The organism is Brachybacterium sp. GCM10030252 (assembly GCF_042666535.1).
In the GTDB taxonomy this organism is placed as follows: domain Bacteria; phylum Actinomycetota; class Actinomycetes; order Actinomycetales; family Dermabacteraceae; genus Brachybacterium.
Genome location: NZ_JBHTDM010000009.1, coordinates 336,579 through 394,249, shown reverse-complemented (window position 1 = coordinate 394,249; position 57,671 = coordinate 336,579). Strand labels below are relative to the sequence as shown.

Annotated in this window: 45 protein-coding genes (2 of these 45 cut by a window edge); 17 read left to right on the top strand and 28 right to left on the bottom strand. The window is 70.0% G+C overall.

Going from position 1 to position 57,671, the window contains the following annotated elements; genetic code table 11:
- Positions 1 to 427 carry the 5' portion of an Nramp family divalent metal transporter gene (locus ACFQRJ_RS10400; protein ID WP_377018980.1) on the bottom strand. The gene continues 965 nt to the left of window position 1, outside the view, so the window shows 427 of its 1,392 coding nt (coding positions 1-427); it begins with the start codon at positions 425 to 427; its stop codon lies off the left edge, out of view.
- Between the two features lie 47 nt (positions 428 to 474).
- The gene (locus ACFQRJ_RS10395; RefSeq protein WP_377018979.1) at positions 475 to 1,452 is read right to left on the bottom strand and encodes a 3-hydroxyacyl-CoA dehydrogenase family protein; all 978 of its coding nucleotides are present in this window, start codon (positions 1,450 to 1,452) and stop codon (positions 475 to 477) included.
- A 278-nt stretch (positions 1,453 to 1,730) separates the two neighbouring features.
- Here ACFQRJ_RS10395 and ACFQRJ_RS10390 point away from each other — a divergent pair, with 278 nt between their 5' ends.
- Positions 1,731 to 2,468, top strand: coding sequence for a GntR family transcriptional regulator (locus ACFQRJ_RS10390; RefSeq protein WP_377018978.1), 738 nt, complete (start codon positions 1,731 to 1,733; stop codon positions 2,466 to 2,468).
- A gap of 80 nt (positions 2,469 to 2,548) precedes the next feature.
- On the opposite strand, the gene ACFQRJ_RS10385 is transcribed toward ACFQRJ_RS10390, so the two are convergent.
- From ACFQRJ_RS10385 to ACFQRJ_RS10355, 7 genes are all read right to left on the bottom strand, one after another.
- Positions 2,549 to 3,496: a D-2-hydroxyacid dehydrogenase gene (locus tag ACFQRJ_RS10385; protein ID WP_377018977.1), complete on the bottom strand. Its 948-nt coding sequence runs from the start codon at positions 3,494 to 3,496 to the stop codon at positions 2,549 to 2,551.
- A 23-nt stretch (positions 3,497 to 3,519) separates the two neighbouring features.
- Positions 3,520 to 4,428 carry a carbohydrate ABC transporter permease gene (locus ACFQRJ_RS10380; protein ID WP_377018975.1) on the bottom strand — a complete coding sequence of 303 codons (909 nt, stop codon included), beginning with the start codon at positions 4,426 to 4,428 and terminating at the stop codon, positions 3,520 to 3,522.
- A 1-nt stretch (position 4,429) separates the two neighbouring features.
- Entirely contained in the window at positions 4,430 to 5,374 is a 945-nt protein-coding gene (locus ACFQRJ_RS10375; protein ID WP_377018974.1) for a carbohydrate ABC transporter permease, read from the bottom strand.
- Positions 5,371 to 6,678, bottom strand: a complete 1,308-nt coding sequence (locus tag ACFQRJ_RS10370; RefSeq protein ID WP_377018973.1) for an ABC transporter substrate-binding protein — start codon at positions 6,676 to 6,678, stop codon at positions 5,371 to 5,373. The genes ACFQRJ_RS10375 and ACFQRJ_RS10370 overlap by 4 nt, the downstream gene beginning before the upstream one ends.
- A gap of 136 nt (positions 6,679 to 6,814) precedes the next feature.
- Positions 6,815 to 8,971, bottom strand: a complete 2,157-nt coding sequence (locus tag ACFQRJ_RS10365; RefSeq protein WP_377018972.1) for an alpha-amylase family protein — start codon at positions 8,969 to 8,971, stop codon at positions 6,815 to 6,817.
- Entirely contained in the window at positions 8,968 to 9,834 is an 867-nt protein-coding gene (locus tag ACFQRJ_RS10360; protein ID WP_377018971.1) for an NAD(P)-dependent oxidoreductase, read from the bottom strand. The genes ACFQRJ_RS10365 and ACFQRJ_RS10360 overlap by 4 nt, the downstream gene beginning before the upstream one ends.
- The gene (locus ACFQRJ_RS10355; RefSeq protein WP_377018970.1) at positions 9,831 to 11,993 is read right to left on the bottom strand and encodes a family 10 glycosylhydrolase; all 2,163 of its coding nucleotides are present in this window, start codon (positions 11,991 to 11,993) and stop codon (positions 9,831 to 9,833) included. The genes ACFQRJ_RS10360 and ACFQRJ_RS10355 overlap by 4 nt, the downstream gene beginning before the upstream one ends.
- Before the next feature lie 70 nt (positions 11,994 to 12,063).
- Here ACFQRJ_RS10355 and ACFQRJ_RS10350 point away from each other — a divergent pair, with 70 nt between their 5' ends.
- Entirely contained in the window at positions 12,064 to 12,960 is an 897-nt protein-coding gene (locus ACFQRJ_RS10350) for a hydroxypyruvate isomerase family protein (RefSeq protein ID WP_377018969.1), read from the top strand.
- A gap of 86 nt (positions 12,961 to 13,046) precedes the next feature.
- Positions 13,047 to 13,754, top strand: coding sequence for a GntR family transcriptional regulator (locus ACFQRJ_RS10345; RefSeq protein WP_377018968.1), 708 nt, complete (start codon positions 13,047 to 13,049; stop codon positions 13,752 to 13,754).
- Positions 13,755 to 14,076: 322 nt separating this feature from the next.
- Here the strand turns inward: ACFQRJ_RS10345 and ACFQRJ_RS10340 are convergent, their stop codons facing one another.
- The 10 genes from ACFQRJ_RS10340 to ACFQRJ_RS10295 all read right to left on the bottom strand — a co-directional run bounded on the left by ACFQRJ_RS10340 (position 14,077) and on the right by ACFQRJ_RS10295 (position 30,952).
- Positions 14,077 to 15,210 (bottom strand): acyltransferase family protein, encoded by a 1,134-nt coding sequence (locus ACFQRJ_RS10340; RefSeq protein WP_377018967.1) that lies wholly within the window; start codon positions 15,208 to 15,210, stop codon positions 14,077 to 14,079.
- A 190-nt stretch (positions 15,211 to 15,400) separates the two neighbouring features.
- Positions 15,401 to 18,151, bottom strand: coding sequence for a hypothetical protein (locus ACFQRJ_RS10335; RefSeq protein WP_377018966.1), 2,751 nt, complete (start codon positions 18,149 to 18,151; stop codon positions 15,401 to 15,403).
- A 22-nt stretch (positions 18,152 to 18,173) separates the two neighbouring features.
- Positions 18,174 to 20,384, bottom strand: coding sequence for a glycoside hydrolase family 3 N-terminal domain-containing protein (locus ACFQRJ_RS10330; RefSeq protein WP_377018965.1), 2,211 nt, complete (start codon positions 20,382 to 20,384; stop codon positions 18,174 to 18,176).
- A complete protein-coding gene (locus ACFQRJ_RS10325; RefSeq protein WP_377018964.1) occupies positions 20,381 to 21,685 on the bottom strand; it encodes a glycosyl hydrolase in 1,305 nt (434 codons plus the stop codon). Before ACFQRJ_RS10325 ends, ACFQRJ_RS10330 begins: the two co-directional genes overlap by 4 nt.
- The gene (locus ACFQRJ_RS10320) at positions 21,682 to 22,608 is read right to left on the bottom strand and encodes a carbohydrate ABC transporter permease (protein WP_377018963.1); all 927 of its coding nucleotides are present in this window, start codon (positions 22,606 to 22,608) and stop codon (positions 21,682 to 21,684) included. Before ACFQRJ_RS10320 ends, ACFQRJ_RS10325 begins: the two co-directional genes overlap by 4 nt.
- Complete coding sequence (locus ACFQRJ_RS10315; protein WP_377018962.1) at positions 22,605 to 23,588, bottom strand: carbohydrate ABC transporter permease; 984 nt, start codon at positions 23,586 to 23,588, stop codon at positions 22,605 to 22,607. Before ACFQRJ_RS10315 ends, ACFQRJ_RS10320 begins: the two co-directional genes overlap by 4 nt.
- A 31-nt stretch (positions 23,589 to 23,619) precedes the next feature.
- Complete coding sequence (locus ACFQRJ_RS10310) at positions 23,620 to 24,921, bottom strand: ABC transporter substrate-binding protein (RefSeq protein ID WP_377018961.1); 1,302 nt, start codon at positions 24,919 to 24,921, stop codon at positions 23,620 to 23,622.
- 69 nt (positions 24,922 to 24,990) lie between these two features.
- Positions 24,991 to 28,236, bottom strand: a complete 3,246-nt coding sequence (locus ACFQRJ_RS10305; protein ID WP_377018959.1) for an alpha-mannosidase — start codon at positions 28,234 to 28,236, stop codon at positions 24,991 to 24,993.
- Between the two features lie 303 nt (positions 28,237 to 28,539).
- Positions 28,540 to 29,565 (bottom strand): LacI family DNA-binding transcriptional regulator, encoded by a 1,026-nt coding sequence (locus ACFQRJ_RS10300; protein WP_377018958.1) that lies wholly within the window; start codon positions 29,563 to 29,565, stop codon positions 28,540 to 28,542.
- Between the two features lie 130 nt (positions 29,566 to 29,695).
- Positions 29,696 to 30,952, bottom strand: coding sequence for an ROK family transcriptional regulator (locus tag ACFQRJ_RS10295; RefSeq protein WP_377018957.1), 1,257 nt, complete (start codon positions 30,950 to 30,952; stop codon positions 29,696 to 29,698).
- A 149-nt stretch (positions 30,953 to 31,101) separates the two neighbouring features.
- Here ACFQRJ_RS10295 and ACFQRJ_RS10290 point away from each other — a divergent pair, with 149 nt between their 5' ends.
- The 7 genes from ACFQRJ_RS10290 to ACFQRJ_RS10260 all read left to right on the top strand — a co-directional run bounded on the left by ACFQRJ_RS10290 (position 31,102) and on the right by ACFQRJ_RS10260 (position 38,989).
- Positions 31,102 to 32,352, top strand: a complete 1,251-nt coding sequence (locus tag ACFQRJ_RS10290; RefSeq protein WP_377018956.1) for an ABC transporter substrate-binding protein — start codon at positions 31,102 to 31,104, stop codon at positions 32,350 to 32,352.
- Between the two features lie 3 nt (positions 32,353 to 32,355).
- Positions 32,356 to 33,303 (top strand): carbohydrate ABC transporter permease, encoded by a 948-nt coding sequence (locus ACFQRJ_RS10285; protein WP_377018954.1) that lies wholly within the window; start codon positions 32,356 to 32,358, stop codon positions 33,301 to 33,303.
- 38 nt (positions 33,304 to 33,341) lie between these two features.
- The gene (locus ACFQRJ_RS10280; protein ID WP_377018953.1) at positions 33,342 to 34,193 is read left to right on the top strand and encodes a carbohydrate ABC transporter permease; all 852 of its coding nucleotides are present in this window, start codon (positions 33,342 to 33,344) and stop codon (positions 34,191 to 34,193) included.
- A gap of 2 nt (positions 34,194 to 34,195) precedes the next feature.
- On the top strand, positions 34,196 to 35,641 hold the full coding sequence (locus ACFQRJ_RS10275; RefSeq protein ID WP_377018952.1) for a sulfatase-like hydrolase/transferase: 1,446 nt from the start codon (positions 34,196 to 34,198) through the stop codon (positions 35,639 to 35,641).
- A 107-nt stretch (positions 35,642 to 35,748) separates the two neighbouring features.
- On the top strand, positions 35,749 to 36,948 hold the full coding sequence (locus tag ACFQRJ_RS10270; RefSeq protein ID WP_377018951.1) for a type III polyketide synthase: 1,200 nt from the start codon (positions 35,749 to 35,751) through the stop codon (positions 36,946 to 36,948).
- A gap of 83 nt (positions 36,949 to 37,031) precedes the next feature.
- Positions 37,032 to 37,730 carry a class I SAM-dependent methyltransferase gene (locus ACFQRJ_RS10265; RefSeq protein ID WP_377018949.1) on the top strand — a complete coding sequence of 233 codons (699 nt, stop codon included), beginning with the start codon at positions 37,032 to 37,034 and terminating at the stop codon, positions 37,728 to 37,730.
- Positions 37,727 to 38,989, top strand: a complete 1,263-nt coding sequence (locus ACFQRJ_RS10260; protein WP_377018948.1) for an FAD-dependent oxidoreductase — start codon at positions 37,727 to 37,729, stop codon at positions 38,987 to 38,989. Before ACFQRJ_RS10265 ends, ACFQRJ_RS10260 begins: the two co-directional genes overlap by 4 nt.
- 323 nt (positions 38,990 to 39,312) lie before the next feature.
- Here the strand turns inward: ACFQRJ_RS10260 and ACFQRJ_RS10255 are convergent, their stop codons facing one another.
- Complete coding sequence (locus ACFQRJ_RS10255) at positions 39,313 to 40,236, bottom strand: AraC family transcriptional regulator (RefSeq protein ID WP_377018947.1); 924 nt, start codon at positions 40,234 to 40,236, stop codon at positions 39,313 to 39,315.
- 73 nt (positions 40,237 to 40,309) lie between these two features.
- Here ACFQRJ_RS10255 and ACFQRJ_RS10250 point away from each other — a divergent pair, with 73 nt between their 5' ends.
- A complete protein-coding gene (locus tag ACFQRJ_RS10250) occupies positions 40,310 to 41,377 on the top strand; it encodes an SDR family NAD(P)-dependent oxidoreductase (protein ID WP_377018946.1) in 1,068 nt (355 codons plus the stop codon).
- On the opposite strand, the gene ACFQRJ_RS10245 is transcribed toward ACFQRJ_RS10250, so the two are convergent.
- The 8 genes from ACFQRJ_RS10245 to ACFQRJ_RS10210 form a co-directional block, all read right to left on the bottom strand.
- A complete protein-coding gene (locus tag ACFQRJ_RS10245) occupies positions 41,364 to 41,933 on the bottom strand; it encodes a YdeI family protein (RefSeq protein WP_377018945.1) in 570 nt (189 codons plus the stop codon). The genes ACFQRJ_RS10250 and ACFQRJ_RS10245 overlap by 14 nt on opposite strands.
- Positions 41,934 to 42,202: 269 nt before the next feature.
- Positions 42,203 to 42,829 (bottom strand): hypothetical protein, encoded by a 627-nt coding sequence (locus ACFQRJ_RS10240; RefSeq protein WP_377018944.1) that lies wholly within the window; start codon positions 42,827 to 42,829, stop codon positions 42,203 to 42,205.
- 169 nt (positions 42,830 to 42,998) lie between these two features.
- Positions 42,999 to 43,916, bottom strand: coding sequence for a carbohydrate ABC transporter permease (locus ACFQRJ_RS10235; RefSeq protein WP_377018942.1), 918 nt, complete (start codon positions 43,914 to 43,916; stop codon positions 42,999 to 43,001).
- On the bottom strand, positions 43,913 to 44,896 hold the full coding sequence (locus tag ACFQRJ_RS10230; RefSeq protein WP_377018941.1) for a carbohydrate ABC transporter permease: 984 nt from the start codon (positions 44,894 to 44,896) through the stop codon (positions 43,913 to 43,915). The genes ACFQRJ_RS10235 and ACFQRJ_RS10230 overlap by 4 nt, the downstream gene beginning before the upstream one ends.
- Positions 44,893 to 45,306, bottom strand: a complete 414-nt coding sequence (locus ACFQRJ_RS10225) for a hypothetical protein (RefSeq protein ID WP_377018940.1) — start codon at positions 45,304 to 45,306, stop codon at positions 44,893 to 44,895. Before ACFQRJ_RS10225 ends, ACFQRJ_RS10230 begins: the two co-directional genes overlap by 4 nt.
- Positions 45,303 to 46,226 (bottom strand): ABC transporter substrate-binding protein, encoded by a 924-nt coding sequence (locus ACFQRJ_RS10220; protein WP_377018939.1) that lies wholly within the window; start codon positions 46,224 to 46,226, stop codon positions 45,303 to 45,305. Before ACFQRJ_RS10220 ends, ACFQRJ_RS10225 begins: the two co-directional genes overlap by 4 nt.
- Complete coding sequence (locus ACFQRJ_RS10215) at positions 46,223 to 48,754, bottom strand: GH116 family glycosyl hydrolase (protein ID WP_377018937.1); 2,532 nt, start codon at positions 48,752 to 48,754, stop codon at positions 46,223 to 46,225. The genes ACFQRJ_RS10220 and ACFQRJ_RS10215 overlap by 4 nt, the downstream gene beginning before the upstream one ends.
- Before the next feature lie 268 nt (positions 48,755 to 49,022).
- Entirely contained in the window at positions 49,023 to 50,180 is a 1,158-nt protein-coding gene (locus tag ACFQRJ_RS10210; RefSeq protein WP_377018936.1) for an aromatic acid exporter family protein, read from the bottom strand.
- A 396-nt stretch (positions 50,181 to 50,576) separates the two neighbouring features.
- Here ACFQRJ_RS10210 and ACFQRJ_RS10205 point away from each other — a divergent pair, with 396 nt between their 5' ends.
- The 6 genes from ACFQRJ_RS10205 to ACFQRJ_RS10180 form a co-directional block, all read left to right on the top strand.
- Complete coding sequence (locus ACFQRJ_RS10205; RefSeq protein WP_377018935.1) at positions 50,577 to 51,170, top strand: glycerol-3-phosphate responsive antiterminator; 594 nt, start codon at positions 50,577 to 50,579, stop codon at positions 51,168 to 51,170.
- Between the two features lie 376 nt (positions 51,171 to 51,546).
- Positions 51,547 to 52,836 carry a nitrate/nitrite transporter gene (locus ACFQRJ_RS10200; RefSeq protein WP_377018934.1) on the top strand — a complete coding sequence of 430 codons (1,290 nt, stop codon included), beginning with the start codon at positions 51,547 to 51,549 and terminating at the stop codon, positions 52,834 to 52,836.
- Between the two features lie 38 nt (positions 52,837 to 52,874).
- A complete protein-coding gene (locus ACFQRJ_RS10195; RefSeq protein WP_377018933.1) occupies positions 52,875 to 53,657 on the top strand; it encodes an SDR family oxidoreductase in 783 nt (260 codons plus the stop codon).
- A 211-nt stretch (positions 53,658 to 53,868) separates the two neighbouring features.
- Entirely contained in the window at positions 53,869 to 55,458 is a 1,590-nt protein-coding gene (locus tag ACFQRJ_RS10190; protein WP_377018932.1) for an FAD-binding oxidoreductase, read from the top strand.
- Entirely contained in the window at positions 55,458 to 56,885 is a 1,428-nt protein-coding gene (locus ACFQRJ_RS10185) for an FGGY-family carbohydrate kinase (RefSeq protein ID WP_377018931.1), read from the top strand. The genes ACFQRJ_RS10190 and ACFQRJ_RS10185 overlap by 1 nt, the downstream gene beginning before the upstream one ends.
- Positions 56,886 to 57,287: 402 nt before the next feature.
- Positions 57,288 to 57,671, top strand: the 5' end (the start) of a protein-coding gene (locus ACFQRJ_RS10180) for a LacI family DNA-binding transcriptional regulator (RefSeq protein ID WP_377018930.1). It continues 651 nt past the right edge of the window; 384 of the gene's 1,035 nt are visible here — the first part of the coding sequence; it begins with the start codon at positions 57,288 to 57,290; its stop codon lies beyond the right edge, outside the window.

Here is a 57,671-nt window from a genome sequence, read left to right as displayed (position 1 = left end):
CGGGCAGGGCGGCGGAGAACGCGAAGGCTGCGGCCGACAGCACCCCGCCCTGCCCGATGATGCCCTGGGTGAAGTTCAGCAGACCCAGGTAGGTCATCCAACTCCTGCCGAACAGCTTCGGGGCGACGTCGTTGTAGCCGGTGACCGAGGACTTCCCGGTGGAGATGCTCCAGCGGGCCAGTTCGATCTGGACGCCGACCTTCACGATGGTCGACAGCAGGATCACCCACAGCAGGATGAACCCGACCTCGGCGCCGAGCGCGGTGGCGGTGATGAGCTCACCGGAACCGACAACGGCGGCGCTGGTGACCATTCCGGGACCGAGGAATCTCAGCGAGGGTCTCCAGCCCCGTGGCGGCTCGAGGATCTTGCTCGTGTCGCGCACGTAGGGGTCGGCTTTGATGACGGGCATGGTCGCGTCGGTCACGTCGTCTCCGTTGATCGCGTGGAAATCTGGGCTGGGGTGGGAGTAGGTCAGTGCTGGGTGGCGCCGGCGGAGGGAGGGGCGCCGAGATCGTCCTGGAGTCCCTGCATCCGCACGTACGCGTGGTCGCGGTAGCCCTGGATCGCGGCGCGGGTGTCCTCGTCGTACTCGCCGAGCAGACCCCGGCCGGACTTCATGCCGAGCGCGCCCTCGGCGACTGCCGACTCCAGCGCGGCAGGCGGGGCCATGCGGTCGCCGAACGCGTCGCGGAGTATCCCGAAGCACTTGGCGTAGACGTCGACACCCGCCTGGTCGACCATCGAGAACGGTCCGACCAGGCCGAGCCGGAATCCGAAGCTGTTGCGCACCAGGGTGTCGATGGCCTCCATCGAGGCCACGCCTTCCTCCACGACCCGGAAGGCCTCGCTGACCATGGCGTACTGGATGCGGTTGACGACCATGCCCGGAGTGTCCCCGACCACGGCGGGACGCTTTCCCGCGCGTTCGAGCACACGCACGACGGCCTCGACGACGGCCTCGTCGGTGTCCTCGCTCGCGACCACTTCGGCTCCCGGCACGAAGGGTGCCGGGTTGAAGAAGTGGATGGTCAGGAAGCGCTCCGGGGCGGTCACGGCGGATCGCAGGGTGTTCACCGAGATGGTCGAGGTGTTCGTGCCGATGATCGTGTCTGGGCGTGCATGGGCGGAGGCCCGCTCGAGGACCTCGCTCTTGACGTCGACGTCCTCGAACACGGCCTCGATGATGAGGTCGGCCTGACCGGCGGCCTCCTCCACGGAGTCGGCGGCGTGCAGATGACGGTCGACCGCGTCTGCCGCGCCCGAGGCGAAGAGCTCACGGGCCTCGAACTCGCGGCTCTGGGCGACGAGGCGGTCGCGGGCAGCCGCGGCCACCTCGGCGCTCTGGTCGGCCAGCTGGACGGTGAATCCGGCCGCGGCGAAGACCTGCGCGATCCCTCCTCCCATGTAGCCGGAGCCGAGCACGGCGACCGTGCGAACCTCGCGTGGCATGGTGTGTCCTCTCGTGTGCTGTTCGGCGCGGGGCGCCGTGCTGACGGTGCGACCGACCGCCCTCGATGTCTGCAGGACCGCCTGCACGGGACGGCGAGGACGAACGGCTGAGCGACTCCGGCACGGCCGGCTCGACGGTGAGTGCCAGGGGATGAGTGCGCGATGCGATTCGCGGCGTGCGCCACGCAACACGATCTCGTAGAGAATATACGATCTACGATCTACGTCAAGCGCGATGACGCCCGTCCGACCATCGGGACACGGCTACCCTCATGGGCATGGAAACTCGCGACGAGCCCGGGGTGCCGGCCAGTTCCCTCATGCCGACGTCCCGCAGTCCTGCTCGCTCTGACCTGCGTGAATACGTCTACGACAGCATCTTGGAGATGCTGCTGCGCGACGACGCCCCTCCGGGCGCGCGCCTGTCGATCAGCACCATCGCCGAGCAACTCGACGTCTCCCCCACCCCGGTGCGCGAGGCCCTGGTCCAGCTGGAGCGCACGGGCCTGGTCACGCGCACGGTCCGCAAGGGATACCGGGTCTCTCCGCCGCTGGGACAGGATCAGCTGGCCGAACTGTTCACGGCGCGCGAGATGCTCGAATGCACCGCCGTCCGGCTCGCCGCGGCCGCGTCCCCGGCGGCGCTGCTCCCCGAGCTGCGCGCCGCACAGGAACAGCACCGCCGCGCCGGGGAGGCCGTGATCACGGCGCTCGACTCCGGGCGGCGCGACGTGTCGCTGGCTGCGGACTACTTCGCCCGCGACCGCGAGTTCCACGAGGTGATCTTCCGTCACTGCGGGAACCGCTACCTGATGGAGATGTCGCAGGATCTCGGTTCGCTGGTGCATCGGCTGCGACGCATGGTCCACCGGGGCGTCACCGACGTCCGGGAAGCGATCGGCGAGCACGAGGCGATCATCGACGCTCTCGAGAGCGGCGACGCAGCGGCCGGCGAATCGGCCATGCGTGAGCACATCCGGAACGTCATCGAGCGGTCGACGAGCGACCAGGCGTAGTCCGGAGCCGCCGGGCTCGGCTCCCGGTGCGCGGCTACGTGCTGTCGTCGCCCGGGCACCGCCCCTCAGCGCCCTACACGTCAGTACCCCGCATCCCGATCCACGATGTTGCGCAGCTCCTCGCCCCGCACCCACCGTCGGACGTTCTCGAGCATGATCTGCCGGCCGCGTTCGACCGTCGCCGGTGTGGTCGCCGCATTGTGCGGGGTGATGATGGCGCCCGGGGCGTTCCACAGCGGGCTGCTCACCGGCAGGGGTTCGACCGCGTGGGCGTCTATGCCGGCCCCGCCGAGGTGACCCGAGCGCAAAGCATCGACAAGGGCGTCCTCGTCGACGATCCCGCCGCGGGAGGTGACGATGATCGCGGATCCCGGCGGCATCAGCGCGATCTCCGCGGCGCCGATCATTCCCGTCGTCTCAGGGGTCAGCGGGGCCGTCACCACCAGCATGTCGCTGGTGCTCAGCAGATTGCGCAGCCCGTCGGCGCCGTACCGCAGACTCACCAGTCCGTCGCACTCCGCTTCGCCCCGGCGGCGCAGGGCCGTCACCTGCATGTGGCAGGCCCGGGCCTTGGCTGCGAGATCCTTGCCGCTGTGGCCGTACCCGATGATCCCGAGGCGCGTCCCGGCGAGTTCTCCGTGCACACGCCGCTGCCAGACGTGACGCTGCTGCGCCGCGGCCCAGGCGGGGGCATCGCGGCTGATCATGAGCATCAGCATGAGGGCGTGCTCGGCAAGGGGGATCGCTCCGTTGCCGGCTGCGGAGGTCAGCGTGACCATGGCGGGCACGGAGCCGGGCCGCAGCCACGCGTCGACTCCCGCGGCAGTGCTGTGGACCCATTCGAGGGACGGGAAGGCTCGCAGGTCGCTGCTGGGAGACGCCCCCAGCAGCGCGCGGACGTCGTCCGCGGGCTCGCCCGCGTCCAGGTCCGCCACGCTCTCGCCGGCGGCCTCCCGGATCGCCTCGAGGTCCGCACGAGCGCTGCCGGTCACCCCGATCCGCGCCGGGCTAGCGGCCCACGCGCTCATGCCGCTGCCGCTGCTCAGCCCGCTCACTTCAGCCCCGTGGTCGCGATACCGCGGATCAGGTGTTTCTGGGCGAACGCGAAGAACAGCAGCAGCGGGATCAGCGACAGCAGGGACATCGCCATGAGAGTGCCGGTCCCCTGCTGTGACTGGGAATCCACGAGCGCGTTGAGCGCGATCGGGACGGTGAACACCGAGGAGTCCGTCAGGTAGATCAGCTGTCCGAAGAAGTCGTTCCAGGTCCAGATGAACGTGAAGATCGTGGTGGTGATGAGGGCGGGCTTCATGAGCGGCAGGATGATGCTGCGGAACACCCGGAACGGTCCAGCGCCGTCGATCGCGGCCGCCTCGTCCAGCTGGCGCGGGATCCCGCGGATGAACTGGACCATGAGGAAGATGAAGAACGCGTCCGTGGCGAGGAACTTGGGCAGGATCAGCGGCACGAACGTGTTCACCAGCCCGAGGCTCGAGAAGACGATGTACTGCGGGATGATGACTGCGTGCATCGGCAGCATCACCGTGACTAGTACGATCGCGAAGTAGACGTTTCGTGCGCGGAACTCGAGCCGGGCGAGGGCGTAGGCGGTCAGCGAGCAGGACAGCAGATTCCCCAGGATGGCGCTGACGGCGACCACCGCGGAGTTGCTGAAGAACACCCAGAACGGAAACCCTCCCACCATCCAGCCGTTGATGAAGTTCTCGAGTGTGAGCTCGGTGGGGATGATGCTGGGGTCGGTGAGCACCAGGTGCGAGGGCTTGAATGCGCTGACCGCCATCCAGATCAGTGGGTAGAGCATGAAGAGCCCGAAGAGGACCAGTCCGCAGTGCCGGATGATCGCTCCACGGGTCCGGGATCGGCGCATCGAGGGCGCCGCGGCGAGCCGTGGCGCGGTCTCCCCGGCGGCCGGGGCGGGGTCAAGGGTGGAAGTGGCCATATCAGTCTCCGTAGAACACCCAGTACTTGGACAGGGTGAAGTGCAGGGCGGTGATCAGCGCGATTGCGAGCAGCAGCACCCAGGCCAGAGCTGAGGCGTACCCCATGTCGAAGTTCACGAAAGCCTGCTGGTAGATGTACAGGGTGTAGAACAACGTCGAGTCGACGGGGCCGCCCGTGCCGCTGCTGATCACGTGGGCCTGCGTGAACGCCTGGAACGAGCCGATGGTCTGCAGGATCAGGTTGAAGAAGACGATCGGAGTCAGCAGGGGGATGGTGACGTGACGGAACATGTGCAGCTTCGAGGCCCCATCCACTCTCGCCGCCTCGTACAGCTCCTCCGGGATCTGCCGCAGCCCGGCCAGGAAGATCACCATCGGCGAACCGAAGGTCCAGACGTTGAGGACGATCAGCGTCCACAGGGCGCTGTCCGGATTCTGCAGCCAGTTCGCGCCGTCGATGCCGATCAGGGCGAGAGCCTGATTGACCAGGCCCTCCTGTCCGAAGATCTGCTTCCACAGCACCGCCACGGCCACACTCGTGCCCAGCAGAGAGGGCAGGTAGTACGCGCTGCGGTAGATGGACAGCCCGCGCAGTCCCCTATCCAGCACGAGAGCCAGCGCGAGCGCGAAGACCAGCTGCAGCGGCACCGAGACCAGCACGTACATACTGGTCACGCGCGCCGACGCCCAGAACCTGTCGTCGCCGAGCATGCGCTGGAAGTTGTCGAGCCCGATGAACTCGGGCGCGGTCATGATGTTGTAGTCGGTGAAGGAGAGGTACAGCGAGGCCAACATGGGCGCGGCCGTCACCAGCAGCAGTCCGGTCAGCCACGGCGACATGAACGCGTGCGCCGCGAGCTCCTGATTGTGCCGCGTCTTCCGCCGCGGCCGCGGTGAGCCGGCCGAGGCCTCCTCCGCCGCCGGCGCCGCCGCGGGCGCGCTCATCCGTCCTCCTCACCGCTGGCGGCGCGATCGATGCCCTGGTTGATCTCAGCGATCATGTCTGCGGCCCCCTCGGGGATCGTCGAGCTGCCGCTGGTGATCTCCTCCAGCACCCGGGTCATGACGGTGCGCCAGGTGCTCGATCCGGCGGGTGCCTCGTACCGGGGCTGGCGATCCACGTCGCGATCCTCGGTGACCACGTCGAGCATCTTCTTCTCGTTGTCGCTGGCGAACTCCCTGTACTCCTCGGTCACCCTCGGGTTCACCGGAGCACCCATCGTCAGGCCCACGATCTTCAGCATGTCCACGGTCCCGTGGGTGAAGTTGAAGACTTCACCGGCCAGCTCGGCCTTCTCGTCACTGGCGTCGGCGTAGATCGCCTGGCGGGGATAGTAGAGGAACTGGTGCCCCTCGGGCGCCGATGGGTCCACGGGCAGGTGCGAGAGACCGAACTCGAAATCGGGGAACATCGTCGCGTCGTCGACGATGTGGTTGGAGTTGCTGAACCAGGCCAGGCAACGGTCGCCCACGTCCTCCCAGCCGGCCGCCACGCCGTCCTGCTCCCCGATGCTGGGGGTGGCGCCGGCCTCGCGGAGGTCCTCCCACCAGGCGAACCAGCTCTCGAGACCCTCCTGGGTGTAGCCGATGCGGCCGTCCTCGGTCCACAGCTGTTCGCCGTGCTGGCGCAGCCATCCCTCGAAGGGCAGGTCGGCGTCGGCGGCGTAGGCCACGGCCCAGCGATCCTCCGTGTTCGAGGAGTAGTCCTTGGCGAACTCGGCGAAGCCGTCCCAGTCCCACGACTCGGGCCAGTCCACGCCGTCCTCTTCGGCGAAGGTGGCGTTGTAGCGGATCACGGGCACGAAGATGCCGAACGGCATCGTGTTGTGCTCGCCGTCCAGGGAGAAGTCCTCGATGTCCTGCTCGGAATAGTCACTCAGGTCCAGGCTCCCGACGCTGTCCAACGGCCGGTAGAGGCCATTGGCGTAGTAGGTCATGACCTGCGCGGAGGGGATCCAGAAGATGTCGGCGACATTTCCCGCCGCCATCTGGGTCGTCATGCGCTCCTGGAACGCGGAGTATTCGGCGAACTCCACCGTGAGGGTGAGGTCCTCGTTCTGCTGCTCCATCAGGTCGAAGGCTTCCTGATAGTTCTGCTGCCTGACGTTGTTGCCCCAGAAGGCGTAGCGGACGCCGCCGTCAGCGCTACCGCCTCCACCTCCTGCCACACCGCCGCAGGCGGCCAGCGCGCTCGTGCCGGCTATCGCGCCGGCTCCGGTGAAAAGACTCCGTCGGCTGAGGTGACGCATTGCTGTGCTCCCGTCGTTGGAAGGACCGAGGGCTTCGTAGCCCCCATGTGGACAATCCTCGCGAATGACAGATTGTCTGTCAAGAGTACATGCCTATCTGGCTCAGCTTCCTTGGGCCGCACGGTATGGCCGTGCCTCAGCACCGGACGGAGAGAGCCTCGAAGACGTCGACCGGGGGCGTGCGCACGCTCAGCGTCCCGGCCGACCAGTCCCACTCGAGGTCCTCACCGGCCACGAGCGCGCGGACTGCCCGCGGCTCGGCCTCGCACGGGATGTCCAGCTCCGCCACCCCGGTGGTCACGGGGTCGACGAACCGCTGGGGTCGTTCCCCGCTGCGGTTGATCAGGTGGATCAGCGGGCCCTTTGCGCCGCGACCCGGCACGATTCGCACGAACGAGGGCACGGTCGCCGACCACCGGAGGTTCGCAGGCCCCGCGGTCGCCACCGTCTCTGCGAGCGCCGCGGCCACGGCCGACAGGCCGAGCTCGCGCAGCACCTGTCCGGGCAGCCAGGGCAGCACCGTCACCGATCCGCCCGTGGGGCACCGCCGGCGGATCCGGCCGGCATGACCGGTGGGTTCGTTCCCATAACACTTCTCCGGCGGGCCGTACAAGGAACGGCCCAGAACGGGCCAGTCGACCTCGAGCGCGGCGGCGTCCCCGGCCGTGCCGTCTGCCCCATCGTCGCCCGACGAAGCAGTCCCATCGATCACGCCAGTCACACCGATGGCCCGGAACTCCCCGATCACGGGCACGTGGAGGGGTGCCGCATCCCCGGACTGCGGCCCGTGGGAACGCGTGGTACTTTCCGTCGGCCGCATACCGCCGGCGACGGACCGACCGATGTCCAGGTGCAGAGAGCGCAGCGATTCCTCGGTGTCGAACACCGCCTTCTGCGCGAGGTGCTCGCCACCGGCATCGAACTGGTGCCCGTTCGGGGACCAGCCGGAGCTGCCGGTGGCGATCACGGCTCCGCCGGCGGCGACGAAGCCGGTCAGGGCGACAGTCGCCTCCTCGGGCAGGTCGCCGAGGTCGGGCAGGACGATCAGGTCCACCCGGTCTCGGGAGATCGTCGCGAGTGCAGGCTCCGCGAGCACCACGAAGGGGATGTGGTTCTCGCTGAGAGCGCTGTGCCACCCCTCGAATTCACGGCGGCTGCGGACGTGCCCGCCGCGCGGCCGTACCAGTGCGGTGCGCGCCGTGGCGACGAGATCGGTGTATTCGCTCTGATGGTCGCGGTGGAAGCGGGTGATCGCCTCGCCGGCCTTCAGAGCCTGGAACGGACTGTCGGCCGGCGTACCCATGATGTAGGTGGACGGCTGGGCGCCATGGGCGATGGACTGCACGGCGTACTGCTCCATGTGCCGCGGGTCCTCCCCCGCCCAGCGGTACGGCATGTCCATGAAGGCCACAGCGTTGACGAAGACCGTTCGGGACGGGTCCTCGGAGCGCGCGACGTCCACGGCGTCGGCGGTGGCCTGGTGCCACAGCTCGCGGCCGACGGCGTTGTTGGCCTCGTGGAACGTGATGTCGGCACGATCGCCCTGGATGAGCGCGGCGCCGGGGGCGAGCCGGCGCACGTGTGCCCGCATCCGCTGATTCAGCTCGGCGAGCACGGCCGCGGTGTATACCTTCCACGTCCCATAACCCTCATCCTCGGGCCCGGCCGGAAGTGGCACGCCGGGGGCGAACCGCGCGAAGCCGCGACGGCACGCCTCGCACTGGCACACACCCCAGTAGCGGCGGCTGTAGTCGACCTCGTTGAAGGACATCCAGTTGAAGAAGAGCCCGCAGATGGGGTACCTCTCCAGCACCTCCGCGACGACGTCGAACATCTCGCGCTGGTAGTACTCGCCGCTGGGGCAGACGCTGCGATAGCCGTTGTACACCTGGGGCCGCCCGTCCGGGGCGACGAAACACCACTGCGGATTCCGCTCCGCGCGCCGCGCGTCGACCTTCGAGAAATCCATGCGGGCCAGGACGCGGATGCCGCGGGCCTCTGCGGCACGCGTCGCGTCCCCCACGAGGTCGCCGGAAGGGCGCCGGTCCAGCCGCGGGTTGACCGTCTGGGCCTCGAGGCGACTGGGGTAGTTGGCGATGATGCCGCCGACGCTCAGCAGCCAGGTGTCCGCCCCGTAGGACTCGATGGCCGTGAGCACGGCCTCGACGTCCAGCTCGGCGTCGATCTCCCGCAGGTTTGTCTGGAAGGTGCGGAACGGCTGGTGCCACCACTGCGCCCCGTCGCGGGGGTCCTGGCCAGCAGCGGGCTCGCCCCCTGCCATCTCGCCTGTCATCGAAAGTCCTCGCCGAACAGACGGAACAGCGCGGAATGGTCCAGCTCCTGCCATTGGCGGGAGATGGCCTCGTCCATCTGGGCGGCGACGACCTCAATCCCCGGCAGCGTGAGGCCCCGGTGCGCGGCAACGTCCTCGGCGAGACGCAGGTCCTTGCGGTGCAGCCGCAGCCGGAAACCGGGGTCGAACGCGCGCTCGACCATCCTCTGCCCGTGCAGTTCGAGGATCCGCGAGCTCGCGAAACCGCCGTCGAGAGCGGCGCGCACCCGTTCGGGATCGATGCCGGAGGCCTCGGCCAGTGCGAGCCCCTCGGCGACGGCCTCGATGGTCATGCCGACGATGACCTGATTGACGACCTTCGTGGCCTGGCCGGCGCCGGGTGGTCCCATGTGGGTCACGCGGGCCCCGAGGATCTCCAGCAGGGGCATCGCCCGCTCGACGTCGGCGTCCTCACCGCCGACGAAGATGGTCAGGGCACCATCGCGCGCGCCCACCTCGCCACCGGAGACGGGAGCATCGACCCAGCCGCCGCCGGTCTCGCGCACGGCCGCGGCCAGCCGCTCGGTTCGCACGGGGGAGATCGAGCTCATGTCGATCACCAGCGCACCGTCGGCGAGCCCAGCGAGCACACCGTCCTCGCCGCGGAGCACGGTCTCGACGTCGGGAGTGTCCGGCAGCATGAGGATCACCGCTTCGGCCTCCGCGGCGGCTGCGGCTGGCGTCGACGCGGCGGTGGCTCCGGCGTCGACGAGGTGCTGCGAGCGTTCCTTGACGCGATGGACCTGCAGGTCATGTCCGGCGTCGAGGAGGTTCTTCGCCATGGGGGTGCCCATGACGCCGAGTCCGATGAATCCGATTCTCATGCTTGCCCTCCGTGTTGCACCGCATCGGTGCGGGTCGGTGTCCAGGTCACGTGGACGACCTCGAGGTCGTCGACGGTCTCGAGCGGGATGTGCAGCCTGCCGTCCCGCTCCTCGGTGCGGGCCGGCCCACCGGCAATGACGAGATCGGCGGTGCCGAGTTCAGCGCCGTCGGGGATGGTCAGCACGACCTCCTGGTCATGCAGAGGCAGAGCGTCGTGGCGCTGCCCGCGCATCGCCATGGGGTCGGTCAGGTTCACCACGGTCACCGCGATCTCGTCCTCGCCCTCGCGGACCGCGAGGTCCACCAGGCCCTGCCCGTTCACGCTCACGCGCGAGGGCTGCTGCCCCAGTACCCAGGTCACGGAGTCGGCGATCAGACGGCCGTGGTCGGACTGGAGTGCGCGCCAATAGACCTCGCCGATGTCGAAGGCGATGTGCACGGTGCGCCCTCCACCCGCATGCTGACGTGTCACCACGGCGGGCGGAGTCGGGCCGGGGCGGGGGTAAACCTCCTCCATCGGCAGGTCGGGATAGTCCGGGACGAAGCGGAAGGCGACGTCCGCGTCCGGCAGCGCTTCGATGTCCAGTACGTGGGCGCCGGCGAGTATGCGCTGGGCGCCGTCATATCCCGCGGTGAGCGGGTGGCCGGCCTCGAGGCTCATGTACTTGTTCTTCAGCGGGCCACGCACGCCGCCGGTGAGCCGGACCCCGAGCAGGTCCCCGAGGGCCAGTCGGCCCGGGCTTCCGTCCGAGCCGCCGGTGAGCCCGGCGTCGTACCCGGCCACCAGGCCGCCGCCGTCGGCGACGTACTGCTCGATGGCAGCCACGGTCGCCGGGACGAGATCGGCACCTGTGGGGATCACGAGCACCCGCACGCCGCGCAGGCGCTGGGCGGTCAGTGCCTCCTCGGCGATGTACTCGAAGGGGATCCGGGCCTCGATCAGGGCCTGGTAGACGCCGTCCTCGTGCGCTCCCCCGCCGTGGCCCTGCCCGAAGGGGGTCGCCGAGGCGCGGTCCACGCAGTCCAGAAGCGCTACCTCCGCGGTGTGGCGCAGGTGGCCCGTGGCCTGCTCGACGCGAGCGTGCAACCGGAAGGCGTCGGCCATGGGTTGGACCCACCGCGTGTCGAAGCATTCGCCCTTGAACTTCGTGAACCACGGGAGGGCCCCGTGCGCGAACCCGTCGACGACGAGCCCGCGGGTCTCGTGGGGGTCGGCGACGGAATCCTTCCAGCGCAGCTCCCCGTCCTCGGGGCCGACGGAGGTGATCAGGGCGACGGGCCGGTCGGGGTACAGGCCGCGCGCACGCTTGCCCACGCGACCCGGAGTCCATGAGGCCTCGAGCCCGGACCGCCCCTGCTTGTCGACGAAGAACATAGGATACCGGTCCTCGACGAGATCGCTGTCCAGATCACGGGTGAGGGCGCCTCCGCGGTTGGGGATGAACCGCACGTGAGGGCGGATCTCACGGACGGCGTCGTCCCAGTGGACGACGAGCTCGCTGAGCTGTCGGCGCCGCCACGCGGTGAAGGCGGGCCAGGCGGGATCGGAGGGGTCCGTCTCTACGGGCAGCTCCTGCCCGGTGGCCGAGAGGAAGGCGGCGCGGGTGAGCGGGTTGTAGCTGACGCGGCGGCGCCCCTCCCAGCGGTTGGCGAAGACGGCGTCCACGTCGTACTCGCGCACGATCTCCTGGGCGATCTGCGTGGTGAACTCCCAGTGCGAGGGGCTCATGGGGTCGGTCCACCACAGGCCCGGCATCGACTCGTGCTCCACGGGCGCTCCGTCGAGACCGTGGTCCAACCACTCGGGATGCGCCTGCGCGGCTTCGGCGTGGACGGCGTGCGGGTCCACACGTGCCATGACGTGCATGTCGAGGCCGCGAGCAGCCTCGACCAGCTCGCCGAACACGTCCCGGTCCCCCAGGTGCGTACTGCGGTAGTGGTATGGGATCTGCGTGGGATAGAAGGCCATGTACCCGCCGGCGCTGAGACACAGCGCATTGGATCTGGTCCGCGTCATGACGTCGACCCAGAAGTCGACGTCGAGCGCGGAGGGGTCGTCCTCCGTGAGTGTCAGCTGCGTCCATCGTGTCGCGCTGAGGTACCACTGCGGGCTGCGCACTGCACTGGTCAGCTCGGGCTGGGCTTCGTCGATCGTCACTGATCCCCCTTGAGATGAAGTAATTGTTAGACATGCTGACATGTATAGCTTCATATGACAAGATGGCGGCATGGATTCCCACGTACAGACAGGATTGACCTGGCATCGATATGACGTCAGCGCGAACGTCTCCCTGCTCTTCACCGAGCTGCCCCTCCTTGAGCGCTTCGCCGCGGCACGGCAGGCCGGTTTCACGGCCGTGGAGTGCTGGTGGCCCTTCCCCACCGCCGACCCGGACCCCGGTGCGGTCGAGGAGATCCTCGAGACGATCGAGGACTCGGGCGTGAGACTGACCGGCATGAACGTCTTCGCCGGGGACATGGCCGCCGGCGAGCGCGGCATCGCCTGCGCCCCGGAGCGCGCGGACGAGCTGGAGGCTTCCCTAGCCGTGCTGCGCACCATCGCCCAGCGCACGGGCTGCCGCGGCTTCAACCTGTTGCACGGACAGGTGCCGCCGGACGCCGACCAGGCGGCGCAGGAGGCGGCGCAGGAGGCGGCGCGCGAAGCGGCCGTGCACGCCTACCGTCGGGCCGCCGAGACCATGTCGGGCCTCACCGCGCGCGACGGCAGCGACATCAGCGACGGAGTGATCCTGGTCGAGCCGCTCGCCCGCGGCCTCAACGGCGCATACCCCCTGGAGACCGCGCAGGACGCGCTCGAGCTGATCGACGAGGTCGGCGCGCCGAACGTGATGCTGCTGCTGGACACGTTCCACCTCACCCGGAACGGGGTCGACATCGTGGATCTCATCGAGGGCGCCGCCGACCGCATCGGTCATGTCCAGCTCGCCGACTCCCCGGACCGCGGCGAGCCGGGCGGCGGCTCCGTGGATTTCGCGGCGATCGGCTCGGCTCTGCGCGCTCACGGCTATACCGGCACCGTCGCCGCCGAGTACCGGCCCACCGAGGAGACGCTGCGCACTCTGGACTGGCTGACTCCGGCACCGGACTCGCAACCGCTGGCATGATGTAAGCCCGGGAAACATGCCGGACATGTGTAGTGTCCGCAGGGAACGTCGCCGGTGTTGGCGGCATGGACGGAAGAGGAGTCGCCGTGTCGACACCATCGAGCCAGTTCAAGCTCGGGCCAGCGTCACTGACCGAGGCCCTGTTCGCCTCGTTGCGTGAGCGCATCATCAACGGCGAGATCGTCCCGGGCGAGAAGGTCACCGAACAGCGGGTGGCCGGCGAGTACGGCGTGGCCCGTCCCACGGCGAAAGCATGCCTCGAGCGTCTCACCTCCCTCGGCCTCCTGCGACGCACCGCGCACCGCTCCGCCTCCGTGCCCGTGCTCGACGCGAGCGAGATCGAGGACCTGTTCTTCAGCCGGGAGACGTTCGAATCCGCCGCGACGGCGCACCTGGCGCAGGCTCGGAATCTCACCGACGACGTCGCACGTGCCCAGGCAGCAATGACCCAGGCCGCCGAACGAGCGGATTTCCGCGATCAGGTCCAGTACGACATCGACTTCCATTGGGCTCTGGTCAACGGCGTCGCCAGCGACCGGCTCAGCCGCATGTACGAGATCATCGCCGGGGAGATCCACTTGACGATGGGGCAGTACGCGGCGCATCGACGCACCTCCCCCACCACCGTTGTCAGCGAGCACGACGCCATCATGACGGCGATCCGCGACGGCGATGTGGACGGTGCGCGAGCCGCACTGGCGACCCATCTGAGCCGGGCGCGCGAGAGAGTCCTAAAGCAGGTCGCGGGCGGATCCACTCCGGCGAAGAGCGGCGCTGGGCCCGGGGATGACTGACACCGGAGCGCGAGCGCGGTAGCCTCACCGGCCCACCCGGTCACCGCACGCCGCGCGGCGCTCCCAGGGTCCGGCCCGTCAGGAACTCGCCCGCGAATCTCTCGTGCTCCAGCGAGAGCGGCTCGCCGCGCATCAGTGCTGACATAACGCGAACGCGCGATCATGCACGCTGGGCGCTAACGGCTACCGCGGGCGATGCGAGCGGAATCTCCTCGCGCCGGCAGTGCACGGAGAACGCCGCTGTCAGGACAGGGTGCGCCGGGCGCCGCCGTCGCTGCGGTCACGCCTCATGTCACCGAGCGTCGGATCACCGGGCGTCGGATCACCGAGCGTACGGCGACGCGTCCTGTGCAGGGGCCGACGCGTCGACGGGGGCGGCGGGCACCGCAGCAGGAGCTCCCGCCGGCACCTTTGCGGCGTCGTCGGCCATCGCAGCACCCAGACCGGGCGCAGTCGCTGCTGCCGCCGCCTCCCGGGCACGCTGGGGAACGCGGGCACCGTCGAGGCTGGGGAAGGCATAGAGGAAGGACGTCCACGGCCGCAGGCGGATCGCCAGCAGGCAGACGCCGAGCGTGACCGTGAAGGAGATCGCGAAGCCGACCGAGCCGGCGGGAAGAGCCAGGTAGCGGGCCAGGAGCTCGGCGATGGGCAGGTGCACGAGGTATGCCACCACCGAGTTGCGGCCGATCCATTCGAGGCCGCGCACCAGCCAGAACCGTGGCAGGCGCTGCGCGATACCGATCGCAGCGACCACGCCGATCAGCATCGCGATCTGAGAGATCACCGGGGTCAGCGGGGCGCGGTCGAGCCAGACGGCGTAGGCCGCCCAGCCCAGAGCCACCACAGTAGCGGGCACGAGAACCGGCAGCGGCACGTTACGGGAGGTCAGCGGTTTGCGCAGAGCCGCTCCGGCGAAGAAGAAGACCGCATAGAGCAGGAACTTGTCGGGCCGGTAGATGTAGGGGTCCAGGTGCACCCCGATCGGCGGCAGCAGCGTCCACAGCGCCACGCTCGCCACCGCGATCCAGGCGGGGTTGATCTTCTGGGTCACGAGCCCGATGACGTAGTACACGAACAGCGCCAGCAGGAACCACGTGTACATCCCGTTGCTCCACCAGTACGGATCCTTCGCCATCTGCCAGCCCGCCAGGGGCAGCATCACGAAGGACCACAGCAGCCAGGGCCACAGCAGACTGCGTGCCTTGCCGGCCAGGAACCGCGGTGTGGGCTTGGCCAGTGCCCTGGGAAGCAGGATCCCGGAGGCGAACAGGAGGATCGGCATCCGGAAGGGGGCCGCGGCCTCGGAGACCAGGACGGCTCCGTGCGGCGCGGGACCGTCCCACACCTGCTGGACGAGGCTGATGTGGAGGGTCATCACCAGCAGGATGGCCACTCCGCGCAGGAGGTCCATCCATTGCATCCGCCCGCGGGCAGGAGCCGGTCCGGTTCCGTTCATGGGGAGTCAGACTAGGCCGGATACCGCCCCGATAGGTTGCGCCACGGCGTCGCGAACGCCACAGAGTCGTCCCGGAAACCGTGCGGATCGCGCCAACTCGGGACATATCGCCGCCGCTCCCGCTGCCGGGACGAGCGGGCCGGGCCCGTCCGGGAGGCCCGGCCCGCCGGCATGAGTCCGCGGAGGGCGCTCAGCCCTCCCGCAGCACGGTCTCCGCTCGGTTGCCGGCGTAGTCCTCCAGCACTGCGACCACACGGGACTCCGCGGAGGCGAGCTCCTGGACCAGGGAGCCACGGTCGGCGCGCCCGCGGATCCAGTGGTCGCGCTCGCCCTGGCTGTAGGTGGTCTCGAAGCGCAGCGGCTCGCCGTCCTCGGTCACGGTCAGAGTCGACCAGTCATCCAGCGCGGGCCGGCGCAGGGTCAGGGTGGTGCCGTCGAACTCCGCGAAATCCTGCGGGTAGGGCTCGACCTCGGTGTCGACGAAGGCGGCGATCACGGAGACCGGCGTGACCCGGCGATCGTCGACGGTGGCCAGGAACCGTCCCCCGGCCGTGGGAGCGCCCGTGATCTGCACGCTGGTGGCACCCTTGGCGGGCTTGACGGTCGCCGTGAAGGGGCTCGTGCCGGCGTCCAGGGCCTCCACGGTGACGCGGGTGCTGGGGTGGCCGGGCTGCGACCAGCGGACGGTGATGGTGCCGTTCTCGGCGGCCTCGGCCTCGACCTCGCCGGCACCGGCGCTCAGGTCGTAGTCGAGAGTGGCGGGGCGGCTGAGCTGCCCGTCGTGCCCGACGGCTACCAGCTCGAGCGTCCCGCTGGTGCCGGCGAAGTCCTTGACGTACAGCACGTCGGAGAACACGGCACCGAGGTGCTCCCCGTCGGCGGAGACCTCGTAGCGCGAGATCTTCGCGAAGTCACCGAGCTCCCAGCCCAGCAGCAGCTCCCCGGTGGCGGTCAGGGCCTGACGGACCGCGAAGCCGTGCGGCCGCTTCGGGGCCTTCAGGGTGTCGGGGGCCACGGTCAGGGCGCCGAGGTTGATCTGCACTGTCTGCTCCTCGGCAGTGTGCAGACCGGCCGCGAGGGCGATGAGGGTGCGGCCGGCGTGCTCGGCGAGGTCCACGCGGAGACGACCCCACTCCCCCGCCGCGAGCTCGCCGTCCAGCGGCAGCCGGACCAGCGTGGCCGGGTCGTCGGCGAAGGCCACGGCCAGAGACAGCTCCACGTCCCCGGCGGGCACCTGGGCGGTCAGCTCGGCGGCGCTGGTCGCGGTGACCTCGAGCTCGGTGCGGAACAGTCGCAGGGTCGCCTCGCCCTCCAGGGTGCCCTCGATCACCAGGGAGGAGCCGCCCTCGTAGGCTCCGACGGGCATGTAGCCGAAGCGGTCTGCGGACACGTAGTCCGGCCCGTAGTCGAAGTCGGCGCGCAGGTCGCCGTCGCCCTCGAACCACCACTGCCAGGTCACCGGGTGGTCTTGGACGCCGATGTTGCCCCACTCGGCGCCGGAGACCTGCTCGCCCTCGCGCCAGTACCCGAGGCCGTGCCCGGTGGAGAAGCCGGTGTGGAAGGCGGTGCCGGTGATGGCGCTGCGCTCGGCGATGTAGGAGCTCATGCCCTGCCACGCGTCCTCGGCCGGGGCGCCGGCGCCCTCGCGGGTGCCGGTCCACCACTGGCGCGCCCGATCGAAGGCCTCGTGCTGGAGGGCGTTGTCGGTCTTGCCGTCCATGTCGGAGTGGGTGAAGTCGCTGCCCAGGGTGGCGATCGCCGTCATCGGCGTGCCGTCCTCGCCGCGCACGTCACGCAGGTCGTAGGGCTGGTCGAACTGGTACATGCCGGCCTCGACGCCGGTGAACACGGCCTCGCGCGGCGCGAGGCCGAGCGAGCGGGCGTGATCGGCGGAATCGGTGAGCATCTCATGGTCCCACCAGTAGTTCAGGAAGATCGAGTCGGCCACGCGGCCCTGCTCGTCGTTGATCACCCAGGGGCTGTTGTTCGCGTTGAACTCGTTCTGGTAGTCGATGGTGCCGGCGTCGGTGACCGAGTCGTACCACTGCACGTACAGTCCCTCGGCGCGCAGGGCGGCGAGGAACTCGCGGTAGGTGGTCCGCTCGCTCTCGTCCATGGACACGCTGACCTGCTCCTGGTTGACGAAATACCCGTCGAACCCGAAGTACTCGGCCATGCGCGCCAGCTGCCGCACCGCGGGGAAGCTGCCGTCCTCGTCCCGCACCAGCAGCTCGGCGTAGTGCTGGGAGCCGCGGTCGTTGTCGGAGAAGAAGACGGTGCCCAGGATGCGCACGCCATTGCGGTGGGCGGCGTCGGTGTAGCCGGGATTGGGGAGGTTGACCGCACCGAACTCGAACCAGCGCTCGGTCCACTCCTCCTCCGGGTCGTAGAGCTCCTTCGGGGTGCCCACGGCGGCCATGCCGTGCCAGGAGGCGTGGACGTCGGCGTACTGCCAGTACTCGAACAGGTGCTGGGCGAAGACGTCGGTGTAGGGGTGGCTCTCGAAGAAGGCGTTGCCGTAGTCGCCGGCGAGGACGAGGGACTGCGTCTCGGCCGGCAGCTCCGGATCGCGCTGCGCGGCGGCCAGCACGGCGGCGCGCTCCTGCAGCGGCACGCGGGCGCGCAGCAGCTCGGCATCCGGATCGGTGCTGGGATCCCAGGCCAGGACCTGGTCGGGGTTGTAGGCGCGCTGGGAGGGCTGGTTCTGTCCGGGGGCGCGCTCCCCGGTCCACGGGAGGGTGTCGGCGGCGAGCACCTCGGTGGCGGTGGCGCCGAAGGCGGCCAGGGCCGCCGCGGTGGCGGTGGCACCGACCAGCAGGGTCCGGCGCGAGCAGCGGGCCCCGAGCGGGCCGCGGGCAGCGGCCTGCACCGAGGAGACGGCGGAACGGGAGGCGGGCGCGCCGTGGACGGTCGCGGGGTTCGAGGGGGTGGGCTCAGGCATGGGTACTCGGTCCTTCCGGAGTTCAGGCGGGGACGACGGTGCGGGTGCAGCCGTCGGCGTCGAGCTCGGTGACACAGGTCGGGTCGGTGGGATCGGCGAAGAATCGCTCGAGCGGGCAGGTCAGCTCGATCCGTCGGAACTGGCCGGGCTCGAGCTCCACCCGGCCCAGGGCCAGCAGCTCGCGCCGGCGGGGGATGCGGGTGCCGCCGCGACGATGGCCGAAGACGGCCACGGGGGCCGCGGTGGGCCGGTCGGCGCCGCTGGTCACGGTGATCGTGAGCCGAACCTGCTCGGGGCCGACGGTCGCCTCCAGCGCGGTCACCTCGACGCGGTGATGGCGCAGACCGTGCCCGAAACCGAACAGCACCGGATCCGGCACGTCCTGGTAGGAGGCCTCGTGACGGTCGTTGTACCGCAGCGGCAGCACCGCGGGGTGCCGCGGCAGCGTCATGGGCAGGCGGCCCGCGGGCTCGGCCCGGCCCAGCAGCAGGTCGGCGATCGCCTCGCCCCCGAAGGGGCCGGGGTAGCCGGCCCAGAGGGTGGCGTCGGCCTGCTGGACCACCTCGGTCAGCACGTGCGGGCGCCCCGCCACGATCACGGCCACCACGGGCACCCCTGCGGGGGCGGCCGCGCGGACGGCACGGATCAGGGCGTCCTGCTCACCGGGCAGGGAGATGTCGGCACGGTCGACGCCCTCGCCGCCGGTGGCGCTGCCGGCCCGGCCGGCGATCGCCCCGTTCTCGGCGAACTCGTCGTCGTAGGAGCGGTGGCTGGTGCCGCCGAGGACGGCCACGATCGCCGAGGCGCCGGAGAGGTCCGCGCGGGCGAGCTCGCCGGGAGCGGCCGACGGGATGGCCTGGACGTCGGCCTCCGGCAGGGCCGCGGCCAGCGCCGCGGCGACCGAGAGCGCGCTGCCGGCGGGCTGCGGGGCGACATAGTCGCCGAGCAGGCAGGGCACGTCGTCCGCGTAGGGGCCGACGACGGCGAGACGCTCCAGGACCGAGGGGTCCAGCGGCAGGGCCCCGTGGTCGTCCTCCAGCAGCACCAGGGAGGAGCTCGCCAGCTGCCGCGACGCCGCGCGGGTGTGTGCCCGGGCGACCTCCAGACGCTCGGCGGCGGCCTCCGCCCCGCGCTCGGGCGGCGGCGCGAGCAGACCGAAGCGGTCCTTGAGGGCGAGCACGCGCGCGGCGGCGACGTCGACCTGGGCGGCCACCCGCTCGTCCGTGGCCGCGAGCTCGTCGAGCGTGGTGAAGCCCTCGTCGCACAGGGACAGGTCCACCCCCGCCAGCAGGCCGGCACGGCCCGCGGTCGGCAGGTCGCCGGTCATCCCCGCCAGGCGGTCCACGGCGAACATGTCCGCCATGACGATGCCCTCGAAGCCGTGCTGCTCGCGCAGCAGGCCGGTCAGCAGCTCGGGATTGCCGCAGCAGGGGACGCCGTCGATGTCGTTGTACGCAGCCATGAACCCGGCCGCGCCAGCCTCGATGCCGGCCAGCACCGGCGGCAGGTGGATGTCGGCGAGGTCGTACGGGCCCAGGTGGGCGGACTGGCCGTTGCGGCCGCCGACGGCCTCGCCCTGGGCGGCCAGGTGCTTGAGGACAACGCCGACGCCGTCCCCGCCCAGACTCGCTCCGCCGATCCCCTGCATGCCGCGGACGATCGCGGCGGTGAGGGTGGCGGCCAGCAGCGGGTCCTCGCCGAAGGTCTCCTCGGATCGTCCCCAGCGGCCGTCGCGCAGCATGTCCAGGGCGGAGACCAGGGCCAGGTGCACGCCGCTGGCGGCCAGCTCCGCGGCCACGGCACAGGACGCCTCCTCGAGGGCATCCGGGTCCCAGCTCGCCGCGGCGGCGAGGTTCACCGGCAGCACGGTGCCGCCGAGCGCCTGGTGGCCGTGCGGGGCCTCCTCGGCGATCAGCGCGCCGACGCCCTGCGGGTGGGCGGCGCGCACGGCGTCCTGGATCGTGGCCATCGCCTCGGCGCGCTCCTCGGGGCGGATTCCGCCGTTGGTCCAGGAGCGGCCGGACCACGCGTCGGCGCGCATCGGGGCGTACAGGGCGCCCATCCCCTGCCAGTGCTCGATCTCGGCGAGGGCCTCGTCCGTGAGGGCGAAGCCGTCGGCGCTGCGGCGCAGGGCGTGCCATCCCAGCAGCCGCTGGTTCAGCTGGCCGACCTTCTGCCGGGTGGTCATCGCCGCCAGCGCGGACCGGACCCGGGGCGCGGAGGCGGCGCTCATGAGCCCACCCCCAGCGCCTCGGAGTCCGACACGGCCGAGTACCCGCTCCCCTCGCCGGGCTCGACGCGGTGGACGCGGTCGATGCCGCGCTCGGCCAGGGCCTGCGGGTCGGCGGCCACGCGAGAGGTGACCACGGCGGGCCGGATCCCCTCGGCGGCCAGGTCGTTCCAGGCGGTGAACACGGCGCCGCCGGGGGCTGCGTCGGCCCGCCGCAGCGGGACGTCCTGCTCGTCGACGTCGATGACCACGGCCTCGCGGCGCGCGGCAGGAGCCTCCGGGCGGCCCCGCAGCTCCGCGGCGACCTCGGCGAAAGCCCGACCGATGGGCTTGACCTCCCCGGCGGCGTCGATGAGACCCAGGGAGTACTCCAGCGGCGGGAAGTCCGCCAGGGAGCGGTCCACGTCGTGCGAGCACCACCAGGTCACGCCCCACAGGTCGGGGCTATCGGCCGCGTGACGGGTGGCGGCGGTGCAGAAGGCCGCGGCGTCGGACTCCTCGAGCACGCTCAGCGGCGCGCCGATCTCCTGAAGCCACACCTGGCGTCCGGGAGCGGCGAAGGCGCTCGAGAGCTCGGTGAGGTACTCACCGTGGCGCAGGCTCTGTCCCGACATGCCGCCGTACTGCTGGGCGGTGCCGTTGAAGATCCAGGAGTGGATGGCGGTGACGTCCCCCAGGCGCGAGGCGTGGGCGGGTTGGAAGGGATGGTCGTCGAGGTACCACACGGCGTCGTACTCGGCGTGCAGCCGCAGCCGGCCCTCCTGGGAGGGCACGGCCCCCAGCAGGGAGGTGATCCAGTCCTCGGCCTGCTGGGCGTCGGCCCTCATCGGCGAGGGATGAGGATCCCCGGAGAACTGGTTGACCTCGTTGCCGAGGGTGAGGGCGAAGTAGGCCGGCAGGTCCGCGAGGGATTCGTGGACCCGAGCGGTCAGCTCGACCTGCGCCTCGACGACCTCTGGGTCGGTGAACATGTTGCGCGCGTGCCAGGAGGTCAGCCACGCCGGCAGGAAGTCGTAGCTGGACATGTGGCCCTGGATGACGTCCACGGCCACGTCCAGCCCCGCCTCGGAGGCGATCTCCGCCATCCTGCGCACGTCGGCCAGAGCCTCCTCGCGCACCAGGGTGCGGTTGGGCTGCAGGATCGGCCAGAAGGGGAAGATGCGCACGTGGTCCATGCCCAGGGAGGCGATGGTCTCCAGGTCGCGACGTACCTCCTCCCAGCGCGGGCTGAGCCAGGAATGGAACCACCCATCGCGGGGCACGTAGTTCACGCCGAAGCGCAGGGGTGAGGCAGGGGTCGTCATCCCTTGATCCCTCCTTGTTCGAGACCGCGCATGAAGTACCGCTGCAGTGCCACGAAGAGCACGATGATGGGGATCAGCGCGATGATGGTGCCGGCGGCGATGAGGCGCGGGTCGTCGTAGAACGTGCCCCGCAGGTAGTTCAGGCCCACCGTCAGGGTGTAGTTCTGCTCGCTGGTGAGGATGATCAGCGGCCACAGGAAGTCGTTCCAGGAGCCGACGAAGGCGAAGATCGCCACCACGGAGATGACGCCCTTGACCTGGGGCACGCACACGCGCAGGAAGCGCTGCCAGGCGTTCGCGCCGTCGATGACGGCCGCCTCCTCCATCTCGTCGGGGATGCCCAGGAACGCGTTGCGCATCAGCAGCACGTTCAGCGGTGTCACCAGCATCGGCAGGGCCACGCCCAGCAGGGTGTCGGTCAGGCCGGCCGAACGCACCAGCAGGAACTGGGCGATGATGATCGCCTCCAGCGGCACCAGCATGGCCGCCACGAAGGCGCCGGTCGCCACCGGGCGCAGCTTCCAGCGCAGTCTCCCCAGGGCGAATCCTGCAGCCGTGGCCAGCACGATGTTCCCGCCGATCACCAGCGCAGCGACGATGAAGGAGTTCGCCACGAAGGTCAGCACCGGGATCCGCTCGGCCACTCCGGTGAAGTTCTCGAACGTGGGATCGGAGGGGAGCAGCTGCGGCGGCCGCTGGTAGAGGTCGTCGTCCGGGCCCTTGAAGGACAGCGACAGCTGCCACAGCAGCGGTCCGGCGAGCACGACCAGCATGATCGTCAGGACCGTGTAGCGCAGGACCGTCGGGCTGCGGAGCGTCGGCCGGGGGCGCCGGGTCGGGCGGGTGGCCTCACGGCCGGTCTCCTGCCGGGCGGGGCCGTCCGGGGACCGCCGGTCGACGGTCTGCGGCGTAGTGCCGGTCATGACTTCTCCACCTGTCGGTTCTGCACGACGATCTGGATCGTCAGCAGCACGGCGAGGATCACGAACATCACCAGGCTGATCGCGCCGGCGTAGCCGGTGCGCGCCTGCAACCCGGTGCCCTCGCGCTGGATCAGCATGGTCATGGTCAGGACGCCGCCACCGGGGCCGCCGGTGCCGCCGGTGAGCACGTAGACCTCTCCGAACACGCGGAAGGCCGCCACCGAGGAGAACATCGCCACCAGGGTCATGGTGTTGCGGACCCCGGGAATGGTCACCGACAAGAACTTCCGCACCACCCCGGCGCCGTCCATGGCGGCCGCGTCATACAGCGAAGGATCGATGCTCGCCAGGGCGGCGAGATAGATGACCATGTAGTACCCCAGACCCATCCACACCGTGACGAACATGGCACTCAGCAGCAGCAGCCATCGATCGGTGAGGAACGGGATCGGCGCGGAGATCATCTGCAGCCACTGCAGGGTCTCGTTGACCAGGCCGCGGCGCTCGAGCAGGTTGGTCCAGATCAGACCCACCACCACGGCGGACATCACCACGGGCATGTAGTACGCCGTGCGGAAGAAGCCCATCAGCCGCCCGTCGCCGGCAGCGAGAGCGGCCAGGATCAGCGGCAGCACCACGATCACCGGGACCACCACGATCACGTACAGGGTGGAGTTCAGCAGGGCGGTGGCGAAGCGTTCGTCACCGAGCAGGTCCCGGAAGTTCTGCAGGCCGACGAACCGGCCGCCGCGGAGCATGGTGGCATCGGTGAACGACAGCGCCAGCGTGTTGAAGAACGGGAAGATCGTCATCACGGTGACGACCAGCAGCGCTCCTCCGCTGAACAGCAGCGGGACGTACCAGGGCGAACGCGCCCAGTGACGGGACCGGCGCCGACGGCCCGCCGGGTGCGGCGCCGCCCGCTCCGCCCCGGCCGCTGCGGGCCGGGACGGTTCGGTGGTGGTGGGTGTCTGACTCACAAGGACCTCTCTCGATGGCGCACGATCGATGTCAGGACTGCTCGCCCTCGATCCGCTGGTTCGCGTACTCGACTGAGGCATCCAGTGCCTCCTGCGGGGTCTGCTGGCCGAGCACGGCCTGCGCGATCTGCTCGCGCAGGTACTCCGCGGAGCTCTCGCCGGAGAACGCCGGCGGCCACCACACGACGGCCTCCTTCACCTGCTGGGCGGACTCGACCCGGATGGTCGCCTCGTCACTGCCGTCGTCCTCGGTGAAGTACGGGTCATCCAGCGAGCCGGCGGTCGAGGGGAAGACGGAGGCCTGCTTGGCGAACTCCATCTGGTTCTCGGGGTTGGCCACGAAGGCTGCGAAGGCCAGGGCCGTCGCCCGGTTCTGGGACTGGGCGCTGACTGTCAGCGACTCGATGTACATGTTCGGCGCGGAGTCGGCGATCGCCGGAGCCACCGCGACGGTCTCGTACACGTCGGGAGCGGTCTCCTTGAGCTCGTTCATGGTGTACGAGCTGCCGGGCAGCCAGCCCAGCTCGCCGGCCTTGAAGGAGTCCAGCTCCCCCGTTTGCAGGGCGTTGAGGGACTCCTCGGTGAAGCCCTGACCCTCGTAGAGGTCGACGTACTTCTGCAGCAGCTCCACGCCGCGCGGCTCGTTGAACGTGAAAGCCGTGCCCTCCTCGTTCATGAGCTGGACGCCGTAGGTGCCGAAGGTCTCGATCGCGGGCAGGCGCCCGATCATCGAGGCACTGGTGTTCTCGGCCATCACGGCGGCCTGCTCGAACAGCTCGTCGTAGGTCGCCGGCAGGTTGTCCGGGTCGAGCCCGGCCTCCTCGAACAGGGCAGTGTTGAAGAAGGAGGGGCCGGTGTTGAGGTACCAGGGGAAGCCGTAGGTGCCCCCGTCGATCCCGGCGAAGGTCATCGACTCCCACGCCGCCGGCAGGAAGTCCGACTCGAGGGAGGAATCCTCGGCGGCGATGTCCAGCAGCATGCCCGCGGAGGCGAGACTGTAGGCGGCCTCAGGCCCCATATCCACGACGTCGGGCAGGTTCCCGGCGGCGGCATCGGCCGACAGGCTGTCCTGGTAGCCCTCGGCCGGCTGGTCGATCCACTCGATCTCGGTGCCGGGGTGCTGCTCGGTGAAGGCGTCGATGAGGGAGGTGAAGTACTCCTCGTAGCTGCCTTTGAGGTTCCAGGTCTGGAACCGGATGGATCCTCCGATCTCGCCCGAGCCGCCGGCGGAGCCGGACGAGCCCCCGCCGATCCCACAGGAACTGATCCCGAGGGCCGTCAGGGCGGCGGCGGAGCCGGTCAGGGCGGTACGACGTGCGATGCGATGGTGCAACGTGAAACTCCTTCGTTCAGTGATGGTCGAAGCCGGTGTAACGAGTGGGTCGGGAATGGTCGGGACGGATCACGCCGGTCGGGGCAGGCGGATCCGCACGGTCAGCAGTTGGAACGGCCGCAGGCTCACCCGCGCCCCTGCGGCCGGGCCGTCCCGGTCCAGTCCGCGTGGCAGCTCACTCGCCGGGGCGGGCCGTTCGAGCAGATCGGTCTCGTGGACCTCTGCCCCGTCCAGGTCTGCCGCTACCCGCAGGCGGCCGCGGGCACGTCCGCCGGCGAGCTCGGCGATGCGGGCGATGACGTCGCCGGAACCGTCCTCGGCGGGCTTGATCCAGTCCACGGCCGCAGTGCCCTCGTCGAGATCGAGCTGGACCAGCGGGTCGAAATCCGGGACGTCGGCGAGCGCCGGCGCGTTGAGGCGATAGGCCTCCTCGAGTGTGGCGGACAGGCCCCCGGCCACCAGCGCGAAGCGCATCCGGTGCGTGCCGAGATCACCGCCCGGGTCGGGGAAACGGGCGGCGCGCAGCAAGGATGGCCGGACGACGGTGCCGCCGGACACAGCCCGCACGTCCAGACCGTAGGAGGAATCGTTGACGACACCCACGCCGTAGCCGGGCTCGTTCAGGTGGACGTACCGGTGCTGGCTCACCTCGTACTGCGCCTCGTCCCAGCTGGTGTTCGCGGTGACCGAGCGCTCCACGAACCCGTACTGGGTCTCGTAGCGGGCGGTGCGGGTGTGCAGGTCCAGCGGCAGGGCGAGCTTGAGCAGGTGCTCGCGCTCGTGCCAGTCGACCTCCACGGCCAGGTCGAGGACGGGGGCGTTCTCGCGGAGGGAGACCGTCAGATCGACGGTGGAGGCGCCGCGGGTGCGACGCACGGAGACGGCCTGACCGGCCGCATCCGGCCCGTCGGCCGCGCCGGCCCCGTCGGCTCCGCCGGTTCCGTCGGTTCCGTCGGTTCCGTCGGTTCCGTCGGCTGCGCCGGCGGAGTGAACCAGCACGAGCACCTCGGGATCGAAGTCGGCAGCCAGTTCGAGCACGTGGCGGTCCACGTCCCAGGCGTCCCAGCGCACCGGCTGGTCGCGCATGAGCTCCAAGACCCCCAGCGCGTGCCCGGCCGGCACCAGTTCGCGGTCGGCCCGCAGGTCGCGCAGGGAAGTGATCGCTCCGCGGTGGTCGATGTCGGCGGCGAGATACCCGTTCTCGAGACGGTGGGTCTGCCCCGCGGCCAGGGCCGTGCCGGCGACGGGCGCGACACCCTCGGCCGCACCGCCCTCACCGTCTCCGCCGCCGTCAGCGCCGTTCGCCACGGCACCAGCGGGCGGAATCGACGGCGCCGGAGTGCGCCGCCAACTGCCGTCGGCGGCCGGGGCCAGCAGCGCGGGACCGGCGGCCCCGGACGCGGTTTCCCTCCCGGTCAGCTCGGCCGCGGCGCGACCGGCGAGGACTCGCAAGCGCTGCTCGAGGTCGGCGTAGGTGGCACGCGCCTCCCGGTGGACCCAGGCGATCGAGGTGCCGGGCAGGATGTCGTGGAACTGGTGCAGCAGCACCGTCTCCCAGATCTCGGCGAGCTCGCGCTGCGGCACCTCGGCGCCGGTGCGCACAGCTGCAGCGGCCCACAGGTGCTCGACGGTGCGCAGCAACGCTTCGGTCCGACGGTTCCCCTGCTTCATGGCCAGCTGCGAGGTGAAGGTGCCCCGGTGCAGCTCGAGGTAGAGCTCTCCCGCCCACACGGCGGGGCCGCCGGCCTCTCGCAGCTCCTCGTCGGCGAGCTCGAAGAATCGCGACGGGTCCCGCAGCTCCACCCGCGGGGAGCCTTCGAGGTCGGCGGCGCGGTGGGCGCGGCCGAGCATCTCGCGGGTGGGACCGCCGCCCCCGTCGCCGTAGCCGAACAGCAGCAGCGAGTGGGAGGAGCGCATCTTGTCGCGGAAGGTGCGCTCGGCATGGTGCAGCTCGGCCTGGCTGACCTCGGCCGCGTACGTCTCCACCGGCGGGAAGTGCGTGAAGATCCGGGAGCCGTCGATCCCTTCCCAGTCGAAGCTGTGGTGAGGGAACGTGTTGGTGTCGTTCCAGGAGATCTTCTGGGTCAGGAACCAGTCGAACCCGGCGCGACGGGCCAGCTGGGGCAGCGCGCCGGAGTACCCGAAGCTGTCCGGCAGCCAGACGCCGTCGGGCTCGATCCCGAAGCGTTCGCACAGGTAGTTCGTGCCGTGGAGGAACTGGCGCACCAGCGACTCCCCCGTGGGCATTACCGCGTCGGATTCGACCCACATGCCGCCGACGGGCAGGAAGCGCCCCTCGGCGACGCGCTCACGGACCCGCTCGAACAGCTCGGGCTGGTCCTGCTCGAGCCAGGCGAACTGCTGGGCGGAGGACATCGCGTAAACGAATTCCGGGTCCTCGTCCATGAGAGCGAGGACGTTGGAGACGGTGCGGGCGACCTTGCGGCGGGTCTCCCGCAGCGGCCACAGCCAGGCGGAGTCGATGTGGGCGTGTCCCACGGCGCTGATCCGGTGGGCGGAGGCATGCGCCGGGGCGGCGAGCACCGGCGCCAGCTCCTCACGGGCGGCGAGCGCCGTGCGCGGATCGGCGTCGTCGAAGGCGTCCAGCGCCCTGCCCACGGCGTCCAGCAGCCGCCAGTAGCGGGTGCCGTGGTCGGAGAGCTCGGTGAGCAGGCCGCGCGTGATCTCGAGATCGCGCAGCAGATCCCAGATCACCGGGTCGAAGGCGGAGACCGCCGCGGAGCGCAGCACGTAGGGGCGGAAACTGTCCGCGGTGTCCTTCTCGCCGACGTCCGTGACCACGAAGGGCGGCAAGCCCAGGACCAGCGGGTTCGCGGCGGCCTCGAGGTAGAGCGTGAACGAGCCGTCCTCGGCCAGCAGGTCGCGGGGCGCGCCGGGCCCGCGCAGGCGCAGCCAGCCGTGCTGGGGGTGGAGGGCCTTGACGACGCTTCCGTCGGCCCGATGGACCAGTGCTTCGCCATGGCCGCCGACGGAGTGCGGCTCCCACCCCAGGTCGATGGTCAGCTCGACGATCTCCGGGGCATCGGCCGGGACCCTGCCCTGGACCCGGAACCACGTCGTGGACCAGGCCGGGCCCCAGGTGGACCCGATCTCGAACGTCTCGTAGCGCGGGCTCTCCCGGCCGGGCAGCGGCGCCACGCCGAGGGCGTGCTCCGCGGGGACCGGCTCGCCGTCGCCGTCGACCTGCCACGCCGAGAGCGTGACAGGGGCGATCGCCGTGTGCAGGGCCGGGGCGATCCGGTCGCGCATCACGCGCTCGATCCGCTCGAGGGTGAACTGCGGGTGGGTGTGCATGATCCTCCGTCGGATCGAGGCGATCGGGACCGGGCGACTCCCCGGGCACGGGCTGTGGGCCGGGCTCGCGGGCCTCCGCTGATCCATGTGTGGCCTGGGGAGACAGGGAACTAAATCCCTTTAGTTCGAGGAACATACAATGTCTGCCGGGGCGCGGTCAAACGGACCGATCTCAGGAAACTGCGCTCGGACGTCTCATCACGGCTCGGTGACACCTGCCGCCTGCCCCTCGACGACGAGGTGCCCGGCGGGTCGCAGTTCGAGCCCGGGAGAGCCGGCGCAGCCTCCCCGGGCGACCAGGACTCAGTCGGCAGGCGCTGCCGTGCTGCCCCGCACGATGAGCTCCGGCACCCGCTGCTCGGCGCTGCGCGGCTCCTGGCCGCCGATGATGCCGAGCAGTTCACGCGCCACCTCCGCGCCGAACCTGGCCGTGTCACGGTGCAGAGCTGTCAGCGGCGGGCGCATCGCCTCGCACACCGGCCCGTCCTCACAGGAGACGATCGCGACATCGCCCGGGACATGGTGGCCCCGCGACCGCAGCGCGAGCTCGACGGAGACGGCGACCACCTCGTTCTCGCAGATGATCGCGGCGGGTCGCTCCGGGCCCTCCAGCAGCTGGACCGTTGCCCTCTCCGCCGCGGAGGCAGTGAGGTCGGTGGCCACGACCTCCCCGGTGAGCCGACCGCCGCGTCGCGCGGCCGTGAAGGCCTCGATGCGTCGAGAGACATGCACCAACTCCGGCGGGCCGCAGAGGTAGGCCACCCGATGCAGGCCCTGCTGCTGCAGGTGGTCCAGGACCGCGGCCATCGCAGCACCGTCGTCGATGGAGACGGAGGGGATCCGCGCTTCGGGGTCCGGTCCGCCCGCCAGGATCGCCGGCATGCCCAGCTCGTCCAGAAGCGCGGGACGGGCGTCCTCGGCGCGCAGATCCACCAGGACGACACCGTCGACCCGTCGCTCCCCGTCCCACTGGCGGTAGACCTCGAGCTCGTCGTCGGGGGTCTCGACCATGCGCATCAGCAGGCTGAGCTGCGCAGGACCCAACACCGACTGCAGCCCGACCATCAGCCGCATGAAGAAGACCTCGGAGTCGTCGGCCGGGGTCTCGCCGGCGTCGCCGTGGGACGCCGTGCGCAGGGGCAGCACGAGGCCGACGGTCCCGGACTTCGCACCGGACAGGGTCCGGGCAGCATGCGACGGGCGCCACCCCATCTCTTCGACCCTGTCGAGAATCTTCTTGCGGGTCGCTTCCGAGATGCCGGGCCTGCCGTTCAGGGCGAAAGACGCCGCGGTCTCCGAGACACCGACGGACTCAGCGATGTCACGCAATGTCGGCCGTCTGCCCGGCTTCCGCATTCTCCACACCCCGTCCTCGAGAGCCCCTGCCGACGGGTGCCGCTCGTCGGCCAGGTCACTGTACCGGGAAGGATCGCCGTCTCGATGTCAGCCGGCTTCCCGCTCACTGCAGGTGCAGCTGTCCCGTCGCGTCGAACATCGTCTCCTGCAGCACCAGCGCTGCGGCGCCGATCGCCCCGACCGGCCCGCCGACGGAGGTGCCTCGCACCTCGACGGAGCGGAACGAGCGAGCGATGAACGCTCGATTGACGAGCTCGGGCACGACCCGCAGGAAGGTCTCTTCCAACGCCGGCCATTGCGACCCTCCGAAGACGATCGCATCGAGGTCCAGCAGGTTCGCCAGCTGCACGGCGACCCGGGCGAAGCTGCCCGCCGCGCGCTCGAGGACCTGGGCAGCGGACGAATCCGGCACTTCCCGGCTCGCGCGCGCCAGCTCGGCCAGCGCCAGCTCGACAGCGTGCGGATCGCCGGTGTCCACGGGCTCCAGAGCACCCGCGGCCATGCCGTCGGCCACGATCGCGCCCGGCCAGGCCGAGACGTTGACGCACCCCCGCCCGCCGCAGGAGCAGTGCGGCCCGTCGGGGTCAGCAGCCATATGCGCGATATTCCCGAAGCTTGCCCCGGAGCCGCGCAGCACCTCGCCGTCCCGCACGATCCCGGCGGCCGCACCGGTTCCCAGATACAGGAAGGCGAAGCTCTCGCCGTCCCGGGGGGCTTTCCACACCTCGCCCATGGCGGCCGCGGTGTTGTCCTTCTCGAGCACCACGGGCATCTCCAACCGCGCCTGGAGATCGTCTCGCAGGGGGACGAGATCCCAGCCGGGCAGCTGGGGCGGGGCGACGACCACCCCGCGCGGAGCGTCGATCGGGCCGGGCGTGGCGACCCCTAGCCCGGCCACTCGATCCATCGGGATCTCGAGCTCTCTCAGTACAGCGCGTACGCCGCCGTCGATGGCGTCGAGAACGTGCGGCGGGTCCGAAGGATCCGGCACCGGCGATGTCCGCTCGGCGACCACCTTCCCGGCGAGGTCGAGCACGGCGAAGGTCAGCCGGGCAGGATCGATGTGCAGGCCGACGGCGTACCGCCCCTCGGGCTCGACCTCATAGACGATCCGCGGTGCCCCCATGCCCGAACGCACTCGGCCGGCTTCGCGGATCAGCCCGGCCTCCACCAGGCGACGGCAGATGTTCGAGAGTGTCTGCATCGTCAACCCTGTGCGCCGCACCAGGTCGCTGCGGCTGAGCCCGGGCGCGCGCCGGATCAGGTCGAGCACCAGGACCTGGTTGTATCCCGCGACTCGAGGAAGGTTCGTCCCGCGACGCACCGCGCCTGTCATAGCCGTCTCGCTCGCCCCGCTCATCTGCCCGATGCTACGGGCCGCCGTGCCGCGAAGCCCTCGCGGGCACCTATTGACTATGTCAAATTGATCATGTCTACTGGCGCGCACCGGATCCCAGGACATCCGGTGCGCGCCGGGTTCGCCCCGGCAGTACTCGACGGGGAGGCGCCATGAGGAGACGTACCGTGCTCGCTGCCGGATTGCTGGCGGCGCCGCTATCGGCATGCAGCGGCGGGGACACCGACGGGGACCGGGTCTTCCGCCAATTCGATCCCGCGGACCAAGCCGCTGGACTGGTCGAAGCGATCGACGCCTGGAACGCGGAGCATCCCGACTACCGCGTCACCATGGAGACCCTCTCCCCCAACAATCCCCAGCAGTTCGCCCGCGAGGCCAACGCCGGCTCCGGACCGGACATCGCCCAGCTCGCGTTCACCGACGTCTCCTTCATGGCCGAGCCCAGGATCCTCACACCGCTGGACGATCTGCTGACCGGCTCCCCGCCCCAGGGCGCCGACGAGCTGTTGGCCACGGATATGACCACCTATGACGGGTCGATGTGGGCCATCCCGTGGACGGCGGACACCATGGCTCTGGTCTACCGCCCCGATCTGCTCGAGCGCGCCGGGATCGACCGCACGCCCCAGGACTGGGAGGAACTCGCCGAGACTGCCGCACGGATCACCGAGGATTCCGACGGGGAGATCCACGGATTCGTCTTCCCCGCCGGGGCACAGTTCTCCAGCGCCCAGTGGTTCCCGATCAACTACCACCTATGGGCCCACGGCGCCCAGCTCATCGAGGCTGACGGTGACCTCTGGCGTGTGGGCGTCGACCCGGAGCAGCTGACCGCGACAATCGACTACTTCGCCGCCTTCTTCACCGAAGGCATCACTCCCACCGCGATGCAGGCCGTCACCGACTACGGCGATCCGAGCATCATCGGCGCGCTCGATGACGGCTCCTGCGCGATGACCTTCATGCCCCCGGCGGCCTTCCGCACGGCCCGGGACAGCGTCGAGGCGGAGCTGCTCACCGCGCCGATGCCCGCGGGCCTGAAGGACGGCGCGACCCATCTGGGAGGCCGGGCCCTGGGCATCAACGCGAACTGCCAGGAGCCGGAGGCGGCCTGGGAGTTCGTCACCCATCTGCTCAGCCCGGAGACTTTCCGGACCTACCCGCAGTACCCCGCGTCGGCCGGGACCCTCACCCAGGTCGACGTCGACCCCTCCGAGCAGGGATTCATCGACCAGCTTCCCCACGCACGATCCTTCGCGCGATACGCGGACGCTCCGATCACCATCGCCGCTCTGCAGGAACTCGTGAACCAGCAGTTCTCCGCCGTCTACTCGGGCCAAGCGGAACCCGCCCAGGCGGCCGACCGGATCATCACCAGACTCGCCGACGAGCTGGAGGAGTAACGCATGGCACCGCCGTCCGCACCCGCGCAGAAGGACTCACGCCCTCCCACGCGACGAGCTGCCCGACCGCTGCAGCCGTACCTGCTCAGCACGCCGGCGCTGGCCGTCATCGCCCTTCTGTTCCTCGTTCCCTCGGTCTACAACGTGGTCCTGGCCTTCCAGAGCCTCTCGCCGTACCAATCCCCCCGCGACGGCGAATGGGTGGGTGCGGAGAACTTCTCGGAGCTGTGGAGCAATGGCGACTTCGGCGGAGCCGCGGTCAACACCGTGGTCTGGCTGACGGCCATGACAGTGGTGCTGCGACTGCTGATAGGGCTCGCCCTGGCGCTCGCGCTGCAGTCCCCCGTCCTGCGGCGCTGGAAGCTGCGTGGGGTGTCCCGCACGATCATCCTCATCCCGTGGATGGTGCCGCAGGTGGTCGCCATCGCCGCCTGGCGATGGATCCTCGATGGCAGCTCGGGAGTTCTGAACCAGGCGCTGACCGGACTGGGCCTGGTCGAGAACGGGATCCCGTTCCTCGCACAGACCAGCACCGTGTGGTGGTCGATCGTGGCGATCATCGTCTGGCGTGAGCTGCCGTTCGTGGTGATGGTCCTGATGGCCGGACTGCAGTCGATTCCGTCCGAGCAGTACGAGGCCGCCTCGGTGGACGGTGCCGGTCGCTGGACCTCCTTCCGCAGCGTCACCCTGCCCGGCCTGCGACCGGTGATCACCATCGTGGTGCTGGTGACCGTGATCCAGACGTTCAACAACTTCGTCTATGTATGGCTGACCACCGGCGGCGGCCCCGGCCGATACACGGCGGTGCTGGCCACCGAGCTGTACAACGCCGCGTTCTTCGACAACGAGCTCGGCGCAGGCGCCGCGATCGGCCTGGTCATGACCGCGATCATGGCGGTCTTCGCTGTCGCCTACATGCGCCTGACCTCGGACCGGGAGGAGACGCGATGACACGGACGGCATCTTCCAGAGCTTCCGCTGCTCGGCCGGTGCGACCGCGCCGCTCGAGTGACGCGCGCAGGCCTCGTGATCTGCTGTTCCTGGCGCCCTTCGCCGTGGTGCTGGCGGTGATCCTCTTCCCTGTGGCGTGGATGCTGTACAGCTCGCTGCGACCGGTCCAGGAGATCTCGCAGGGCGTGACCTGGTCGAACGCACTGTCCGACCTGAGCCTGGATTCCTACGCACGACTGTTCGAGGCCACGAACTTCGGCAGGTACCTGCCCAACAGCCTGCTGGTGTGCAGCGTCGGCACCGTGATCACGGTGGCCATCGCGACGCTGGCCGGCTTCGCACTGTCACGTTTCGCGTTCCGCGGCAGGCCAGCTGTGATGCTGGTGCTGGTGGCCACGCAGTTGCTGCCGTTCGTCGTGCTCATCACGCCGGTGTACCTGGTCTTCGCGGAGCTGCGCCTGCTGAACTCGTACGCGGGGCTGATCATCGTCTACGTCGCGATGACCACGCCCCTGGCGGCGCTGCTCATGACCGGGTTCCTCAACTCCGTGCCACGCACCCTGGACGAGGCCGCACGGATCGACGGCGCCTCGACCCTCACCGTCATCACTCGGGTGATCGCGCCGCTGGTGTGGCCCGGCGTGGTCACCGTGGCCGTCACCGCGTTCATCGCCATGTGGGATGAGTTCCTCTTCGCCCAGGTGTTCCTCACCAGCGAATCCGTCAAGACCGTGCAGGTAGGCATCGCCGGCCTGTTCGGGGAGTACGGCACCGACTGGGGCGTGGTGATGGCTGCCTCCGTGGTCGCCGCACTTCCCACCATCGTGCTGTTCTCGCTGTTGCAGCGCCGACTCGTCGCCGGTATGACCGCCGGCGCTCTCAAGGAGTGATCATGACCGCCGACCGCCCTCAGGACGGCCAGCGCCCCGTCGACCCTCGTCCCGTCGATCCCCGCCCGAACGTCATCGTCCTCTACGCGGACGACCTGGGCTGGGGAGACCTCGGCTGCTTCGGCTCCGAGGACATCCCGAGCCCGCATCTGGATTCCCTGTGCGCTGACGGGGTGAAGCTGTCCCAGTGGTACGCGAATTCTCCCGTCTGCTCGCCTTCGCGGGCCTCGCTGCTGACCGGTAAGTACCCGGCGCACGCCGGGGTCGAGGAGATCCTGGGAGGCCGCCGGGACACCCCCGGCCTTCCTCCGCAGGAGACCATGGCCTCGCTCCTGCGTGATCGCGGCTACGCCACAGGCCTGTTCGGCAAGTGGCACCTCGGGGTCGACGCCGAGTATGCGCCGGGAAACTACGGTTTCGACGAGGTCTTCGGCATCAGGGCCGGCTGCGTGGACTACTACTCGCACATCTTCTACTGGGGCGATCACGATCCCGTCCACGATCTGTGGGACGGCGAGGACGAGGTCTGGCTCAACGGCGAGTACCTCACCACCGTCCTCGGTCGCCGCGCGGCGGAGTTCATCGCCCGCCAGGCGCCCCGGAATCCCTTCTTCTGCTACGTGCCCTTCAACGCTCCGCACTATCCGATGCACGCCCCGGCCGAGCACATGGCCCGCGTCGCCCACCTTCCTGAGGGCCGGCGCGAGATGGCCGCCATGATCGCGGCCCTCGACGATGCCGTGGGCGAGATCCTGGCAGCACTGGAGTCCGCCGGCGCCCGGGAGAACACGCTGGTGGTCTTCTCCTCCGACAACGGACCCTCGCGCGAGAGCCGAAACTGGCTGGGCGGTGAGGAGATCTCCTACACAGGAGGCTCCGCGGGCGGACTGCGCGGCTCCAAGGGCTCCGTGTTCGAGGGCGGCACCCGGGTCCCGAGCATCGCGGCCTGGCCCGCCCGATTGCCGGCCGGCACCGAGGTCAACCGTCCGGGCCTCATGATGGACCTGCTGCCGACGATCCTGCATGCGGTCGACGGTGCCGAGCCCGAGTTGGCGGACGTCGACGGGGTCTCCCAGCTGGAGACACTGCGCGGTGCGGACCGGGTGCACGACGCAGAAGCCCCGGGCCATGGCCGAGCGGAACCTGCCGCGACCGAGCCCGGCCCCGCGGAGACGACCGGGCCCGGCGACGAGGCATCCCAGGAGCGCACGGTGATGTGGACGTACGAGGACCAGTGGGCGGTGCGCCGCGGTCGATACAAGCTGGTCATCGGAGCGCGGGAGGGTATGGATCCTCCGATCACGGTCTCCCGGGCGGTGTTCGACCTCGACCTCGATCCGGCAGAGACACGGGATATCTCCGCAGACGCGCCCACCCTCACCGCCGAGCTCGAGCACGCCCTATCGGGGTGGCAGCGGACCCATCATGCATGGGTGGCCGCCACCTGACCCGTGCCGGGCCGTTGCTCCGGCCAAGGCCTCTCACGAACCAGGGCCGGGAGCGACCATCCGTTCAGACCATTGCCCCTCCCCCGCTCCCGGCCCGACAATGAACCATGACGGTCACTCTCCGGTCCCTGGAAGTCGCAGTCCCCTCCACCGAGCTCGCCCAGGACGACGTCCGCGACGTCTTCGCCGCCCAGCCCGACCTGAGCCGCCTCGGCCAGCGCCTGGTGGCCACCTCGTTCAACTCCTCCGGGATCGAGCGCCGCTACAGCGCCATCTCCGAATGGGACGGCCCGTCGGCCGATGAGGAGCCCGTGTTCTTCGAGGTCGGCACCGGCCGGTTCCTGAACCCCACCACCGGTACCCGCAACGAGATCTTCGCCCGCGAGGCCACCGAGCTGTACACCGGCGTCGCGGCCGCCGCCCTCGAGGTCGCCGAAGGCATCGAGCGGGCCGACGTCACCCACGTCATCACCGTCTCCTGCACCGGGTTCTTCGCGCCGGGGCCGGATTACCGCATCGTGCGCGCGCTCGGCCTGGAACCCTCCGTCCAGCGCTACCACCTGGGATTCATGGGCTGCTACGCCGCCCTGCCCGCGCTGCGCCAGGCCCAGACCATCTGCCGGGCCGATCCCGACGCCGTGGTGCTGGTCGCCACCGTCGAACTGTGCACGCTGCACGTGCGCACCTCGAACGATCCCGACACCATCGTCGGCTCCTCACTGTTCGGCGACGGCGCCGCCGCCGCGATCATCACCGGCAAGGACCTCCCCCACAGCTCGCCGCTGCTGCAGCTGGACCACTTCGAGACCGTGCTGACCCCCGTGGGCGAAGAGTCCATGGCCTGGAACATCGGTGACAACGGCTTCGAGATGGTGCTGGGCACCTACGTCCCGCACATCATCGACGAGCACATCACCGGCGCCCTGATCCCGCTGCTCGCCCACGACCCGTCGGTGGCGCAGCGGCCCTACCGGGAGATCGAGCGCTGGGCGATCCATCCGGGCGGCCGCAGCATCCTGGACAAGGTCGAGGCCAAGCTCGAGCTGGACGAGAGCCAGCTGGTCCCCGCCCGCGAGACGCTGCGGGACTTCGGCAACATGTCCAGCGCCACCGTGATGTTCGTGCTGCGCCGGATCCTGGACGAGGCCGCCCCCGGCGCCGAGGAGCGCGTGTGCTCCATGGCATTCGGTCCCGGGCTGACGGTCGAGACGGCCCTGCTGACCACGATCGGCGCCCCCGTCGCCGCCTCCGCGCCCGAGCCCGGGACCGGCGCCCTGACCGACGCCGCACTGAGCATCCACCCGTGACGGCGCCGCGCGTGCCTGGTCGACCCCGCGTCTCCGGTCGTTCTCGCGCGGCGCAGCGCCCTCGCATGCCGGAGCGGCTCCGCGTGCCAGACCTGACCGAGCGAGACCGCCACGCCGCCGAGCGCATGGACGACCCGGACTGCGATCTGCGCCGGCTCGAGCGCACCTACGCCCAGTTCCGCGTCATCAACTCCCTGGTCACCGGCTGGCGCACGACCTACCGCCGGCACCTGCGCCCGCGACTGCACCGCGCGAGTCCCACCACGCTGCTGGACATCGGCAGCGGCGGCGGGGACCTCGCCCGGGCCCTGGCCCGCTGGGCGCGCCGCGACGGCTTCGACCTGCGCGTGACCGGCATCGATCCCGACCCGCGGGCGCACGCCTGGGCGATGCGTCAGCGGCCCGTCGAAGGCGTGCGCTTCCGACGGGCCCTCTCCTCCGACCTGGTCACCGAGGGTGCGGAGTTCGACCTGGTGGTCTCCAACCACCTGCTCCACCACCTCGAGGACGCCGGGTTGCGGGACCTGCTGGCCGATTCCCGGCGACTGGCCCGCACCGCGGTGGTCCACAGCGACATCCAGCGCGATCGCCTCGCCTACGCCCTGTTCTCGGTGGGCACCTGGCCCTTCTTCCCCGGCTCCTTCATCCGGGAGGACGGGCTGATCTCGATCCGCCGCAGCTTCACCGCCGCCGAACTGGGCGCCCTCGCGCCCGAAGGCTGGGATGTGAGCGAGCTGGGCCCATGGCGCCTGCTGCTGACCCACGACGTTCCCCGGCAATGACCGCGCCGGAACGGACGGCATCCGGCGGGGATGGGCCGACGGACCGGCAACCGCCGCTGAACTGCGACGTGCTGATCGTCGGCGGCGGGCCGACGGGCCTGTTCCTCGCCTGTCTCCTTGCGGCCCGCGACGTCGACGTGCTCGTGCTGGAGCGCCGCGCCGCCCCCAGCGCACACTCCCGCGGCATCGGCCTGCATCCTCCGGCGCTGGCGGCGCTAGAGATGGTGGGTCTGGAGAGTGCCGCGATGGCCTCCGGTTCACGCATCAGGCGCGGCGTTGCGCGCAGCCGTGGGCACGACCTCGGCCAGCTGCACTTCGCGCAGGCCTGGCCGAACCGGCCGTTCGTGCTCAGCGTGCCGCAGAGCCGCACCGAGAAGCTCCTGGAGAGCCGTCTGGTCGAACTCGCTCCCGAGGCGCTGCGGCGCGGCTGGGAGGTGACGTCACTGCAGGAGACGACCAGCGGAGTCGAGGTGACCGCGCAGCCCCGCGACCAGTCAGTGCCCGCCGTGCTCCGTACCCGCGTCATCGTGGGGGCCGACGGAGCCCACGGCCGAGTACGCGATCTCCTCGGCATCGGCGCCACCGGCTCGCAGTACCCCGACGCCTATCTCATGGGCGACCTCGCTGATCCGGTCGGCGAGCGCGTCTGCCGCAATGCCTTCATCCACCTCGAACCGGGCGGCGTCGTCGAATCCTTCCCGCTGCCCGACGGACGTCGCCGCTGGGTCGTGCACATGGGGCCCGCTCCCCCATCTGCGGCCACAGCCGCCGCCCTGGTCGAGAAGGTCCGCGAACGCACCGGGGTGCAGCTGGACCCGGAGTCGGCGACGATGATCAGCGCATTCACAGTGCGCCGACGCACTGCGAGACGCCTGGTCAGCTGCAGCGGGGCGCTGATCGGGGACGCCGCCCACGAGATCAGCCCGATCGGCGGACAGGGCATCACACTCGGTTGGCTCGACGCCCTCGATGTCGTGCCGGTCCTGCTGCGAGCAACGACCGCGACAGACGGGCCGCTCCACAGCAGCGCCGCCTGGCAGGCGTTCGCGAGGCGCTGCCGGCGCCGTGCCCGCACCGCCGGGCTCCTCGCGTATGCCAATACGGCACTGGGGCGCCCGCTGCCCGTGCCGCTCGCGAGGACCCGGGACATCGCCGTACGGGGCGCTCTAGGCACTTCGCTGCGGCACGTCCTCGCCTGGGCGTACTCGATGGGGTGGGCGTGGAGTTCACGGCAGCCCCCTCGGCGGATGGACGCTTGACGATCCGAGGCGACCGCGACGCTGAGCGTGGTCGGTGCAACCCATTGCTCTCGCCACGACTGACACGTCCTCGTCTTTGGGTAGCTTGATCTGTCATCCATAAAGTCGACTAAGCTCCCAAAGGACCGGCACACGGTGACGCCGCGTGCACGGTGCCGCACTTCGACAAGTTCATGCGCCGAGCATTGCCCGAGCTCGCGATCCCTCCGGTGCGTCGTCGTCGATCTCGCCGCGACACGCAGCGCGCACGCTCCGCTCGTCCCGTCGCCGAAAGACGCGCAGGGCCCCATCCCCGACCCGGCAGAGGAGCGGGGTCCCGATACTCATGCCACTCGTGGCGGGGTGAGGCCCTGCCGGAACGTCCTCGGCGCCATCCCCACCTCACGTTTGAAAGCGGCACTGAAGGCGCTCTCGGAGGAGTAGCCGAGCTCGCGGGCGAGCACGGAGATGCGGGTCCCGGCCTCGCGCAGTGCGTGCTGGGCCAGCAGCATCCGCCAGCGGCTGAGGTAGGCCAAGGGCGGCATGCCGGCGACCGCCCGGAAACGTTCGGCGAAGGTCGTGCGGGACATCGCCGCGGCACGGGCGAGCTCGGCCAGGCCCCAGGCCCGGCCGGGCTCGTCGTGCAGGAGACTCACCGCCGGGCGCAGACGCTCGTCGGTCAGCAGTCGCAGCCAGCCGGGCAGCAGCTCGTCCTGCTCGACATAGGCGCGAAGCATCTCGAGCAGCAGCAGCTGGCCGTGCTGGCGCATCGCGAAGGCGGAGCCGATCCGGTCGGTCGCGACCTCGAGGAACATCCGGTGCACGCTGCCGCGGAGGTTCGTGGCCGACGGGCCGGTCCCGTGCACATGCGCCACTTGCGGCAGTGCGCTCGTCAGCAGCGTCCGGCCGGCCGGGCTCAGTTCGACGTGCCCGCCGACCAGCACGTCGTGAAGGCCGCCGGCCGGGGTGAAGCGAGCCGTGGAGAAGCCCTCCTCCGGCACCATCTCGCGTCGGGGCCCGGCGCCCTCCCCGCCCCATGCCTCGAACCAGCGGCTCTCGTTGAGCAGGAGGACATCACCCGCGCCCACCTCGAGCGGCTCGGTCAGCCCGTCGGCCAGGACGTGAGCTCGTCCGCTGACGAGCGCGAAGAACTTCAGGCCCTCGATCGGCGCCCTGGAGACCCACGGTCCCTGCACCGCGAAGCCGCCCGAGAGGACGCCCCGCACGTCGACGACATCGAAGACCTGGGACAGATGATCAGGGCGCATGCCCGTACTCTCGCGCAAGAAATCCGGACTGACAAGTATTCAGAGTTCGCCGCACTCGCCGCACAGTGGAGACATGACCACACAGATACCCGCCGCACAGGCCACCGACATCCAGCTCCCCCAGTCCGTCCTCGATAAGCAGCGCCCCCTCGGCAGCGGCTTCACCGCTGCGAATACGGCCGACGACGTCCTCGCCGGTCGGGACCTCACCGGCACCCACGTCGTCGTCACCGGCGGTCACCACGGCATCGGCCGCGAGACCACCCGCGCCCTGAGCGCGGCCGGCGCCTCCGTCACCGTCGGCTCCCGCGATCCAGAAGCGGCCGCGGCGAAGCTCGCAGGCATCGACCGGGTCGAGACCAGCCGGCTCGACCTCATGGATCCGGACTCGATCGACGCCTTCGCCGAGCGTTACCTCGCCACCGGCCGCCCCCTGCACGTGCTGCTGAACAACGCCGGGCTCATGGCCGGGCCCCTGGTGCGGGACGCGCGCGGCTACGAGTCCCAGTTCTCCACCAACCACCTCGGCCACTTCCAGCTCACCCTCGCACTGCTGCCGGCACTGCGCGCGGCCGGGGGTGCCCGCGTGGTCAACGTGACCTCCGGCGGGCACCGGCTCTCCGGCATCCGCTGGGAGGACCCCCACTTCGAATCGGGCTACGACGAGATGGGTCTGCTCGGTTACGGGCAGTCCAAGACCGCGAACGTGCTCTTCGCCGTCGAGCTCGACCGTCGATGGGCGGCCGACGGGATCCGCGGCTACGCCGTCCACCCCGGCATCATCGTCACCACGAGCCTGGGCCCGGCCCGGGCTCCGGGGGCGACCGCCAGCGGCGGGATGGACTCCGAGGCGCTGCGCGCGCAGGGGCTGATCGACGAGCACGGCCAGCAGATCATCGACCCCGAGCACGAGAAGAAGACGCTCCAGCAGGGCGCCAGCACCAGCGTGTTCACGGCGACCAGCCCGTTGCTCGCGGAGATCGGGGGCGTCTACCTCAAGGACAACGACATCTCCGAGCTCGACCTGGATCCTCAGCCGATCGACATGACCGCTCCCGAGACCACCGTGGTGCCGCACGCGGTCGATCCGGCCTCGGCTCGCCGGCTCTGGGAGCTGAGCGAGACGCTCATCCGGAGGTGAGGCGGGCGATCAGCGCGGCGATCCTGCGCTGGCGAGTGCGCTCCGTGGCCGCGGTGAGGATCGGGCTCAGCGCGGAGAACCGGGCCGAGCGCGTGAGCTGCTCGAACGCTGCCTGAGCCTCGGGCGCCGCGGCCAGCGCGGCGAGGAGATCCGGCGGGGGTTCGGCCGTGGCGGGGCCGGCGTAGGCGCGTTCCCAGCGCCCGTCGGCCTTCGCCCGGTCGATCTCCGCCTGGCCGCGCTCGCGCATCCGGCCCTCGTCGGCCAGTCGCGCGACGATCACGACGTTGCGCTGGGACCAAATCGACCGGGTCCGCCGCGGCGTGAATCGCTGCCGGAAGCTGCGCTCGTCGTAAGTGGTGCGCTGGCCATCGATCCAGCCGCTGCACAGTGCTTCGTCGAGGGCCTCCTCGTAGGTCAGCGTCGTCGGCGAGTCCCGCTCCTTCTTCGCCAGCAGCAGCCAGACGCCGTCACAGGTGTGCTCGTGGTGGTCCAGCCATCCGCGCCAGGCCGCGCGGTCGGCGATGACCAGCGGGTCCGGTGACCTGTTCTCATCCATGTCGTGCAGCATCCCCGACGGTGCGGACCGAAGCTGTCCGGCCGTCATGCCGCCGACGCACCGATACAGCCTCCGCCCCGTCGAACTTTGGCCACTGGCGTCGCAGAATCGTCCAAACATGCGACGTCGTGTGCCAATGCTGGGCTGCTGCGGCGATCAGCCGCGCGACAGGGCGAATGTCGACGACGCCCCTCCGACGACAATGATGCGGTGCTCGCCGCGCGCCGAGTCAGGGGCTGTCGGGGGTGGATCTCTTCACTCCTCCGGGGCTACGGAATCCGCCTGTCCACGATTTCCGGCGCCCCGGGCGCCATTTTTGATGCGGCGGCCACCACAAAGGCGAACGGAGCAGGCACCAGCAGGAACAGCGAGTTGGAGACCGTGAGGGACAGGGCGATTCCCAGGCCGCCGACGACCGCAGCTGCGAGGAATGGCAACGGTGTTCGGGCCGCGAGGTGCAGGCTCAGCAGCCAGAGATGCGGATTCACCAACCGGACGCGTCGGCCCGTCATCCCCGCAGCGCTCGCGCGCATCGGCAGCAGCACCAGAGCACAGACCAGCGCCATCACGGTGGCGGTAGCCCCGAAAGCGGCCGGGACGAGCATGACGGCTCCGCCACCGCGCCCGTAGGCGAGCAGTGCCGTCATCGTCAGCCCGGCAAGTATCAGGGGCACCGCACAGATGCCGATCGCCGGAACAGTCAGGCGCCGCAGATGTCCGAGAAGACCCGAGAAAGAGGGCTCGGCCTCGTCGACGATCTCGCAGCACACACCGACCAGCGCCATGAGCGGCGGCGGAACGACCACTAACGCCAGCGACAATGCAGGAAGCAGACCCACACGTCCGGCCCCTACCGTCGCGAGCGCCGCCAGGGTGACCAGGGCACTGCCCAGCAACAGAACCGGCAGACTCGCCCACGCTCGGCGCAGGGCTGCGCGCAGATCTACATCTCCGCCGTCGGCGCCCCTACGGCCTGGACGCTCGGGCAATCCGGCCCCGCGGCCGGCCTCACGGGCATCCGCCTCACCGAGACCGGCCGCTCCCCGCCTGCGTCCCGCACCCATCTCAGCCCTTCAGCCCGGCCGTGGCGATGCTGGCCACGAACTGTCGCTGGAAGATCAAGAAGATGATCAGCACCGGCACGACGATCATGGTCATCGCGGCGAACAAGGTGGCCGGCGCCGCTCCGGCCTGCGCGTCCTGCAGGGTCACCAGGCCCAGCGGCAACGTCATGTTCTCCGGAGTACTGATGAAGATCAGCGGTGCGAAGTAGTTGTTCCAGGAGGCTTCGAACACGAGGATCGCCAGCGCCGAGAGAGCCGGTCCGGACAGGGGCACCAGCATCCGGAAGAGGATCCACAGATGCCCGGCACCATCGATGATCGCGGCCTCGTCGAGGTCGCGCGGAATGGAGTTGAAGTACTGCCGCAAAAAGAAGATCGAGAACACGTGGATGAGGCCCGGCAACCACAGTGCCACGAGCGTGTCCACGAGGCCGAGACTTCGCATCAGGATGAACACCGGGATGATGAGGAGCTGCGCCGGCACCATCATGGCGCTGAGCATGACCATGAAGGCGCTGGAGCGGCCGCGGAACCGAAACCGCGAGAAGGCATAGGCCGCCAGCACGCTGACGATCAGGGACCCACCCGTGGTGACGACGGCGACGATCAGACTGTTCAGCGCCATCTGCCCGAAGGGAATCAGTTCACCCACCGAGGCCGCGTTGGCCAGTGTGGGTTGCTTCGGCAGCCAGTTCGGCGGGATCTGGAAGGCCTCGGCGGGGTCGGTGAAGCTCGTCGATATCAGCCACACCAGCGGGGCGGCCATGATCGCCGCGAACACCAGCAGACCGATGTTCAGCAGGATCGCGCCCGGGCGCGGGCGTCGCCGCGGCCAGCCTGGCCTGCCGGCGGGCGACGACGAGCTGCTCGCCGCGGTGGGCGCATCGGCTGCGTGAGGGATGGAGGCACCGGTGGTCATTGTTCGTACACCCACTTCTTCGAGCCCCAGAATTGCAGCAGCGTCACCACCATGATCACCACGAAAACGAGGAAGGCGACGGCGGAGGCGTAGCCGATCTGGAAGGCCTGGAAGCCCTGTTCGTACAGATACATGACGAGCGTGAGAGTCGCGTCGTCGGGGCCCCCGCCGGTGATGATCTGGACCGGATCGAAGATCTGGAAGGCCCCGATGAAGGTGACGACCATGGCGAAGAACAGAGTCGGGGACATCATCGGCACGGTGACGTTCCAGAACACCTGCCACCGGCTCGCCCCGTCGGTCTTCGCCGCCTCGATCAGCTGATTTGGGACAGTCTGCAGGCCGGCCAGCATGATGATGAAGGTGAATCCGAGGGTGTGCCAGAAGTCGATGCCGATGATCGCCGGCAATGCCCACGCGGGGTCCAGGAACCAGTCCGGCGGGGTCAGGCCGACACGCTCGATGTAGTGATTGACCAGCCCGAACCCGGGGTCGAGCATGTACTGCCACAACAGTGCCACGGCAGCCCAGGAGATGATGAAGGGGAAGAACACAGCGGTTCTGACCAGGTAGGAGATGACGCGGCTGGCGACGGCGTTGACGGCGAGCGCCAGCAGCAGCGCGCCGACGACGTGGGTGATGACGGAGGCCAGGGCGAACAGGAACGTGTTGGCGAAGGCCTGCACGAGAACGGGATCCTGGAACAGCTTGACGAAGTTCTCCAGGCCGACGAACTCGGGCGTGGTCAGCAGGTCCCACGAGTACAGGCTCAGCACGATCGCGACCAGGAACGGCCCGCCGATGAACATCAGGAACAGGATCGCGGCCGGGGACAGGAACACGTAGCCCAGCCAGTTCTGCCGCAGATCCCGGCGACGGGTGCGGGCGGTAGACGCGGCGTCGGAAGACCTGTCGCCGGCGCGGCGGGCGCCGGCGGGTTGAGGGACGGATGGTGGGGTGCCGGTCGTGTGGGTGGTCATGACAGCAGCGGCCCGATCTTGTCGTAGGTGCGCTGGAGCTGGCGGCGTGCGTCGGAGTAGCCGGCGATGATCTGCAGCCATCCCTCCTCGACGATGTCCTGGATCTCCGGGCCACGCTCGGGCGAGGGCACGGGAGTGGCGGTCTCCAGGGCGTCCACGAGGCATTCGCTGCCTTCGGGGGCGCCGGCGAGGAAGGCATCGCTGGTGGCCACGGAGCGCCGCGCCGGGACGATGGTGCCCCCTGTCTCAGCGAAGAACGAGGCGGCCTCAGCGGAGATCAGGTACTTGATGACGGACCAGGCCTCGTCGGTCCGCTCCGAGGCGGCGGTGATGTCCCAGGCGTCCCAGCCGACGGGGGAACCGTGGACGCCGTTGTTGGGGAACGGCACCACCCGGATCGAGTCGGTCATCTCGATGCGGTCGGCATTGACGATGCCGTAGGCGCCGTCGTGAAGGTGGCCAGTTCGCCGCGCTGCATGAGGGTGGGAGCGTCATAGCTCCCGCCAGGTTCGGGGGCGTAGCCCTTCGCCACCAGCTCGCGCGCGAACTCGGCGGCCTCGATCGCTTCGCGGGAATTTATCGTCGCACGGGCCCAGTCCTCATCAAGGCTCGACGTGCCGTTGTTAGTCAACCAAGGGAGCACATCGTGCCAGTAGCCGTTCCCCGCGGTCATGAGGAAAGCGCCCTGAGATTTGACCTTCTTCCCGGCGTCCATCAGGTCGCTCCAGGTGAAGCCGTCCTCGGGCAGGTCCACGCCGGCGCCGGTCAGAAGGTCCATGTTGCAGAACTGGACGACGGGGTTGTACCCGCCGGGCATGTAGTACGTGCTGCCGTCCGGGGAGCCGTACTGTGTCGACCATATCCGCAGGTTGTCGTGGATGTCGTCGTAGTAGTCCTCCACGATGTCCTGATCGCCGGCGATCAGATCATCCAGCGGGGCGAGGACCCCTTTGGAGGCGAACAGCCGCTGGCCCTCAGTGGCCATCTGGATGATGTCCGGCGGCTGGCCACCGGCGATCTGCGTGGCGACCGTGTAGGTGAACTGGGCCCAAGAACCCGACTTCGCGGCCGTCTGCAGGTCGATCTCGGGGTGCTTCTCGGTGAACGCGGCGAAGAGCTGATCGAACTGCTCACGCTGGTTGACGTTCCCGAGGAAGACGAACTCGACAGCATCTCCCCCGGCCCCCTCTGTGGCGGCCCCCGGGTCGCCGCCGCAGGCGCTGAGGGCCGCGAGCGAGGCAAGCCCGGTGGCCCCCATCGTGCCGAGGGCACGGCGGCGGGTCACGTCTCGCCTGCCCGGCGGTCGGCGCGGGGGCAGCGACACGGTCATGACGGAACCGTCCAGCCGGCCGACCGCACAGGCGAGGACCCGCCGAGCATGACCAGTTCGACGTCCTCGTGGGTCCCGTCGCTCCCATCGGCTCGGGCTGCCCGCGCGTACCCCCACGCGGTCCCCAGCAGCACGGGCACCCGGGCCCCGTCGGCCGGTCGCGTCAGGCGCAGGATCCCCGTCGTGGCATCCCAGGACCGTCCCGTCTGCGCATCGAGCACACTCCAGCCGGACATCGAACGCACGTAGTGGTCTCCGCACTCGATGTGGTTGAACGGGTTGCGCCGGGAACCGTCGTAGCGGTTCCACAGCCCGTGCAGGATCGCGCTGGCCTCCTCCGTCAGGCCCTCGCGCAGGCAATGCGCGGCGACCTGCTGCTCGGTGCCGGTCCACACCTCGTCGGCGTAGCGGATCGGGACCTCGGGACGGCCACCGGTGGGCCAGGAACACACCAGCAGGCCGGTGTCGTCGCGGTCGGCGAACACGCGGAAGGTGTGCTCGAAACCATGGAATCCACGGCGGAGATTGTGGCGGACGATCGCGCGTAGCGCAGAGCGGACGTGCTCGGCTGGCAGGAGGTGGCCGAGGTCGAGCTCGTGGGCCCACCACTGGCCGATGAGCTGATCGGCGAGACAGCCGCGTCCCCATTGGAACGCACGCTCCTGCTCCTCCGGCTCGAGGTGCTGGATGTAGTACTCGCCGTTGAACAGCAGGGCGTCATAGGCGTTGCTGCCGCCCTCGAACAGTTCGCGCAGCTCATCGGCGTAGGCGTTCTCGCCGCACAGGCGGGCCATCTCTTCCTGAGCGCGCAACGCGGCCAGCCACAGGGTGCCCATGAAGGTGTTCACGCCCGTGAGGTCGATGTCGTGGGTGCTGGGCTGGATGCCGCGCAGGACCCCGGTGCCGTCCGGGTCCCACGTGCTGCGGATGTGGGCCATCAACAGGCGCAGCCGGTCCCAGTACCGCTCGAGCCACGCGGTATCCACGGCGCCGGAGCGCAGCTCCCGGTAGGTCTTCAGGATGACGCCGAGCATCCCGTCCAGGGCGGGCGTCCGGGGACCGCCGATCGGGACGTCCCACAGCTGGGGCAGATAGGTCGGGGCGATCAGCCGGTGGGGCACGGATCCGTCGGGCGCCTGCAGGGTGTCGAGCTCGGTCTCGCGCATCGAGCGTTCCAGCTGCGGGAACAGGGCGGCCACGGCGTGGGCGTAGTTCCATACGTGGGTGCAGTTCAGCGGGCACGAGCCGCCCACGACACCCGAATGACCGCCGGTGGAGGCGCCGTTGACGCCTTCGAAGCCGTAAAAGGTGCCGTCGGCCCCGCGGAAGCACGTGGGACTGCGGACCACGACGGCCTGGGCCGCCATGTGTTCGGCCGAGTCCTCATCCAGGGTGGAGTCGGTGAGCAGGTCGGTCCAGGCACGGGTGTCGGCCTCCAGCTCGTCCCAGTCCGCCTGGACCTCCTCGGTGACGGCGAGCGCGTCGGCATAGCGGGTGGCGTAGAGGTTGCCGAGCCAGAAGCGACTGGGGCCCCACTGCTCGGCGAACGGGCCGGGCTGGGGGAAGTTCACGTAGCGGTTGGGGAAGTGCCAGGCGATGACGAGGCGCACGGTCGCGGAGGCGCCCGGATCCAGGTGCACGGCGGCAGCGAGCCCGCCGTTCCAGGTACTGCCGGCCGGGCTGGGGCCCGTGGCGCCGGCGGGCACGCCCGGCTGCTGCTCGGGCATGTGGGCAGCGGTCGCCGAGCGGGTGCGTTCGGCGAAGGGGGTGCGTGCCGCGAGGCGGTCGAGGAACTCGTGGGGATCGGTCCACTGCGCCAGCGCGGCGGCCGACGGGACGTCGCAGGAGAGGACGGCGGATCCTGCGCCGGGGGCCACCGGGTCCAGCCCCGCGTTCTCCATCAGCAGGGATGTCCAGGCCCCTTGGCGGCGCAGGCGATTGGTGTTGCCGCCGTAGCCGGCAGCGTGCACGCCGTCCGGGGCTGTCAGGCCGTCGTGCCCGACGGGGTTCTGCATCGCGGCGCCCAGCGTGACGTCCATCGGCACGGAGGCCGTGCTAATGAGGGTGAAGGTAAACATCGCAGCGGGCAGGGAACTGCGGTCGACGTCGAGCGGTACCAGCGGTGTGAAGGCCTGGAGATGGGCCTCGAGGGGGAGGTCGAGGTGGTAATCGATCTCGGCGATGGGGTAGGTGGCCCGGAAAGACGTGCCGCGGGCCCCTCCCACCCGCTCCACGAGTTCTCGCTGCCACGGGGGCACATGATCGTCGGTCACCAGTGGTGTGCCGGCTTCGTCGGGCGGAGGCTCCGGCGGCGGCGCCTGCAGGATGCGCGTGGCGTTCAACGGGGGCTCCGGGTGCTGGACACGCAGCGCGAAGAAGCTTCCCGGCAGATCACCGCGGTGGTTACCGACGTTGTGCAGTTGCCATTGCCGCAGCGCCCCGTCGGCGCAGATCGCAACGTTCCCTGTGCCGATACCGCCCAGCGGCATCGCGGCGTGCCGGGCCTGCGTGTGGTCGAGCTTCCTCATACGTGTGCACTCCCATGTGCCAGTAATCGTTTACCGTCTCGTCCTGAGTAGACCCTAGGTGTGGAACGCGTCACGGTCAATGGCGGGACGGAGCGAGGGGAGGCATAGCGAGATGATCAGCGGTCCGAACCGGGCCGTCCGTACGGGCATCCGTACGCCCGGTCACGTTCGGCCTGTCCCACGCCGCCGCGTCGAACTTTGGCCGCTTGCGTCGCGGAATCGCCGAGAAATTCGACGTACCGTGCCAATATCTGGGTGGCCGGGCGTCTCAGCCCGTCGGGGTCGTCCCCCGTTGTTCGCGCGCCGCACGCGCCGAGGCGACGTCGTCGACGATCAGGGCCAGGTGGCGCATGCCCGCCAGCAGCGACCCGTACAGCGGCCACGAGCGTCGCGGGAGCTCCGTGTGGTCGGCCAGGTCCGTGGTCAGCTCCTCGAGGCGGTCGGCGATCGGTTCCACCTCGATGTCGGGATCAGCGATGGCGCGGCCGGCGTCGCGGACGATCGCGACCCACCGCTCGCGGAAGTCGGCATCCCAGTCGCCGTCGGCGTAGTCGGCTTCACGCAGTGTCCGGGCCAGGTGGCGAAGGTGTGAAATCCCCTCGTCCACGCGGGTGAGGATCTCCTCGTAAGAGGCCTTCTCGGCCTCGCTCTGCGCAGAGGCGCCGGTCTTCCGTCCACTCTTCCGTGCACGTGCCCGCCGCAGCCCCCGGCGTGGGTTGGCCCGTTCGCTCTCGCGGGCGAAGCGGACCGCCTGCCAGGCCGTGGTGAGCTCGTCGCTCATCGCGTGCGTCTCGGCCACCCAGTTGTCGGCGTGAGCCGTCTGCCAGTCCTCCGAGAGCTCCTCGGCCATCTGACCGAGCAGCTCGCCCATCCGGCGATTGATGCTGTCGACGTAGCGGGCGGCCTGGCTCTCCCGCAGCGGCGGGATGAGCATGAGATTGACCAGCACCCCCACGGCCACACCGAGCCCCACCTCCAGGATCCGGTCGTTCAGCAACGGCTGCTGGGCTCCGAACCCGCTGCCGAGCACGAAGATCGCCGTGGTCGCGATCGCGATGCCCTCGTCGCGGATCCAGGTGGCACGAGCCCCGACCAGCCCGACCAGCAGGGCCAGGGCGAAGGTCCACACGCTCACGCCGAGCACAGCACCGATCGCGAAGGAGAGGCCGACGCCGATGGCAGAGGCGACGGTGGTCTGGGCTCCGCGAGACAGCGAGCGGTACACGGTGGCGTGCACTGTCAGCAGGGCGGTCCACGGGGCGAGGAAGGGGAGCTCGGAGCCCAGGACATTGGCGGAGATCCACCACGCGGCGGTGCCCGCGACCACTGCCTTGAGGATCTGCAGGCCGCTGGTGACCGACTCCGGTTCAGCCAGGTGAGCGAGGAACGCTCTTCCTCTCCGTCGCAGGGGCGCGAACAAGGTCATGAGTCAGTCCGTTCGGTGATCGCGCGGCGTGGGCCGCTCGGGCGGCCTCGACTCCGAGGTGCTCCGCCATCGCACTCCGGACATCGGCGAGGGCCGGTCGGGAATCCTACAGAGGCAAGCTAACCACCCACGTCTGCGGTTCGGAACCCGTGCCCGTGCACATCACAGGCGCCGCGAGAACCCCGCTCCCACTCGGCCCACGGCATGCCCTGCCGTGCGCGTCCGCGCGCGGTCGGCACGCGTTCCGGGTCCGGTAGCGTGGAAGCTCCCGGCCCGCCTCGACGCCGCGGCCCCGACCCGATCGGGCACGTGCCTCCCGCCGGCACCACCCGCCCTGCTCTCCGGGGACGCGGCAGGCCATGGCCGCGAGGCAGTTCATCTCGAGAGGAACCAGATATGTGTGTGGACCGTGCCGCGCTGTCCCGAGAGGAGGCCGTCCGGGAGTCGCTGCAGTCCGATCCGGTCATCACCAGCATCAAGGACGACCGGGCGCTGGAGGCGGCTCTCGAGACGGACCACGAGGTCCTGTTCCTGCTCTACGGCAGCCTGATCGATATCGAGGAGACCGTGGCCCGGTGCATCGCGGCCGGCAAGATCGTCCTGGTCAACGTCGACTTCATCGAGGGTCTGTCCTCCCAGGACGTCGCCGTCCAGTGGCTGGCCACCCACACCGAGGCCGATGGCATCCTCTCCTCCAAGCCGGCCGTGGTGCGGGCCGCCCGACGGGCAGGCCTCACCGCCGTCCAGCGATACTTCCTGGTCGACTCGATCTCGTATCACCAGCTGGCGCGGGTGCTCCGCCAAGGCGAGCCCCACTTCGTCGAGATCCTGCCGGGATGCATCCCGCGCGTCATCGAGTGGCTGCGCGCGGACTTCTCGACCCCGGTCATCGCCGGCGGACTGGTCTGCGAGCGCGGCGACGTCATCGCTGCGCTCGGTGCCGGCGCCCTGGCCGTGGCCACCTCCGATCGGGCCGTGTGGGCGATGTGAGCCGACGACGAACGCTGCCGTGAGGGCCACGCGAGCCCGCGACGGACGGGCTCGCTCGGGCCGCCCCCGCGCGGCGTCGATGACCGGCTGGACACCCGGCCGGGCACGCTGGTAGCTTTCGTCAAAACTTCATAGCTCCGGGGTCATCCCGGACGTCACGACAGAGACCAAGAGATCAGTGGCGTCGCTCCCTTCGGGGGGCGACTGCTTGCTGGTCTCTTTTTTTTGTGCCCTCACGGCGGTGCCCCCCGTCCTGGTGGCGGTGCGCCCGCCCTCGGGGCGGTGCCCCCGCCCTGGTGGCGGTCCCGTCCGTCATCGCGGGCGGCTTCCCGCCTCCCTCACCCGTTCCCCGATCAGCCCACGAAGGAGTGGCCTCATGACCCGAATGCGAAGATCGGTCAGCTTCCTGATCCTGGCGATGACCGGAGGGGTCGTCTTCCAGGTCGCCTACCTGCGGTTCCTCTTCCTCCACGACGGCGCGGAGGCCCTGGGCCTCTCCCTGCAGCAGTACGGCACCGTCACCTCGGTGTTCGGCGCGGTCGCCGTCGTCATGTACTTCGTCGGCGGCTGGTTCGCCGACAGGTTCTCGCCGAAGCTGCTGATCGTCATCGCCATGGCGGGCACCGGCGTGCTGGACCTGTACGTCTCCACAGCGCCGGGATACCTGGCCGTGCTGATCGTGCACGTGCTCTTCGCGGTGCTCGGTATGGGGCTGTACTGGTCAGCGCTGGTGAAGTCGATCGGTCTGCTCGGCAGCGAGGGCGAGCAGGGCCGCCTGTTCGGCTTCCTCGAGGGGATCCGCGGCCTGACGACCACCATCATTGGTCTCGTCGGATCCGTGATCGTCGCGCGCGCCGTCGTGGCCAGCACCGGCGTGACGACGCTGATCCAGATCTACGGGGTCCTGGCGATCGTGCTCGCGGTCCTCGTCCTGTTCGTCGTCCACCAGGGCAAGGACCAGCTGGACAAGGCGGAGCGCCAGTCCGTCGGCCCCCGGCAGCTGCTGCGGGCGGCAGCCAACAAGTACACGTGGCTGATCGGCGGCTCCGTGATGATGATGTACTGCTTCTACACCCTGATGGGCTACCTCTCGCCGCTGCTGCAGGACGGTTTCGGCGTCGCCGCGGGCATGATCGGTGTGATCGGCGTGATCCGCACCTACGTGTTCCAGTTCCTCGCCGGCCCCGTCGGCGGCATCCTGGTCGACAAGTACTTCGGCTCCACCCCGCGGTTCCTGCGGGTCAGCTTCGTCATCGTCGGCCTCACCGCCGTCGGCTACCTCGTCCTGCCCCGGCAGGCGGGCATGCTGTGGATCGCCGTCGCCCTGATGATCATCATGAGCCTCACCGTCTTCGCGGCGCGCGGGGTGTTCTGGTCATCGGTCGGCGAGCTGGGCATCCCGGTCGCCCAGCGCGGCGGCGTGATCGGCCTCGCCTCCGGACTGGCCTACCTGCCCGACGCGTTCCTGCCGGCCGTCGCCTCGTGGTGGATCGGCGACCCCGCCAACGGCGTCCCGGCCCAGGGCGGCGGATTCTCGGCGATGTTCACCGTGCTGATCCTGGCGGCCGTGATCGGCATGGTCCTGTGCACCGTGACGATGCGGGTCCACGCCCGCGAGAGCCGGGACGCAGCCCGTGAGCCCGAACCCGAGCTCTCCTCGACGTGACCGCCGCTCCCCCACTTCGACCCCTCACCCTGAAGGACATGACCATGGACATCACGGATTTCTCGCTCGACGTCTTCTCCCTGGAGGGGAAGGTCGCGATCGTCACCGGCGGCAACTCCGGCCTCGGGCAGGCGTTCGCCCTCGCACTCGCCAAGGCCGGCGCCGACATCTTCGTGCCGAGCATCGCCGACGACGACGGCACCACCCGCTCCCTCATCGAGGCCACCGGGCGCCGCTACGAGTTCCTCGAGATCGACATCACCGGCCCCGAGGCACCGGCCCGCGTCATCCAGGACACGCTCGAGCGCCTGGGAGGCCTTGACGTGATCGTGAACTCTGCCGGCATCTCGAAGCTCGCCGGCGTCCAGGAGTTCGACCGGGAGCAGTGGGACCCCATGGTCGACCTCAACCTCACGGCACCGTTCGCCCTCTCCCAGGCAGCGGTCGAGCACTTCATCGCGCAGGGCTCCGGCAAGATCATCAACATCGCCTCGCTCTTCGCCTTCCTCGGGGGCCAGTCCTCCCCGGCCTATGCTGCGACCAAGCACGGCATCGTCGGCTTCACCAAGGCCTACAGCGACGAGCTGGCCGGGCACGGGATCCAGGTCAACGCCATCGCGCCCGGGTACTTCGCGACGGCGCTGACGGCGACGACGCGCGCGGATCCGGACGCCTCCCGCCAGATCCTCGAGCACATCCCCGCCGGCCGCTGGGGCGAGGTCTCCGACCTGATGGGCGCAGCCGTCTTCCTCGCCTCGAAGGCCTCCGGCTACGTCAACGGCCACGTCCTCACCGTCGACGGCGGATACCTCGTCCGCTGAGACACCTCCCCGTCGGCCCTACTCACCGGAGCCCATAGTCCCGCCGGAGCCCGCAGCCCCGCCGCTCCCGTCGGCCCGCAGAGGCCCCGAGGCAAGCGGCCGGCATCGCCCACCAGCCCATCCCCGACCACACAGACCGCCTACGACCATCACCCCCACCCGACCCGTCGGCCCGAGCGCCGTCACCCATCGTGAGAGGACCCTCCACCCCATGATCGAATCCCGCTCGCCCCTGTCCCGCGACCAGATCCTCGACCGGCTGACCACGATCCTCGGCCCGGACCAGATCGAGACCGACGAGCATGCGCTGCAGGAATCCAGCGTCGACCGGTTCAAGAAGTACCAGTCCGTGCACGGCATCTACAGCGCACCGCTGCCCGTCGCGATCGCCTACGCGACCTCCACCGAGGACGTCGCCGCCGTGCTCGCCTTCGCCGACGAGAACCTCATCAACATCGTCGCCCGCAGCGGACGCACCGGGACCGAGGGCGGGCTCGAGACCAGCGTGGCGGACACGATCGTCCTGGACCTCTCCCGCATGGACCAGATCCTCTCGGTCGATCCCGAGAACATGCAGGTCACCGTGCAGGCAGGGGTCACGCTGCAGACACTGGAGGACCAGCTGCGCGCCCAGGGTCTGACCACCGGCCACTCCCCGCAGTCCAAGCCGCTGGCCCAGTACGGCGGGCTGGTCTCCACCCGCAGCATCGGGCAGTTCTCCACGCTGTACGGCGCGATCGAGGACATGGTCGTCGGCCTGGAGGCCGTCTTCCCCGGCGGCCGGGTCACCCGCATCAAGGCCGTGCCCCGCCGCGCCGCCGGCCCCGATATCCGCCACATCGTGATCGGCAACGAGGGCGCCCTGTCGGTCGTCACCGAGGTCACGCTGAAGGTGTTCCGCTACTACCCGGAGAACAACCGGTTCCACGGCGCCCTGGTGGAGGACATGGCCACCGGCATCGCCATGCTGCGCGAGATCATCACGAACGGTTTCCGCCCCTCGGTCGCCCGCCTGTACTCCCCCGAGGACGCGAACCAGCACTTCTCCCACTTCAGCCAGGGCAAGTGCGTCGTCGTGCTGGTCGCGGAGGGGCCCAAGGGCATCGTGCGCGCCACCAGCGAGGAGATCACGCGCGTCCTCGACCAGCACGAGCACGTGAAGGTCGACCCGTCGCTGATCGAGGCCTGGTTCGACAACCTCAACTGGGGGCCCGACAAGATCGAGGCCGAGAAGGCGGCCATGCTCGAGTCCCAGCACCTGGGATACACTACGGAGGTCTCGGCCGACTGGTCCCAGGTCGTGGACCTCTACGAGTCCGTCATCCGCCGCATCCGCGAGGAGTACCCGCACGTGGGCGACCTGACGAAGCTGGGCGGCCACTCCTCGCACAGCTACCAGACCGGGACGAACATGTACTTCGTCTACGACTACCGGATCGAGGCCTCCCCCGAGGAGGAGATCGAGAAGTACCACCTGCCGCTCAATGCGATCATCGTCGAGGAGGCGCTGCGTCACGGCGGCTCGATGGTCCACCATCACGGGATCGGCAAGTACCGCACCCCGTGGACGGAGCAGGAGCACGGCAGCGCCTACCCGATCCTGGCCGCTCTCAAGCAGAGCTTCGACCCGAACGGGATCATGAACAGGGGCACGATCTTCCCGGCCGACGGTGCGATCCAGCCGGCCGCCGCGCATCCGCAGGACCAGCTGGCGCAGTGGCGCCGGGGACCTGAGGGAACCGGCGGCGCGCAGGCCGCCGGGGACACCGCCGACGCGGAGAGCACCGAGGGCATGGACTGATGACGAGGTACGTGGTGGGGATCGACAACGGGTCCCAATCCTCCAAGGTCACGATCTTCGACGAGAACGGCCGCACCTGCGCGGTGGGCCGCGTGCCGCTGCCGGCGAACCACACGCCCCGCCCCGGCGTCGTCGAGTATCCCGACGACGTCCTGTGGGAGTCGATCGCCGCGGCGAGCCGGCAGGCCATCGCCGAGTTCGAGGGGGACCCGACGGAGATCGTCGGCGTCGGCCTGTGCACCATCCGGTTCTGCCGGGCCGTGCTGCGGGCCGACGGCAGTCTCGCCCAGCCGGTCCAGAGCTGGATGGATGAGCGGGTGGGCCGCCCGTACCGTCAGGAGACGGCCGAGGCCGCCTACGTCACGACCTCCTCCGGGTACATCACCCACCGGATGACCGGGAACTTCACCGACACGGTCGCGAACTACCAGGGCATGTGGCCGATCGACACCGCGGCCTGGGCCTGGTCCCAGGACGAGGCCGACTATGAGCGCACCGGCATGCCGCGCAGCTTGCTGTTCGACCTGGTCATGCCGGGAGAGGTGCTGGGGCGGCTGACGCCCCGGGCCGCCGCGGCGACCGGGCTGCCGGGCGGCGTGCCGGTGATCGCCACGGCGAACGACAAGGCGGTCGAGGCCCTCGGTGCGGGCCTGCAGGATCCCCGGTCCCTGCTGCTGTCACTGGGCACCTACATCGCGGGGATGTCCGTCGGCGAGGCCGGCGCGACCGGGTCGGAGGCGTTCTGGACGAACTTCGGGTCGCAGCCCGGCACATACCTCTACGAGAGCGGCGGCATCCGCCGCGGCATGTGGACGGTCAGCTGGTTCCGCGACCTCCTCGGCGAGGGCACCGCCCGGGAGGCCGCCGAGCGCGGCGAATCGGTCGAGGAGATGCTGGGCCGGGAGGCGCTCGAGGTGCCGGCCGGCTCGGACGGGCTGCTGACGGTCCCCGACTGGCTGGCCCCGGCCGACGTGCCTTCCCGCAAGGGCAGCGTGCTGGGGTTCGACGGGCGGCAGGGCCGCGCGCACATGTTCCGCTCGATCCTCGAGGGCATCGCCATGACCATGAAGGAGCGGGCCGACGAGATGGCGACCGAGCTCGGCACGCGCTTCGATCAGCTGGTCATCACCGGCGGCGGGGCCTCCTCGGACCTCATGACCCAGATCCTCGCGGACGTCTTCGGGCTGGAGACCGTGCGCCTGGCCGGCGGCAGCTCCGCCGGTCGCGGTGCGGCGATCTGCGCCGCCGTCGCCACCGGGATCGTCCCCTCGTTCCGTGAGGGCGCGGAGCGCTTCGCCGTCGTGGCCGACCGCACCGCCCCTCTCGCCGAGAACGCGGAGGTGTACCGGCAGCTCGGCGCGGTCTACCGGGACGTGCGGGGCGTGACGGACCGGATCTACCGGCGCACGTGGGAGGTCGTCGGCTAGGGCTGCCGGGCGTCGGCGCCCGCCACCACACATCGAACGGCGGGGACCCTCAGCCGTCCCCTCCCCGCCAGATCCGCGACCCAGTGGTTATGGCCGCCGAGTTCCAACACACTCACGGATCCGGCGGGGCGGACCGGCCTTCCCGCGGGGCGGACCGGCCTTCCCGCGGGGTCGGCGTGCCTCCGCGCGAGGTCGGCCTGCCTTCCCGCGGGGCTGGCCGGCCTCCCAGCGGGGTCGGCGTGCCTCCGCGCGCGGCGGACCAGCACCGGATCGGCCCCGATGCTTGCGCGCGCCGAGCCGGGACCTATCATGTGCCCATCCAGTGGCCCTGCCGAACAGCGGCGTTCTCCGCGCTGGAGACCTCGTCATCGGCCTCGCGGCCGTCAGACCGGAAGCACCCTCATGCCGCCGAAGACCCAACGCCCCACTGTCGCCACCATCGCCCGCGACCTCGGCATCTCCGCCGCCACCGTGAGCTACGCCCTCAATGACAAGCCGGGGGTCAGCGCCGCGCTGCGCACCCGCGTGGTCGAGCACGCCGAGAAGGTGGGCTGGACCCCGCATTCCGGCGCCCAGGCACTGCGCCGCGGCCGCAGCGGGAACATCGGCCTCGTGCTGGTCAGGGACCCGCAAGAGGTCTCCCGGGAGCCGTTCTACTCCTCGGTGACCGCGGGCATCGAGTCGGCCAGCTCCTCCCACGGCTACGAGCTGCTGATCCGCTTCGTGCGCGGCGGCCGCGACGAGGAGATCGACGTCTTCCGCGGCTGGGCGCACCAGCGCCGCGTG

Coding starts and splice junctions, on each gene's coding strand:
- ACFQRJ_RS10395 (WP_377018979.1), bottom strand. CDS start 1,452: ATGCCACGCGAGGTTCGCACGGTCGCCGTGCTCGGCTCCGGCTACATG.
- ACFQRJ_RS10390 (WP_377018978.1), top strand. CDS start 1,731: ATGGAAACTCGCGACGAGCCCGGGGTGCCGGCCAGTTCCCTCATGCCG.
- ACFQRJ_RS10385 (WP_377018977.1), bottom strand. CDS start 3,496: ATGAGCGCGTGGGCCGCTAGCCCGGCGCGGATCGGGGTGACCGGCAGC.
- ACFQRJ_RS10380 (WP_377018975.1), bottom strand. CDS start 4,428: ATGGCCACTTCCACCCTTGACCCCGCCCCGGCCGCCGGGGAGACCGCG.
- ACFQRJ_RS10375 (WP_377018974.1), bottom strand. CDS start 5,374: ATGAGCGCGCCCGCGGCGGCGCCGGCGGCGGAGGAGGCCTCGGCCGGC.
- ACFQRJ_RS10370 (WP_377018973.1), bottom strand. CDS start 6,678: ATGCGTCACCTCAGCCGACGGAGTCTTTTCACCGGAGCCGGCGCGATA.
- ACFQRJ_RS10365 (WP_377018972.1), bottom strand. CDS start 8,971: ATGACAGGCGAGATGGCAGGGGGCGAGCCCGCTGCTGGCCAGGACCCC.
- ACFQRJ_RS10360 (WP_377018971.1), bottom strand. CDS start 9,834: ATGAGAATCGGATTCATCGGACTCGGCGTCATGGGCACCCCCATGGCG.
- ACFQRJ_RS10350 (WP_377018969.1), top strand. CDS start 12,064: ATGGATTCCCACGTACAGACAGGATTGACCTGGCATCGATATGACGTC.
- ACFQRJ_RS10340 (WP_377018967.1), bottom strand. CDS start 15,210: ATGAACGGAACCGGACCGGCTCCTGCCCGCGGGCGGATGCAATGGATG.
- ACFQRJ_RS10335 (WP_377018966.1), bottom strand. CDS start 18,151: ATGCCTGAGCCCACCCCCTCGAACCCCGCGACCGTCCACGGCGCGCCC.
- ACFQRJ_RS10330 (WP_377018965.1), bottom strand. CDS start 20,384: ATGAGCGCCGCCTCCGCGCCCCGGGTCCGGTCCGCGCTGGCGGCGATG.
- ACFQRJ_RS10325 (WP_377018964.1), bottom strand. CDS start 21,685: ATGACGACCCCTGCCTCACCCCTGCGCTTCGGCGTGAACTACGTGCCC.
- ACFQRJ_RS10320 (WP_377018963.1), bottom strand. CDS start 22,608: ATGACCGGCACTACGCCGCAGACCGTCGACCGGCGGTCCCCGGACGGC.
- ACFQRJ_RS10305 (WP_377018959.1), bottom strand. CDS start 28,236: ATGCACACCCACCCGCAGTTCACCCTCGAGCGGATCGAGCGCGTGATG.
- ACFQRJ_RS10295 (WP_377018957.1), bottom strand. CDS start 30,952: ATGAGCGGGGCGAGCGAGACGGCTATGACAGGCGCGGTGCGTCGCGGG.
- ACFQRJ_RS10290 (WP_377018956.1), top strand. CDS start 31,102: ATGAGGAGACGTACCGTGCTCGCTGCCGGATTGCTGGCGGCGCCGCTA.
- ACFQRJ_RS10285 (WP_377018954.1), top strand. CDS start 32,356: ATGGCACCGCCGTCCGCACCCGCGCAGAAGGACTCACGCCCTCCCACG.
- ACFQRJ_RS10275 (WP_377018952.1), top strand. CDS start 34,196: ATGACCGCCGACCGCCCTCAGGACGGCCAGCGCCCCGTCGACCCTCGT.
- ACFQRJ_RS10270 (WP_377018951.1), top strand. CDS start 35,749: ATGACGGTCACTCTCCGGTCCCTGGAAGTCGCAGTCCCCTCCACCGAG.
- ACFQRJ_RS10260 (WP_377018948.1), top strand. CDS start 37,727: ATGACCGCGCCGGAACGGACGGCATCCGGCGGGGATGGGCCGACGGAC.
- ACFQRJ_RS10255 (WP_377018947.1), bottom strand. CDS start 40,236: ATGCGCCCTGATCATCTGTCCCAGGTCTTCGATGTCGTCGACGTGCGG.
- ACFQRJ_RS10250 (WP_377018946.1), top strand. CDS start 40,310: ATGACCACACAGATACCCGCCGCACAGGCCACCGACATCCAGCTCCCC.
- ACFQRJ_RS10245 (WP_377018945.1), bottom strand. CDS start 41,933: ATGGATGAGAACAGGTCACCGGACCCGCTGGTCATCGCCGACCGCGCG.
- ACFQRJ_RS10235 (WP_377018942.1), bottom strand. CDS start 43,916: ATGACCACCGGTGCCTCCATCCCTCACGCAGCCGATGCGCCCACCGCG.
- ACFQRJ_RS10230 (WP_377018941.1), bottom strand. CDS start 44,896: ATGACCACCCACACGACCGGCACCCCACCATCCGTCCCTCAACCCGCC.
- ACFQRJ_RS10225 (WP_377018940.1), bottom strand. CDS start 45,306: ATGACCGACTCGATCCGGGTGGTGCCGTTCCCCAACAACGGCGTCCAC.
- ACFQRJ_RS10220 (WP_377018939.1), bottom strand. CDS start 46,226: ATGACCGTGTCGCTGCCCCCGCGCCGACCGCCGGGCAGGCGAGACGTG.
- ACFQRJ_RS10215 (WP_377018937.1), bottom strand. CDS start 48,754: ATGAGGAAGCTCGACCACACGCAGGCCCGGCACGCCGCGATGCCGCTG.
- ACFQRJ_RS10210 (WP_377018936.1), bottom strand. CDS start 50,180: ATGACCTTGTTCGCGCCCCTGCGACGGAGAGGAAGAGCGTTCCTCGCT.
- ACFQRJ_RS10205 (WP_377018935.1), top strand. CDS start 50,577: ATGTGTGTGGACCGTGCCGCGCTGTCCCGAGAGGAGGCCGTCCGGGAG.
- ACFQRJ_RS10200 (WP_377018934.1), top strand. CDS start 51,547: ATGACCCGAATGCGAAGATCGGTCAGCTTCCTGATCCTGGCGATGACC.
- ACFQRJ_RS10195 (WP_377018933.1), top strand. CDS start 52,875: ATGACCATGGACATCACGGATTTCTCGCTCGACGTCTTCTCCCTGGAG.
- ACFQRJ_RS10190 (WP_377018932.1), top strand. CDS start 53,869: ATGATCGAATCCCGCTCGCCCCTGTCCCGCGACCAGATCCTCGACCGG.
- ACFQRJ_RS10185 (WP_377018931.1), top strand. CDS start 55,458: ATGACGAGGTACGTGGTGGGGATCGACAACGGGTCCCAATCCTCCAAG.